This is a genomic window from Paenibacillus sp. YAF4_2 (assembly GCF_052113225.1).
Taxonomy (GTDB): Bacteria; Bacillota; Bacilli; order Paenibacillales; family Paenibacillaceae; genus Pristimantibacillus.
The window spans coordinates 57,672-115,342 of record NZ_JBFRCT010000013.1; the positions used below are offsets into that span (position 1 = coordinate 57,672).

Consider the following 57,671-nt stretch of genomic DNA (forward strand, 5'->3'; position numbering starts at 1 on the left):
GCCAAATACGACAGCTTAATGAATCTCGTGCAAGATAAGAAGCTGGTCGCTTTGCCCGAAAACGGCCCCATACCCGATCCGGAGCAGCTACAAGCTTATTCTGCACATTGGCTCTACTTCATAACGTGGACAGGCGATTTCATCCGCAATGGACAGTATAACTCTCTTGATCATATTCAAAATGTGTTTAACAGCGATTACGTTATCACACGGGACGAACTCCCCCATAACTTATATACTTCCTTTAAATTCGAAGCAGAGAAAGGCACCTTAACCGGACTCCGTGTATCTACGGAAGACAGCGGGTATTCGGGTGACGGTTACGTAACCGGATTCGACAACGAAGGCGACAACTTGATTGTGCCTTTGAACGTGCCTGTCAGTGGAACATATCAATTGTCTTTACGATACAAAGCTTCGGGAGATAAGACCAATCCCGTGATGCTGAATGGAGTAAAGCTGGCGGACTATGTTTTTAGCAGCAGCCAATCATGGACGGATGGTGTAATTGGCGAGTACGAGCTGGAAGCCGGCAGCCACACGTTAACCGTCGGCAAAAGCTGGGGATGGATCGACCTGGATTATGCAGAATTGAACTATATTGAGCCTATCCCGCTAAAAGCAACGATCTCGTACAGTCAAACCGTTCCAACGAATAAGGATGTAATTGCCACGCTCGCCACAAACAAACCCGTCACCATTACGAACAACGGAGAATCTGATCGGCATATATTCAAAAAGAATGGCACGTTTATCTTCACCTTTGTGGATGAGGATGGCCACTACGGCACGGCAACAGCAACTGTCTCTAACATAGACAAGACTGCTCCATCCTTGTCCGTTTCAGCCAGCACCACCGTGTTGGAAATACCAAATCACGCACTCATCCCTATCGAATTGAATTTAAACGCTGCGGATACCGGATCCGGAGTAGCCGGAGTAAAGCTAGTCTCTATAACAAGCAATGAACCGGATAATGGCTTAGGGGATGGAGATAAGCCAGGCGATGTCCAGAACGCGAATATCGGGACCGCGGATACTTCTATCCTGCTCAGGGCCGAGCGTTCGGGCATGGGATCGGGAAGAGTCTACACGATAACCTATGAAGCGTCCGATTATGCCGGCAACCGGACAAAAGCCGCTGTAATCGTGACTGTGCCACACAGCGCAAAGAAATAATAACACTGTATATGAAGAAATTCGGCCGTCTCCGGTAAATCGGAGACGGCCTATTTAGTACTCAAGCTGGATTAATACAATACGGGCAATTTATCGAGCGTAACCGCATATTCATGATGGTATGCCTGGAGTAGTTCCTCCTCGGAGGTCCACTCTGCGGTCGATCCAAAGTCGTTTGACCAGGTCATGTACCAAACCCACGGTATTCTAGTTAATGAGAGTTGATTTATGCTAGGCAGCACCCCAATTTCTCCTAATGCAACTAACTTCGGTTCCGAGGTTATACGAATAAGCTCCTCATATTCGGGTCGCAGATCCGTATGCGTATGTTTCGGAGGGTACAGGTCTCTTGATATCACATCCGTCACGTCATCACCTGCATAGCCTTCCGCCAAAGGCGAGTTCCAGACCCAGATCAGATTATTCAGAGCATGAACGCGTGTATATCGGTCATACATCATGCGGTACAGCTGCTTAGCAACCTCCGGGCCTTTGTGACCCCACCAGAACCATTCCCCCTCGGCTTCATGGAAGGGTCTCCACAGAATCGGAATCCTCTTCTCGCAAAAAGGCTTCAAGATATCGGCCATATGATCCATATCTGAAATCAACGCCTTATACTCCTCCGTTCCTTCTATTACAGCCTTGGAGGCGTCAAAGGTTGTATTATTCGAATAGAATCCCTTATCCCAGCTCCCAAAAGGAGAGAACCAATGCCAGGTGAAGGTGATCAAGCCTTTTCGTTCTGCCCATTCCCAAGCCCGGTCAAGCGTGTTTCGGTTCTCATCAATCTCAAGCAGGCATTCTTCGCTGCTGTTTTCATAATTAATAGCCGGCGAATAACTTAAGAGCTCAAAGCCGCAAAGCGCGGGAAGCTTCCCCGTAATCTTTTCGATATACTGGAGTTCCTTTTGCAAATTGGTTTGCGTGTGTTGACCGGTAATAATAGCTTTGCCGGCTATGCCTCTTAGGTACTCTAGTACTGCTTTTACTTCGTTGATTGCGTTCGTATTGCAAGGTGCCATTGCCTCGATATTCGGATTTTCCATGGGTTACTCCTCATTAGATATAGGTTCGGCATGAAATCAGTACGGATTGCCGTGCATAAAAAAGGGCCGTTCCTCCTCCGCTTGGATGGAGAACGGCCCTAACTTTTCATTTCAAAAAATTACTTGGAAGACCAAAGCTTGATCCGGTTTTGGATGTGCTTGGTATAAGATTCTTCCATTTCTTTAACGCCTGCTTTCTCCAGCTCCGCCATATAGGCATCCCAAATCTTGTCGAAGTCTTCCGGCTTGGACATGACCGCTTCCGGAATACGCTTCCACGTAATATCCTTCATCTTAGCTCCCAGGATAACGGCCGGGTCGTCATTTGGAAGAGACATCGTATATGCCGCTCCGTATGCTCTCGGTTGGAATTCTTCTTCTTGAGGGAATAAGTCTTTCCAATGCTCGATATTATAGGCCTTCAAGGCTTCCTTTTCCGGCTCGCTGTAATTCGCTGTCAGCATCTCCGGGTAATTGCGTGTAAAATAGTTTCCAGTTGAATCCTTGATGCCATCGCCGTAATGTACCATCAGGTTCCAGTAAAGGCCAATACCCGATTTCTTTTGGAACGCAGCACCGTCTTTGTTCATCTGTTCCTGAACTTCCGGTATAATGGTACGTTTACCGTTTTCTAAGGTATAATGCTCTCCTTCGATTCCCCAGTTACTAAGGATTTGTCCCTCTTCCGATGCTAGATAATCGAGAAACTTAATAGCGCTTACAGGATCCTTCGTTTTGCTGGAGATCGAGATCCCATACCCTCCGTCAAAGCCGGCTGGCCAGAAGCTAGTGTCCTTGTAATCCTTGCTCATCGTAACCGGATAATGACCATAGGTTTGATCGAATTTGCCCGCCGTCTTCAAAGCGTTCTGTCCATCGCCATAGTCCCATTCCGGATCGGCCAAGCCAAGAACCCGGCCCGAAGCAACTTTTGCCTTAAACTGATCCGTCTTCTGCACGAAGCTTTCCGGATCAAGCAAGCCGACGTCGTTCATGTGATTCAGCCAACGGAAGTATTCTTTTTCTTCCGGACGGCGGAAATGATAGGTCGCTTGGTAAGTTTTCTGATCGATGTAGTATTCGCCGTCGTCTGCCCCCCCGGTCGTCTGGAACCCCGAGTTGGTTACCTGGTACATATGCCAGTCATCGGCGTTCAAAGAGATACCGATATTTTTGTTGCCATTTTCATCCGTCGGATGCTTGGTCATATAATCCTGAATCACTTTCTCGAAATCTTGTACCGTACGAATCTCCGGGTATCCTGCTTCCTTGACGACGCGATGTTGGAGTTCAAATCCTCCATCGGCTTTGATTTTCTTTTCCTCAACGGAAGACCAGGTCGGTATAGCGTAGATAGCTTGATCGTCAAGGCTGTACTTTGTCCGAACAAGTTTATCCCCCAGCATCTTTTTGATGTTTGGTGCGTACTTGTCGATCAAATCCGTCAGATCGAGAATAGCTCCAGCCTCTACAAGTTTGCCAACGTCCGCCTTTGCAGCAATTAAATCAGGATATTCTCCCGTAGCTGCTATCAGAGAAATCTTTTGTACCGGATCGCCTACTGCAAACTCGGCATCCAAGGTTACACCGGTTTTCTCTGTAATAATCTTGCCTACTTCGTCCTGCATGTTGTTCCAGTTCGTGCTGGAGTCTTCCGAAAAATAAGTAAGCGTGACGGGTTTCATCTCAGACGTTGAATTTCCTTCTGCTTTGGTTCCTTCAGTCGCGGACGAACCATTATTTCCACTGCACCCAGCAAGCGTTGCCATTAATGACAGCGCTAGAATGGAAGAAACGACCGTCCTTTTCTTTTTTGTCTCCATGAAACGAAGCCTCCCCTTATGAATAAAAATGTAATTTTGTATGATACAGGCAATGCCTGGACACACCGACGGAATTAGCTTTTTACAGCACCTAATGTCATTCCCTTAACGAAATACCTTTGTAGAAAAGGATAAACAACAAGAATCGGAACCGTAACGATAATCGTAATGGCCATTTTCACGGATTCCGGAGAAACCTGCGACAAGCGCTGGGCCATATTGGCAGCATCTTGAGAATTGGTTGCACTGGTCGTCGTGCTTTGCAAAATTTTCATCAGCTCATATTGAAGGGTAGTTAACGATTCGTTGGAACCGTTAAATAGATAAGTATCGAACCAAGAATTCCATTGTCCTACTGCCAGGAAGAGCGCTACGGTTGCTAACGCCGGTTTGCAGAGCGGAAGAATAACCCGCCAATAGATGGTAAAGTCGTTGGCGCCGTCCAGCTTAGCCGATTCTTGGAGAGCAAAAGGCAGCCCGTCAATGAAAGACCTTATTACAAAGACATTAAACGCACTTACGAGACCCGGCAAAATGTAGACAGCAAACGTATTAATCAAATGCAGATCCTTCATCAGGATAAAACCAGGTATCAGGCCCCCGGAAACATACATCGTAATAGCAAGAAAGGCGGAAATGAATCTCCTTGCTTTAAAATCATTTCGCGACAGCGTAAAAGCAAGCATTGAACCGCTGATCAAGCCTGCCACGGTTCCAATAACAGTCCGCAGAACGGAGATTTTGAATCCTGTGATTAAACCTCCAAAGGTGAATATCAAATCATAATTACGCAGCGTGAATTCCCGCGGCCAAATTGTGATTCCCCCTCTGATGGTATCCACCGAATCGTTAAAGGAGATAGCCAGCACGTTTAAAAAGGGATAGATAGTTAGAACGGTTACTCCAAACATGAAAACATAAACAAAAACTTCTAAAACTAAGTCCTGCGCAGATTTTGCCTTAAGCTTTGTAAATTTGCCTGCCGGTTCATTTCCTTTGACAGCTTCCATGCCATCCTTCCTCCTTACATAATGCTCTCGTTGGTAAAACGCTTAAATATTCCGTTAGCAACAAACAACAGGATCAGGCTGATCACGGAATTGAAGATATTAATCGCTGTTCCGAAGGAATAGCGTCCCATCCCCAGGCCATAATTAAGCGCATACAAATCAAGCACTTCAGAGTAATCGATGACCAGATGATTCCCGAGCAGAAATTGTTTCTCGAATCCAGTGCCGAGCAGGTGACCAATGGACATGATTAATAGGACGATAATGGTCGGCCGGATACCCGGCAGCGTAATATGCCACATTTGCTGAATCCGGCTTGCGCCGTCCACTCGTGCCGCCTCATACAACTCAGGACCAATCCCAGCGATGGCAGCAAGATAAATAATGGCGCTCCATCCTGTTTCCTTCCATATATCCGCACTCGTTACAATTCCCCAGAATAAATTCCCTTTTGCCATAAACTGAATCGGCTCATCAATAATGTGCAAGCCCATGAGCAGATCGTTCACAACACCGCCGTCTGTCGAAAGCATTTTCGTGACAATGCCCGCAGCCACTACCCAGGAAACAAAATGCGGCAGATAGGAGACGGTTTGAACGAATCGCTTCATAAACTGAACACGGACCTCATTGAGCAGCAGAGCAAAAACGACCGGCACCATAAATCCGGCAATCATGCCCATCAGGCTCATAGCCAGCGTGTTCCTTAGCACTTGGTAGAAATGCTCGTCCCCGAACAAGATGCGGAAATGCTCCAGGCCTACCCATTTCTGTTCAAAAAAATGGACTCCCGGCCGATATTTCTGGAAGGCCATTGTCCATCCCCATAGAGGCAGATACTGAAAGACAAAGACCCAGAGCACGAATGGAATAGACATGTAGTATAGATACTGTTGATTTTTAAAGACCTTCCAAGCCATCTTCGGCGACTTTTTGTATGCGTTTTCGGCATTAAGCGTTTGTGTTTTCATCGCTTCTCCCCTCTCTGTACTCCATCTTAAATCAGAGTGGGGAGATAGCCCATACAACGGATTTCGGAGAAAATCATCCACAAATTATAGATTCTTATAATCTGACGGGGAGCGGCCTTCATATTTTTTAAATTTGCTGTGAAAGTAGTTGACATTCGCATAGCCAATGCGTTCAGCCACTTCGTAGACCTTCACGCCCTGGCTTAGAAACTCTTTCGCTTTTTGAATGCGGACCTTGTCCAGATAAGTGTTAAAATACTCCCCGGTCTTGTTCTTGAACAGCTGTCCCAAATAGGCGGAACTGTAGTTCAACAGACCGGCTAATGTATCCAGCTTCAGATTGTCTGCATAATGCCTATTAATAAAGTCGATCATTTTCTTAAATTCCTGTTCCTTGCCCCCGGGTTCCGTATCTTTCGCAAACGCAATTAGGAAACGGTTAATATCCTCCACAAGATCATGCAGATGCTCATGATGGAATATCCCGTTCAAGAAACGGGATACTGCCTCCGTCTCTTTCCATTCCATACGGGATCCGGCAGTCAGCTTATGGACGACCGCATTGGACAGAAAAAAGAACGATTCCTTGATCGGTTTCTCCTCTTGCCCCTGATTGAGAAAATAACCTGCGGCTTCTTTCAACAAGGGAAGAATCATGGCCTGATTGCCTATATCCAAACTGTAATAAATTTTGAAAATGAATTCCTCCAAAAGCTCTGCGTTATCTTCGCTCATCCGCAATGATCCCGTTGAGGGGAGGAGAGCATGAGAATTCGGTCCAAGAAGCCGGTCCTTCTCGCTGAAAAAGGCCTGCTTCACCGCTTCCTGGGCTTTCAAATAGGAGCTGCAAATATCTTCGGGTACGGACACTCCCCCTCCCGATGCAGCAACGAACCGAAGACCGCCCGATGCCTTCCTAATCTCGTTATACCATTCCTCGCGCCGTTGTTTCCCGCGGATAGGCTCATTAAGAAGAAGGACCGTATAAGGAGGAAGGATCGTTACAACCCCTTTATACCGCCCTTCAATCATCGGTTTAAGCCCAGCTGAAAGCTGATTTAGCGCAGTAAATTGCTCTGCATCGGAAATACGCGGGGAGATGACGACGACTTCATATCCACTCCACAACAGACCCGCATCCTTTGTCTTGTTTCTATGCTTTTCAGGGTCTTCGATTTTTTCATGAGAGAGCAGCAAGCTATGCAGGTGCAAGTCTTTGTTCAAGCTGCCTTTCTGGCTTTGCTCCGCATGAAGGCGCTCCTTTTCAATCTGCTCGCGCACCCGCTGTAAACTTGCCGACATTTCGCGGATGTCCACCGGTTTAACCAGATACCCGGCAACACCGTATTTGATAGCCTGTTTGGCATATTCGAAATCGGCATATCCACTGAGAATAATAAAATGCAGATGGCGGCCGGCGGCTGTCAGGTGCTGAATCATTTGCAGCCCATCCATAATGGGCATGCGGATATCGACAATGACGACATCGGGAGTTACCTCCTCAATAACGCTCAAAGCCTCCTTGCCATTAGTTGCGGTAGCTGTAACCGTAAAGCCGAGGCTTTCCCACGGGATCAATGTTTGAAGGCCGTGCCTGAGCTTCGGTTCATCGTCTACGATAACGACCTTTATCATTTAGGTTCACCTCCGGGAATAAAAAACGTGATACAAGCGCCGTTTCCGGGCTTGCTCTCAATAATTAAAGCACTTGAAGGACCATACAACAGGACAAGCCGATCGTTTACGTTACGCAGTCCGATTCGCTGTCCCTCCTGGTTATGTGCGGATGCAGCCAGTTCCTCCCGTACTTTGACCAGCCGGTCAGCTGTGAAGCCCGCTCCATTGTCACTTGCCTTGACTTGTACTCCCCCTGGAACTTTCTTTACTTCCAAGTCAATGACAGCTCCTTCAGCATGGTTATCCAGACCATGAACAATAGCATTTTCGATCAAAGGCTGGATAATCAACGGCGGGACAGGCATTTCCTCCAGTTCCGGATCAACGATCAAGCGGTAATTCAAACGATCCTCATACCGAAACTTCTGAATATCCAGATAACAACGCACCCGCTCAAGTTCTTCTCGCAGCGAAATCTTACGGTTATCAGCCTCGAGACTGCTGCGCAGCAGCTTGCTCAGCATCCATACGGCCTCAGCAATATCATCCTGCTTGCGAATATGGGCTTCCATCCGGATCGACTCCAGAGAATTGAACAGAAAATGCGGATTAATCTGGCTCGCAAGCATCTTGAACCTGATCTCGTTTTGTCTTTGCTCAATCAGGTTTTTTTGATCGTTTGTTTCTTTGACCTCCTGAATCAAATGCTTGACGTTTCTGACGAGCGCATTAAATTGCTTGGACAGCAGCCCCACTTCATCTTTTCCGTCAATATGAATAAACGTCTCCAAAGAACCCGATCCCACTTTCGATATATGCTTGCTTAACCGTAAAAGCCTTCTGGACAATAGCGAAGCGGAAGCATAAATAAGCAAGACTGCAAAGATCAGGCAGGCCGTAATCACGACTACACCTAAGCGAATGACCTGATTGGCATCACGGGTAATTTCGGAGATAGAAAAAATGGAAATGATACGAAGTCCATTCCAACTGTTTTCCGGATTCAAATTTGCGATTACCACTTTGGACGCTTTACCGTTAACCAATGTGTTGTAACTACCTTCCTGATTGGAAAGTATAGTTTCGTCGGCATGGATATCAGAGAGATTCTTCCCAAACAAGCCAGCTTCATTAGACGCGACGATCCGATTCCGGTTGTCCACGATCAGGGTTGGGAAAGACTCTTGATCCAGGATTGAACTTAACTGCTGCTTGTCTACATTAATGACCAGAACCCCTTTTGGCTCCAGCGTGTCCAATGAAAAGGCGCGAATCAGACTGAGATACTCAGCACCTTTGCGTTCATCTGTGATTAAATTCCATCCGGCAAGTCCTTTCTCCGCAAGAGCCTCCTTGTACCAAAATTGATTGATTATCGTCTCATCCGGTTGAATAAATTCCCAGTTGTTAAGCGCTCCTGGATTCGCAACATAAACACGGATGCCGGATATTTCTTTGTACAGCTGAAGATAATCGCGAATATCCGTATATTCCCGATAGGTCTTAATGACTTCGACGTAATTGTCATACTTTTGGCTGGCCACCTTTTTCATCCGGTTATCATTGGTTAGCCGATATGAAATGTCCAGCGGCACTTTAATCAGCTCTTCCGTACGCTTCTGTACGCGCTCAACATTGGCGGATACTTGCATAAAGGTGTCTTTAATGACGATTTCCCTAAGCTTCCCTGTCAGAAAAAAACCGCATAACAATAATGGAAGAACGGCTACCGAAATAAACGTAATGGCCAACTTCTTCTTCATTTTCATGTCATTCATTATTCGGATAAAAAACATGTTGCACCCTCCCAAGCCGTTTCATTTATCCGTTGCGCGCAAAATGCCCCTTTTCATAAAAAAAGGGGCATCAATCCATTACATAGTTCTCTAGAACATAAATGGAGTCAGGCCTTACCCTGTCTTAACTGCTTTAAGCCTGAACCATCCGCTTTCATAGTCTTTCTGCTGATAAGCTAGATGCAGTCCCAACTGCATAAGCCTGTCTCCCCCATAGCTGGATTTTTCTCCACGGTCACCTGACCAAACTTCGTATTCAAGTTCCGGATTAAGCCCATCAAGCCGCAAGGTTCTTCGCGTTGCGTTCGGCACGGCCATCACTTGGAAAAAGTACACAACGGCTTCCTCTTTGTCTTCGGATACAAACATCCAAGCTGATTCGTTTCCTTCAAACGGACTTTTCAGGCGATACAAGTCGCCCTTCTGAACTAATCCACGAATCTGCTTGTAGGCTGTAACTTGGCCTTTGACCATCTCTTTTTCTTCCTCGCTGAATTTGGTTAGATCCAGCTCATAGCCGAAGTTTCCGGACATGGCGACGTTCCCCCGAAAATCAAGTGGCGTTATCCGTCCGACTTGATGGTTCGGAACGGCTGAAACATGCGCTCCAATTGCGCTTACAGGGTAAACAAGGCTGGTACCGTATTGTATTTTTAACCGTTCTACAGCATCCGTATTATCGCTTGTCCAGGTTTGAGGCATGTAGTAGAGCATTCCGGGATCGAAGCGGCCTCCTCCGCTTGAGCAGCTCTCAAACAGAATATTCGGATATGCCGTGGTAATGCGTTCCAACAGCTCGTACAATCCCAGAACATAGCGATGGGCCGTCTCCGATTGACGTTCAGGCGGCAGCACTGCGGAACCGATTTCCGTCAGGGCGCGGTTCATGTCCCATTTCACATAAGAGACAGGCACGCTGGAGAAGATCGCTGAAAGAGAGTCGTAAATGTAATCTCGAACTTCCTTTCGAGTATAATCCAGCACGAGCTGCCACCTTGCTTCGCTGCGCCTGCGCCCAGGAACATGTAGACACCAGTCCGGATGCTTCCGGTAAAGCTCGCTGTCCGGCGAGATCATTTCGGGCTCGAACCAAAGGCCAAATTGAAGACCCAGCTTGTTAACGCGTTCTGCCACATCCGCAAGTCCATCCGGCAGCTTCCGGCGGTCCTCATACCAATCTCCAAGAGACGAATTGTCGGAATCCCGTTTCCCGAACCAACCGTCATCCAAAACGAACAGCTCTATGCCGAGCTTTGTTCCCTCATCAGCTATTGCTACCAGCTTGTCGGCATTAAAATCAAAATAAGTAGCCTCCCAGTTGTTGACTAGAACCGGCCGTTCTTCATCCCGGTATTTCCCTCGGCAAAGCCGAGTCCTATACAAGCGATGATATGTTCGCGACATCTCGCCCAATCCTTGCTTGGAGTAAACCATAACGACTTCCGGTGTTTGGAAACTCTCGCTTGGATGAAGCAGCCATGCAAAATCAAAGGAATTTACTCCCATGCTCATTCGCGTAGAACCGAATGAATCCACTTCCGCTACCGCTTCAAACCCGCCGCTGTATACCAGGCTGAAGCCGTAAGCTTCACCATGGTACTCTGTCGTCTCCGGAGTGACCAACGCGGCAAAGGGGTTGAACTGATGGCTGCTCATGCCTCTCTTGCTATCGATTCGGGTCTCACCTTGAGAAAGAGACCTGCGGGTAATATTGCCTTCCCTGGCCCAAGCTCCGGAAAGATAGATGATGTCCAAGTCTGCTTTTCCACCGAAGTCTACACTTGCACTTAGAGCACGGCGAAGCCGAAGCTTCTCTCCCCCTCCATTGCTTAAACGTGCAGAACGAACGATGACATTCCGATCGGCGAAGATCGTATAGATAAGAACAACTTGAAGACCTGAATAGAAATCCCTTAGCTCCAGCTCCAACGTTTCGGCTTCGGCTTCATTCTCTACATAAACGGCTGGAAGTCCCGTTAAGGAAGGCTTTCCCGTAATGAGCTTGTACCCTTCGTACTTTAACTCCGTAATTCGGGTCCCATCCTCAAGCTCAACTTGATAAGCCGGGTTGCGAAAGTCGCCGCTGCCATACTGCGGGTATTCTTGAAGCAAGCGATCCAATCCGGCCTTCTCGGGAGTGTGAATGAATAAATCCGCCATGGATTCACGATGCTTCAATTTGTCCCCCCAATAGACATGTAGAGGATAACCGTCCACAATTTGAATCAGATAACTCATGCTGGCCGACTGCAGGTGAAACAATCCCGTATTTTCTTGAACAATGATGCCCATAAAAGCTTCTCCTCTCACACTATCCATTGAGAACCTATTCTCAAAATAAAATATGGTTTTAAGCTTGGTATTGTTTGATTGATACCCTGACAACTATACAGGAATAATATATCAATACGTCATCATTAGTACATAGCATGATGCTCAATAATTATGTTATAATGCTAGATATTTTATATTAAGGGGGTTTAACCGTGATTGAGTATTTACCACGAAGCAAGCAGCATACTGAACTGTATTTAACTCAATTTGGCAGCGAGGAATGTATACCGAGTCATTTTTTTGGGCCGGCTATAAGAAGTCACTTTCTGCTCCATTATATTTTGGACGGAGAAGGGTTCTTCGAAGTCGACGGAAACAGACACCGGCTTCAGAAAGGTCAGGGCTTCCTAATCTATCCCGAGGTCGTTACTTATTATCAAGCCGATTCCATGAACCCTTGGTCCTACTGCTGGTTTGGTTTTGAAGGGACACTGGCGGAGTTGCTCCTCAAGCAAGCAGGATTAACAAGGGAAAGCCCGATCCTCAACTATGATAAAGACGATAAAATCTATGCATATTTGAAGTTAATGGCCGAGTCCAATGCAAATCATAAAGCGAGAGAAACCAGAATGACCGGGTTGCTTTACTTGTTATTGTCGTTGCTTGCGGAATACGGCCCGGTAACGCCAACGGAGCAAAAGGAAAGCCGCGCGGAGGTTTACGTTGAAAGGGTGAAGGAATTCGTCGAAACCAACTTTGCTCAGAAAATAACCATTGAGGACATTGCCCGCATAGTCGGACTTAATCGAAGCTATCTTTGTTCGTTATTCAAGCAGCAAATGAATACTAGCATCCAGGAATACTTAATTCGTATTAGGATCCATAAAGCATGCGAAATGATGGAGAACGTTGAGCTGTCGATAGGCGATATTTCCCGCTCCGTCGGCTACAATGATCCTTTGCTCTTCTCCAAAATGTTTAAGAAAATAAAAGGAACCTCTCCTAAGCATTACCGGACGGAAAACCAAGGATAATCCATCCGTTTGCCTTTACGAAGGTTCTGTGAGCGTCTTGGTCATAATAAAATCTATTTGTTCTTCATCCCCCATATGAAAGGAGTGAGCTCCCGTTTGAACAAACCCCATTTTTTCATAAAAATCAATGGCATTCTCATTCTTTTCCCAAACGCCCAGCCAGATCATCTTTATCTTTTGTTTAATGGCTATCTCCATTGCTTTGTTAAAGAGATGTTTGCCAAGCCCTTTTCTCTGATACTTGCTGCGTATATAAATTCTCTCTATTTCGAGTGACTCATTTTCAGATTGGGCATCATTCCTATTTACTTTTAAATAGCCTGCAATTTCTTCATTGAAGAGGATGAAATAGAATTCAGAAGAGGTATTAGATAACTCCTTCTCCAGCTGATTAGCGTTAAAGGCTCTTTCCAAATAGGCTTGCATATTCTCGGGCGAATTTTGATCTTTAAAGGTATCGTTAAATGTTTCAACACTGATCTCTTGGAGTAGCTGCAGATTTTCACGTGTACATTCTTTTATTGTTACAGTCATTTGTATATCGGCTCCTTATCTAAAATCAATAGTCCCTCTTGTTTCCCTTCTTAACAAATTCCCAGTCGATTTCTATGTTTTTCCTTACTCTTTGAAGAAGATCAAAAATGGTTTCTGCTTCGCCTTCTGAGAACCCCGCTAGTGCAACGCTGTTAGAGTGGTCATTTTCTCTTAAAATAAAAGGAAACACCGTCTCCCCTTTCTCTGTTGGGAAGAGTTTTTTTATTTTTTTGTTAGATTCATCATCTTTCTTTTCAATAAAGCCATTAAGCTCAAGCTTTTGAATAGCGCGAGCTGCGGTTGTACGGTCTACCTTAATCATTTCGGCCAGCTTCTCTTGAATGATTCCCGGGTTTTCACATATACGGACAAGGTAGATGTATTGCCCCTTTGTAAGGTCATGTTCTTTAAATTCTATATTGCTTATTGAATCTAACGCCCTGGCTATCATTCCAATTTCCCGCAGGATTTCCTTCATATTCGCAACTCCAATTTTCTTCAGTATCTGTTCTAACTGGTTCTTTGATATTAGTTTATTTTTGTTGCATTTGCAACAAAAATAATAAACGAAAGCTACCTTCCTTACAAAGCTAATATGGAGGGGGTGCTTGCATGACAGATTTCTCAAGTGTACAAAGTAAAGTTGTCATTGTTACGGGTGCTGCAGGCGGTCTCGGAAAAGCGATACATGTGCGAAGTAGCCATAAGCATGTTCAAAGAGCTTGGCTTCGAGCAAGTCAGCATCAACATGATTTGCAATCAGCTTAAGGTAACTCGCGCTCAAATTCCCCTTTACAGTAACGGGTTGGCTAATGACGAAGTTCCCTCCCATTGTTTCTTAGTTTCAATTTTTGTCCAAATAAAACCTATAACCCTTAATAAGGTGATTTTTTTGTCGCTAGTACAGTTTCATGGGATTTTCTTGTCATCGTACTACTAACTTGAAAAGCATAAAAGGAGAGAGGTTTATGTCTAGTCATCCATCTACAAAACGTATTGAAGGAAAAGTCGCATTCATTACAGGTGCGGGTTCTGGAATCGGACGGGCTGCCGCAATTCGGTTTGCCCAGGAGGGAGCCCATCTTGTGCTGATCGACAGAGATCAACAAACGCTCAATGTCATCGGTCAAGAGGCCAAGTCCTTTGGTGCTAAGCACATAACTGTTGAAGCGGACATATCCGACGAACAATCGATAGCTGATGCCTACCGCAAGACAATCTCCGAGTTTGGCCAGCTTGATATCGTTTTTGCCAATGCAGGCATTAACGGCACCCTATCTCCCATCGAGTATATGGGCAAGGAAGAATGGGAAGCGACGATTGGCGTGAACTTGACAGGCACGTTCCTGACAGTGAAGCATGCTATTCCGTTCATGAAAGAAAAAGGCGGCAGCATTATCATTACCAGCTCGATCAATGGTAATCGCGTTTTCTCCAATATTGGGTTTAGCGCCTACAGCAGCTCCAAGGCTGGCGAGACTGCCTTTTCCCGCATGGCTGCACTGGAGCTGGCGGAATACGGTATTCGCGTGAATGCCATATGCCCAGGCGCCATCTCCACTAATATCGACAAGTCCAGCAAGCCCCAGCCAGAGCTGGAGGAGGTGCTCATACCTGTCGAGTTCCCGGAAGGAGACCATCCGCTTGAGAACGGACCGGGAAAACCCGAGCAGGTCGCCAGCCTTGTACTGTTTCTTGCATCAGACGAAGCCAGCCATATTACAGGAACCTCGGTTTATGTTGATGGAGCGGAGTCGCTGCTTCGCGGCTAGAAGTACTTTTACAAACGCGTAGAGAGAGAAAAGGAGCTGAAGCCGTGTGCAATTAGAGAGCATCTATCATACCCCTAACCATAGATGGGCCTACGCCTATAATTCGGAAACCTTCCATCTGCGACTCAAAACCAAACGTGACGATGTTGAGCGGGTTTTCGCCATTGCAGGAGATAAATACGACTGGGATCATCATTGCCAGGAGATCGAAATGGAAAAGATCGCGGCAGACCGTCTGCATGACTATTGGGAAGCTGTTATACGGCCGGAATTCAAGCGCTTCAGCTACGGCTTTCGGCTGCAAAGCGGCAATGAGACGATATGGCTGACGGAAGACGGCTTCTCGTCAGAGCAGCCAGTGCCAGCGGGCGGTTATTTCGAAGCACCTTATATTCACGCCATCGACCTGTTTGAAGCGCCAGAGTGGGCAAAGGCAGCCATATTCTATCAGATCTTTCCTGACCGCTTCGAGAACGGAGATCGGTCGAACGATCCTGAAGGCACGTCGCCTTGGGGAGAACAGCCAGAGGGTGAGTCCTTTTTCGGAGGCGATCTTCAGGGGATTATTAATCGAATTGATCACTTGAATGAGCTTGGCATAAACGCCGTCTATTTGACTCCAATCTTCCGCTCTCCCTCCAACCATAAATATGACACCATTGAATACCGCGAGGTCGATCCACAGTTTGGAGACAAGGAGCTGCTGAAGAAGCTGGTCCAAACCTGTCATGACAACGGCATTCGTGTTATCCTTGACGCTGTCTTCAACCATTCGAGCGAGCAGTTCCCGCCGTTTCAAGACGTGCTGAAGAATGGTGAGCAATCGGAATATAAGGACTGGTTCCATTTAAACGGCTTTCCGGTCGAGGTGCAGGAAGGCGTGGCCAACTATGACACCTTTGGCTTTTATGGCAATATGCCAAAGCTGAATACAGCTAACCCGGATGTAAAACGATATCTAATCGACACTGCGATAGACTGGATGAAAGAAACCGGTATCGATGGCTGGAGGCTTGATGTAGCTAACGAAGTCGACCATCACTTCTGGCGTGATTACCGTAAAGCGGTCAAAGAATTTAATAAGGATGCTTTTATCGTAGGGGAAGTATGGAGCGATTCACTTCCCTGGCTGCTAGGCGACCAATTCGATTCGGTCATGAATTATCCGTTTACGCAGATTGTACTCAGCTTTTTCGCCGATAGGACTAGCTCGCCAGCCCGCTTCGCAGAGGAAATGAACCGTCTGCTGATGCGCTATCCACAGCAGACGAACGAAACATTGTTTAACCTCATGTCGAGCCACGATATTCCACGTGTCATGACCCGGTGCAATGGAGATACTGGGAGGCTGAAGCAGGCGGTTGTCTACATGATGACGTCGATGGGCTTGCCCTGTGTTTATTATGGCGATGAATTTGGTATGGAAGGTGGAGAGGATCCAGACTGCCGCAAATGTATGGTCTGGAACGAGGAAGACCAGAACAGGGAGCTCTTTGATTTCTATAAGCTGCTTATCGCACTCAGGAAGGAACGCGCTGCCCTCCGCAGCGGCCGGTATCGCGTATTGTCAGCAGAAGAAGACGGCGGCTCGCTTATTTATGAACGGCTGGACGGCAAGGAGCATTTTACCATATGGATGAATCGATCGGATGAGTCTGCCGAGTTGTCTCACCCGATGAACGAGGGCGGCTGGCGCGATGCGCTGAGTGATGAACAAGTAGACATCCAGGATGGCAAGCTCGTTATTCAGCTTGAGCCGAACGGCTACCGGATTCTATGGCGCAAGATCGAATAGTGCAGAAACAGTAAAAGGCGGTGCCGGATTTGTCCGGTACCGCCTTAGTCATTACTTCAGCTCTTCATACAATCCCATGTACTGCTGCGCTGATCGGCTCCAGCTGTAATCGCCTTGCAAAGCACTTGCCACAAGCTTATGACGGACTTCCTGGTTCCTCCATAAGGATAAAGCCCTTCGAACTGTATACAGCATGTCCCAGCTATTGTAAGGTGCAAAGGAGAAGCCGTTGCCCTCCCCTGTCCATTCATTGTAGCTATGTACAGTATCCCGCAGACCTCCCGTCTCCCGGACAATGGGCAGGCAGCCATAGCGCAGCGCCAGCAATTGACTGATACCGCAAGGCTCGAATTGTGATGGCATAAGAAACAGGTCTGAGCCAGCATAAATCCGCCGAGCCAAGCCATCATTAAAGCCTATATAAGAAACGACCCTTCCTTTATAACGGCGCTCCGCCTCGCGGAACAGATGCTCGAGATGTGGATCACCTGTTCCAAGCAGCGCCAGTTGAACATTCTCGGTATACATCAGTTCGTCCAGCCGCTCCAGCACAAGGGGAAGCCCTTTTTGCCCAGTCAGCCGRCCAACCATCCCGATCAGCGGAACCTCTACGTCTTCACGTAGACCCAGCTCCCACTGCAGTGTTGTTTTACAGACGACTTTTGTTTCGAAAGCAGCGGCTGAGTATCGAGCGGGCAGCTGTGAATCAGCTGCTGGATCATATAAGACATCATCAATACCATTAACGATACCAATCAAGCTGCTGCCCCGGCTGCGAAGTGTACTTTCCATTCCACAGCCGTATTCTGGCGTCCTTATCTCCGCCGCGTAAGACGGGCTGACCGTCGTGACGCGATCAGACAGCTGAATACCGGCCTTCATAAAACTGACCGATCCGTGAAGCTCAACATGATCATAGGTCATATAATGAGGTGGCAATCCAAACCAATCACCTAATACATGAGGAGAATAATTACCTTGATACTGCAAATTATGAATGGTAAACACCGTTTTAATGCCCGCGTATTCCTGCCGCCAGCTGTAATAATGGCGCAGCAGCGCTGGAATCATACCGGTATGCCAATCATGTCCATGAATGATATCCGGCCAAAATCTGATTGCCGAGAGGGACTCCAGCGCAGCCCGGCACAAAAAGGCGAAACGCTCCCCGTCATCACCATGCCCGTAGGCAGAGCCCCTTTTGAAATACTGCTCATTGTCCAAAAAATAATAAGTAACTCCGTCATACTCGAGCTCCTTAATTCCGCAATAGGCGTTACGCCAGCCGACCGGAACACGGATACTCGCAATCTCCTTCATGCCGGAACGGTAACGATCCGGTATAGAATCGTACAGCGGCAGCATAACCCGTGCCTCAATCCCCAGCGGCTTAAGCGAGGCAGGTAAGGCGCCCATTACATCGCCTAACCCCCCTGTCTTCAGAAACGGGACACATTCTGCCCCTACGAACAATACCTTCATCGCAATTCCCTCCTGTTCATGCCTTTGCGTTTGCGATCCTCTCTCGACGGTTTCGATGTTTGCCGGGAAGCACCAGGCCAACCTCCTCGCGTAAGGCTTGTGGTTCCCGTTCCTTATGGACAGCAGCTCGTGCTTCCTTCTCCCGCTTCAGAATAACGATGGACAAGGGGGGCAGCGGAAGCACTATGCTATTTTTTCGACCATGCCAGACGACTGGCTCCGATCGCAGAACCGTCCCTTCCGTTGCAGATGACCCCATATAATCAAAGCCACCGTAGGCGGTACTGTCACTGTTCAGCAATATTTTGTATCCACCTTGGCTTGGAACACCAATCCTGTAGTGGGCATGGGCATGCGTATGAAAGTTGCAGATGGCAATTAGCGATTCGCCTTTCGCCTTGCCTTTTCTCCTGTACACGATAACGCTTTGCCCTTCATCCTGGAGGTCAATCCACTCAAAGCCCCCCGAATGAGAATCCAACTGCCATAATGAACGCTGCTCCAAATACAAGTGGTTCATGGTGCGCACAAAGCGGTGCAGCTTCCGATGCTGCTCATATTCAAGCAGCAGCCAGTCCAGTTCTGCCTCGTCACGCCATTCAATAAACTGACCAAATTCGCCGCCCATAAACAGCAGCTTTTTGCCCGGATGTGTCATCATGTAGCCCAGCAGCAACCGAAGTCCCGCAAACTTCTCCTCGTAGCTCCCAGGCATTTTATCAAGTAATGACTTTTTACCATGTACAACCTCATCATGGGATAGCGGCAGAGTAAACCGTTCATCGAAGGCATACCAGATTGGAAACGTCAGCAGGCTATGTCCGGCGCTTCTCTCCTCCGGCAATTGGGAAATATATTTGAGCGTATCATTCATCCAGCCCATGTTCCATTTGTGGGTAAAGCCTAGCCCACCTTGTTCAACTGGAGCGGTAACGCCGGGAAAAGCATGAGATTCCTCCGCCATCATAAGCGCGTGTGGAAAACGTGTCAGCACCGCTGTATTTAACTGTCTCAAAAAGTCCACTGCCTCCAGATTCTCTCTCCCGCCGTGCCGATTAGGCCGCCACTTGCCGCTTGGTCTGTCGAAGTCCCGGAACAGCATGCTTGATACTGCATCCACCCTTATTCCGTCGATATGGTACATTTCCATCCAGAACAAGGCATTGGAAATAAGAAAACCACGTACCTCCGGCTTCTCATAGTCGAAGGAGAGGGTGCCCCACTGCTCCTTTTCCGCAATTAACGGATCAGCAGGCTCATAGAGCGGACTGCCGTCAAAGAGGCGAAGTCCATGCGCATCCTTGGCGAAATGACCGGGAACCCAGTCCAAAATAACGCCCAGCCCGTGGCTATGGCATCGATCTACAAAAGCCATCAGCTGATGCGGCTCGCCATATCGGCTTGTTGCAGCAAAGTACCCAGTCCCTTGATAACCCCAGGAACGATCATAAGGATGCTCCACAAGGGGCATCAGCTCGATATGGGTATAACCCATCTCAGCCACATAAGCGGGCAGCTCTTCTGCCAACTCCTCATACGTATACAGCCTTCCATCCTGATGTTGTCTCCAGGTACCAGCGTGAACCTCATAAATATTAAGAGGCCTGTCATGCGGCGGTTTAAGACTGCGAAGCCAGCCCTTATCCTGCCATTCATAACCTTCCAAAGAGCAGATTACCGAAGCAGTATGAGGCCGTACCTCCGCTGCAAAAGCATAGGGGTCAGCCTTCAGCTGTCTCTCCCCACCTTGCGTCTCTATATCGTATTTGTACAAATCGCCTTCGCAAAAGCCGGCCAGAAAGCCGCTCCATAGACCAGACAATTCGATCTTCTCCAGTTCATAGCCGGCTTTCCGAAACCCGTCCCAACTGTTGTGATCGGATGCAACGGCAATTCGGCGGGCATTAGGCGCCCATACTGTAAAACGAGTTCCTGTCCGTCCCACCTCTTCAGTCGGGTGAGCCCCTATCTTGCGATAGCTGTCCATCCATGTACCTTCATGAAAGTGATAAATATCCTCCGCGCTGAGCTTGGTGCTTCGTTTCAATGTCTCCAACCTCCTTAAAAGAATTACCACCTGTTCTTGGTGGTAATTCTTACTTCGTAAGCATTTGCTTAAGAATTGCCTCGTGCCTTTGGAGGCCATTCTTTACTTCGTAAGCATTCGCTTAAAGAATTACCACCTGTTCTTGGTGGCAATTCTTACTTCGTAAGCATTTGCTTAAGCCTCGTGCCTTTGATCCAAACACAACTAAGAGTGTTTATTACCCGCAGAAAATCATATTGAAACAGCTGTTTCAGAAGAGAAGCTTTACGTGTAAGCAGTTGTTACAAAGGCATCGGATGACGCCAACAAACCTATTTGAGAAAGTTTGGAGGAATATAAAATGACACAAATGGATTGCATGGCCATGCTGCTTGCAGGTGGCGAAGGTAAAAGACTAGCACCTTTCACTAGTGCATTAGCTAAACCCGTTGTACCGTTCGGTGATCGGTATCGTATGATTGACTTCCCGCTTAGCAACTGTATGAATTCGGGCATTCGCCGGATCGGTGTTTTGACACAGTATTGCGAGGACACGGTTCAAAGCTATATCGGGAACGGGAGTGCCTGGCTGAACGCTATACCGACCAAGCATCTTGGCGAAATTGCGTTACTGCCAGCCTCCGAAGCCTCGCCAGGAGGCGTCTATGCAGGGACTGCAGATGCGATTTTCCGCAATATTTCCTATATCGATAAGCAAAATCCGGAGCATGTTCTTATCTTGTCCGGTGATCATATTTACCAAATGGATTACCGCCCGATGCTGGAGACGCATATCAGCAGCGGCGCAACCGCGACTATTTCGGTTAAGCGAGTACCCTGGCGAGAAGCCAGCCGCTTCGGTATTTTGAATACAAATGAGGATTACGGTGTTGTTGATTTCGAGGAGAAGCCAGCTAATCCAAGCAGCAACCTGGCTTCTATGGGCATTTATATTTTCCGTACCGATAAGCTGAAGGAGGTGCTCATGAAAGACGCTGCCATTCAGGCTTCAAGCCATGATTTCGGCAAGGATATTATTCCACTGCTGTTGCAGGAACAGGAGCACCTGACCGCATATCCATACGATGGCTATTGGCGTGATGTTGGCACAGTAGACAGCTTGTGGGAAGCCCAAATGGAGCTGATTGACGGTACGCTCCAGCTGTCTGAGCCTGGTTGGCCGTTATATTCCAATTACGTGCGAAACTCAAATCATCCATTTAATCGAAACGGAGCAGCACAGCGTGACTGCATTGTGCATGGCAATTGCCGAATGGAAGGCAGTGCGCAACGATCGATCATAAGCACCGGCACGGATATCGGCAAGGGCAGCCTTGTGTGCGAGAGCATCATTATGCCGGGTGCTCGAATTGGACGCCAGGTTCGCATTCACAAAGCGATTATCGGCGAGAACGCCGTAATTGAGGACGGAGCTGTCATTGGCGCTCCTCAGGCAGAGCAAATATCCGTAGTTGGTCCCGGTGAACGTGTCACATCTGAACGCAAGTCAACGTCTGCAAGCCGCGATACACTGGCCGCGCTACTAGCAGGAGCTGGTCGCCGCGACCACGAGCTGTACAAAGGCAAGGTATTCGGGTATTAAGCTTAAGCTTCAAACAAAAAAACCTTGGATCTAATCCAAGGTTTTTTTGGTGTATCTCTGCTATACTATTGCCCCGCCCACTCGGCTTCGCGCTTTGCGGCAGCAGCAAGCTGTTTCCTATACACAGTGCCCGATAACAGCACACTTATTTCATACAAAATAATGAGCGGAATCGCAACCAAGCTATCGGATACAAAGTCCGGCGGCGTCACGACAACACCAATGAAAATCATAAGGAAGTAAGCAATTCTTCTCATTTTACGAAGCCGGGTAGGATTTAGAATTCGGATGGCCGTCAGAAACATGATGACGAGCGGCAGCTCGAACAGCAAGGATATCGGAATCAGGATATTAAACATAAACGAAAAATATTGTGTAATTCCGATCGTTTCTTCCAGATTCAAGTTTCCTGCTATTTTACGTGTAAAATGAAAGGCAAGCGGAAAAACAACAAAATACGAGAACGCTAACCCAATCAAAAACATAAGAAGAGCTAACGGTATGTATTTCAGTGTTGCCCGTTGTTCATTCGGTTTAAGTGCAGGCTTCACAAATGCCCACAACTGATAAGCTGTAACTGGAATCGTCAATAGAAGTGCAATCACAAATGCGAACTTCATATAAATGCCGATACCGTCCCACAAAGAGAAAGCATGAAGCTGCAAACCTCTCGCGGGCTCTTGCTCCATCAAGAAATTATAAGCTGGTTCAGCAATAACCAGTCCAATTATGAGGCCTACTACGATAACGATCAGCATGTAAAAAACACGCTTCCGCAGTTCGCCAAGATGCTCAAACAGCGGCATTAAACCTTCTTCCCGAATTCGAGCTCGATCGAACGGCTGACCGGAAGCTTCGTTTTGCGATGTGCTCACCTATAGTGGCCCCCTTTCAGCAAAAAAGCGGGCCCGGTTAGTCCGGAAGCCGCTTATTATCCGATTCAATATTTTCAGTCCGAGTTACTTCAACACGTTTGTTATCCTTATCATCATCCATCATATCTCTTGCTCCTGCTTTAAACTCCTTCAGCGTTCGGCCGAATGCGCGCCCCAGCTCAGGCAGCTTGTTTGGTCCAAACAGCAGCAAAGCGACAAGTGCGAGTAAAATAAATCCTGTTGCGCCTATACCTGACATCGTTCATCTTCCTCCTAATCATTTATACGCTAATGTAACTAACCGTTGTTCAAACCGCCATATCCCATACGGACAATGTCTTCTCTCACGATAGTCTGACCAGCTAATATACGAGGCAGCAGTACATCGAAGGAAGTGTACGGATCATGCATGACGCAGCCTGGCAATCCCATAATCGGCACGTCGTTCAAATATCCCATCAGCAGCATCGAGCCTGGCAGCATTGGTGTACCATAGCTTACGATATCCGCACCAGATGCTTTAATAGCACCAGGTGTGCGGTCATCAGGATCTACCGACATTCCGCCAGTCACTAGTATCATATCATAACGTTGCTCTAGCAAATAGTGTATTTCCTTGACAATTATTTGTCGGTCATCTGGAGCGAACCGCTGCTCCACGACTTCAGAACCAAAAGCTTCAAGCTTTGCCCGAACGGCAGGTCCAAACTTATCCTGAATCCGTCCCGTGAATACTTCTCCACCCGTTGTCAGCAGCCCAACCCGGAATTTCCGGAACGGGAGCACTCTTAGTGGAGCTAGTCCTTGGCGAGTGTCTCTATATTCCGCTACAAGCCTCTCTACCTCTTCGACTTTCGCTTTCGGAACGGTAAGTGGAATTACTCTAGTTGCAGCAAGAGGCCTTCCTTTCTGAACGACAGAATGTGTCTTCACCGTCGCTAGCGCAATCTCACCAAGATTATTAATAGCCTCTACAATAACCGGATCTACCTGTGCAAGACCAAGCATTTGAGACTTCAAGCTGACCTTGCCTTCATGCGGCTCAGATAACGTCAACCCTTCGCCAGCAAGCGCAATAGCCATCCGTTGTGCAGCATCATCCTCATGAAGCTCATCATCTCCGAGCTCCATAATATAGATATGCTCTTTGCCGATATCCAGCAAGCTAGGAATATCCGCTTCCGTGATAACATGCCCTTTTGTAAATAAACGGCCTTTAAACTCCCCCGGTATGATACGGGTAAGATCATGAGCAAGTCTAAGACCAATAGCTTCATGCACCGGGACTTCTTTTAGAATCGTCTGTGCTCTGCTCATTCGTGATCTCCATGTGTGCCGGAAACAATCTCCAAAGCATGCGGCAGTTGATCCATAATGGCCATCAAGCCCTCGTGCACACCTTTTGGACTACCCGGTAAATTAATGATAAGTGCTTGACCACGAATACCGCATACGCCTCGGGACAGCATCGCCCTGCGAGTCTTCTTAAGTGCCCCGATCCGCATGGCTTCCGCAATACCAGGTACAAGACGATCCACTACCTTTAATGTTGCTTCCGGAGTTACATCTCTTGGTGCCAGCCCCGTTCCGCCTGTGGTCAGAACGAGATCAGCCTGATAATACTCGGTCATTTCGATCATTGCCGCAATTATCTCATCCTGCTCGTCTGGCACTATGCGATAATCAACAATTTCTCCGCCTAATTCTTCTTCTACCAATTCACGAATGACTTGTGCGCTCGTATCTTCGCGTTCTCCGCGCGAGCCTTTATCACTTGCCGTCAATATCGCTACTTTCCACCGCATCTACTATTCCTCCCATCCCTTATTCGTTCATGGGTGTCAAATCCGATAGTCTCCGTTTTTGCCTCCGGTTTTCTCTACCAGGTAGGTTGGACCAATGATCATATCCTTCTGCAGCGCTTTGCACATATCATATACGGTAAGTGCTGCGGCCGATACAGCGGTCAAAGCTTCCATTTCTACGCCTGTTTTACCAGTCGTCTTCACTATAGCCTCTATGTAAAGTTCATCTGTCCCATTATCCTCGAAGGTGACGTTAATACCGGTTAAAGGAAGCGGATGACACATCGGAATCCAATCCGATGTTTTCTTCGCGGCCATAATCGCAGCAACCTGCGACACAGCCAGCACATCCCCTTTGCCGATTGTACCTTCTTTAATTCGGGCCAGCGTACCCGGGTTCATCTTGACCATCGTACGTGCGGTTGCCGTTCTGGCTGTTATTTCCTTGTCGCTTACATCAACCATCTTTGCCCGGCCTTGCTCATTAAAATGTGTCATTTCCATACCCGTTCACTCCAACTATTCATTTCACTATCATTTCCGTTACAATTCCGTCCATCCGTTTGTCATGAACCTGCATGGGGATCTCATCCACCAGTTGATCCTCAAATGCGAGACCCAACCACTTCACCGACCGTTTCTCACGAAGACCTTCCGCGTAACGATCGTAGTAGCCTCCTCCGTATCCAAGGCGACCGCCTCTAAGGTCGAATGCAAGGCCTGGTGTTACAACCAACTGTGGAACATATAAATCCGGCATCGGCTGACATTTCGATGGATCAGGCTCCATAATACCGTAAGCACCTGCTGAAAGCTTGGCCCAGCTCTCAAGTTTATACAGCGTCATGGAGCGATCGACAGGATTGCATCTTGGCACACTGACCTCGGCGCCCGTCTCCCAAGCCCACTCAATCAAATAACGCGTATCAAGCTCTGAACGAAACGGAATATAACACATAAAGCTATTCACTTGATGCTGCTTCATCCATTCTGATAAATTCCGACAAGCCGCTGCCGATCGTAAGGCACGTTCTTCCTCATCGATGCCGTCACGAAGCCTTGTCATGGCTTTGCGCAGCGCTGTCTTATCGAAATTCACCTCATTTGGCTGTTCATTCATCTTGTACCCAGCTCTGCCTTCCCAAACATGCTTTTTCTTTAATTGTAGTTTACCATTGTTATGCAACTTTCGCCAATGGCGACAACGGTTTGTGGTAATATATAATGAACGAGTCATTAACTGTTGGAGGTATCATTCATGCTGCTTCAATTATCCAATATCAGTAAAAACTATGGCATAGACGTCATATTGTCCGATATATCGATGCAAGTCCTTGAACGTGAACGGATTGGACTTGTTGGCGTAAATGGCGCAGGCAAGTCTACCTTGCTCAAGATCATCGCAGGAGAGCTCTCCTATGATTCCGGTGCCATTCATAAGGCAAAAGAAACACGTATCGGTTACTTGGCCCAAAACAGCGGCCTTCAATCAAACCGCACAATCGACGAGGAAATGCGTGCTGTATTCGCGCATCTGACTGACGCTGAGAAGGAGCTTCGCGAGCTGGAGCAGCAAATTGCTGATCCTGCGCTTCATGATAACCCGAAGCGCTATGAAAATGTCCTTGACCGCTACTCTCGGAAATCCGACTGGTTCCGCGAGCAAGGAGGCTTCGAAATAAATACCCGTATTAACAGTGTCCTGCACGGGATGGGGTTCGGAACCTTCCCAGCAGATACGATGATCAGCACGTTAAGCGGCGGCCAGAAGACCCGTCTTGCGCTTGCCCGCATCCTGTTGCAAGCGCCTGATCTGCTTATGCTCGACGAACCAACCAACTACTTGGATATCCCTACTCTCACTTGGCTTGAGGGCTATCTGCGCAGCTATTCCGGCGCGATTCTAGTCGTTTCCCATGACCGTTATTTCCTTGATGCACTAGCAACAACCATCATAGAAATTGAACGTCATGCCGCGAAACGCTATACCGGCAACTATAGCCGTTATATTGATATTAAAGCCGCCGAGTACGAAGCAAATATGAAGATGTTCGAGAAGCAGCAGGACGAAATCGCCAAGATGGAGCAGTTCATTCAGCGTAATATCGTCCGCGCTTCAACGACCAAGCGTGCCCAAAGCCGCCGCAAAGCCCTCGATAAGATGGATGTGCTCGACAGGCCGTTAGGGGATCTGAAAAAAGCCCGTTTCTCCTTCGAGATCGAGCGTCAGACTGGCAAAGACGTGCTTGAAGTAGCAGATCTATCCGTTAAATTTCCGGAAAAGGAACGTCAGCTGTTCCAGCATGTATCCTTCAAACTGCAGCGCAGCGAAACGGTTGCGCTCATTGGTCCAAACGGGATTGGCAAATCCACTTTGCTGAAAGTATTGGTTGGACAAAGAGAGCAGCAAACCGGAAGCGTCCGTTGGGGCGCCAACGTAAAGCTCGGCTATTATGATCAGGAGCAGACGGGACTTACGCCTTCCAACACCGTTCTGGAGGAAGTTTGGGGCACTTACCCACATATGGAGGAAGCCCGTATCCGTACGGTACTCGGCAATTTCCTATTCAGCGGAGAAGATGTCCTCAAGCGAGTATCTTCCCTCAGCGGTGGGGAGAAGGCTCGCGTATCTCTCGCCAAGCTGATGCTCGAACAAGCTAACGTCTTGATCTTGGACGAACCTACCAACCATTTGGACTTGTTCAGTAAAGAAGTTCTTGAATCCGCCCTTCTTGATTATGAAGGAACACTGCTCTTCATTTCTCATGACCGTTATTTCCTTAACAAAATGGCGGAACGTATTGTCGAGCTTGCTCCGACAGGAACCGAGCATTTCCTAGGAAATTACGACGACATGATTGAGAAGAAAGCTGAGCTTGAGGAAGCAAGGCTAGAAGCTGAGGCTAAGTTGGCTAGTAAGTCTAATCAGCCGGTCGCAGAAGCTCCAACTTCCTACGAATTAGATAAGCAAGCCAAGCGTGAAGAGCGCAGCCGGCAGCGCAAGCTGGAGCAGCTGGAGCAAAATATCGCTTCGCTGGAAGAGCAAATTGCCGAGCTTGAAGTAAAATTGACGGATCCTGCGATCTTTAATGATTACATGGCCATCCAGGAAATCCAGGCTCAAATCGAAGCCAAACGTACCACGCTAACTACCGCTTATGAACAATGGGAAGTCTTAAGCGAATAACTGTATAACAAGTGTATAGGTAAGCCTCTCTAATCAATCCAAGCGATTGTTTAGGGAGGCTTTTGCTATAGATCAAAAAAAGATGCTTACGCCATATAGGCGTAAGCATTGAGAGGGAAACCAATAGTTAGGAAGGTACTGCAATCAAAACATGGGGGATACGATTCTGCCGCTTCAAGCTGCAGTTATCCCATATAGGAAGACATTCACGGTCCACTTGAAGTGAATCGCCAATGATCGGGTAAGCATCATTTAAGTTAAAAATTGTTCCATTCGAATGAGTCCTAAACGTTTCGCTTCTACAATTGCTTCTGACCTCGAGCGAACACTTAATTTCTCGAAGATACGGGTTAAGTTATACTCCACCGTACGTTGGCTCATATGCAGCTTAGCAGCGATATCCTTATTACTGCTGCCGTTAGCAACCTCTTGCAAAATATCTTGATCGCGCTCATTAATCGAGACCTCTTCAATGGCCTTCTCCGCACGTGTAATCTTCACCTCATTACGGCGAAGCTGCTTAAGCAGGGTGATCGGAATAACCGCCTCCCCGCGCATTGCACAGCGAATGGTGTTATGCAGCTGTTCGCGTGATACCGTCTTGGAAATAAACCCGGATACACCACATTCGATCAGCAAGTTATAGTGGGTACTAATTTCGTAACCGGTATAGATTAAGACTCTGCGATCAGGATCCTGCTGAATGAGCCGCTTCGCGAGCTCTAACCCGCTGATCCCCGGCATATTCAAATCACATAAAATAATATCAAAGAGATCTTGGTTTACGGCATCAAGTGCTTCCATGGCGGATAACACAACCGTCACTTTCATCTCAGGATCCTGCTCGATCATCGTCTTCGTGCCTTCTCCTACGGATGGATGATCATCAACTAATAAGATACGAATCACGTAATAATCCCCTTTCCGAACGACCGGTCGTCATCGTCTCCGGCAAGTTGATCACAACCTCCAGGCCGCTTCCACGCTTCGACCGGAACGTGATTTCTCCTTCAAGACTTGCCACCCGTTCTTTAATCCCGGACAGCCCCATATGCTCGAAGGACGCTTTCATATAATCAACATCCATCCCGATACCGTCATCCTTATAGCGGAAGAAGATTTTCCCTCTCCGCTGCTCAAGCTCCAGTGTAACCTGATTAGCTTGTGCATGCTTAGCAGCATTACGGAGCAATTCCTGAACGATTCGGTAAATGGCTGTAATCTGCTCTTCATTAAGTGGGTGGGTGAATGGCTTCGGCCGGAAATCAACCGCAAAGTTATCGCGCATTTGCGAATGTTCTACGATAGATTCAACTGCCTCAATCACACCCATTTCTTTTAAGAGTGGCGGCCGTAATTCATTGCACGTCTCGCGAATCTGATGAATGACATCGAGCAAACCTTCTTTGATCTCATTCAGCTCATTACCAAGCTTGTCCGATATCGGATAGTCATTCATGACTCCTTCTAGCTTTCGATACCAGATCAGTTGATCCTGCAAAGCAGAGTCATGAAGATCGGCAGCCAGCTTCCTGCGTTCATTCTCGGATAAGCAGAATAATAAACGCAGCACCCAAGGTGCAGTTGTCTGCTCCTTCCGCACTTCCGATTCTAAGTCCTCAATCAGACCTTCAATCAAGTAAAGATTCTCGAATACGATGCTCGAATAATTAGCTAATGTCTTCAGCCAGCGCAGCTCATCCGAGTTAAAGCGGGTATGATTCGTCTTCGAACCAATCCACACGACATGGTATTTGGAGCGTTGGCGGCCAATGACAAGTCCAATGCCGTGAGGAAGCTCGACCATCTCGCCAACCTGCAGCGATTCAGCGACTTGGAGCAGGAACAAAGATGTACCTTTCTCCTCATCGGATTCTCCAAGCTTCTGAACAGATCCGTCCGCTTGATCAACAAGTACGAAGTCAATGCGATTAACAGGCAGCAGATCACTAATCTCCTGCTTGAGCACAGCCTCCAAATCCGATCTCTTCATAACAGTCGCCACTTTACGGGAGAAGCGATCCAAGCTGTCCTGATAGCTGTACATCGCCTTAAACAGCTTAGGACGGAACTTATGATCGATTTGTTCCTTGATGTACAAGAAGAGCGTCATGACAACATAAGATGTCAAGAACATCTGAATGTAGCCAACCCACGATACTTCTGTCCTTCCGTTAATTACCCCGATAATAGCAATTGTTAACAGTAAAGCCGGCAGAACTGACAAAAGCGTATAATATTTAAACCTAGTCAGGATGAAGTCAATGTCAAAGAGCTGATTAGAAGTTAACAGGTAGAAGTACACGATCGGCAGCACGAACAGAAACAATGATGTAAATGCAGCCGGTAAAATCTGGCCTCCGCCGATAAATAACGGAAGCAGGTTCATTGCCGTAAATGGCGTAAACGCCACAATATGCGACACAAGCGTTATTTTGAAAAGCGAGTTAAACTTCGTCTTGCGGTATTGCATAAACTTCCTAACTAGCTGATAGATGCAAATGAAATTACCGATAATGAGTGTCCCGTAATATAACATTCGTATGTATACAACTGCATCGTTGGAGATAAGATCGGTCCAAACGTAAAGCAGCATACCGAGCTCAACTAGACCAAATGCGCTAAGCATGCCGATTAATCCTGATTTGCTGATAAAAACGACATTATACCGCTTCATATACTGGTTCATGAACTGCAGGAAAATAATCGGTACAGACGGCAATATGAGATAAATAATTGAGAATCCGACTGGATCACTACGATAGGATGCTGCCGAAGAATAATAGCATAGGCCAATCGTTGCAAAAAACAGCATAAGCATTAAAGCCGCATTATCATTTTTCCTTTTCGTGTATAGAAAAGAAGAAAAACCTGCGAACAGGATCAGAGAGATAAGCGGAATATACAGCTGAATGAACAATTCCCAGCTAGAATGATCTCCGTACCAACCCCGGTTAAATACGATTAATTGCTGCTCCTTACTGCTATGCTCAACAAGCACCGCACTAGATTTCTCAATCGAGAAAAACTTCTTCACATTGCTATAATCACCTGCCGGTGCACCATTCACAGTTATAATTCTATCGCCGACTAAGATGCCTTTGCTGACAGCTTGTCCGGCAGGCTCGAGAGCTTTCACGAAATACTCTCCCTTTGAACCTTCAACTAATTCGACTCCTATAAAAGGCTCTTTAATAATCGTGAAGGTCAAATAGAGCAAAATGACGAGAAATGCAGCCAGGAAGAGAGGTGCTGAAATTCTATAAGTGGGTTTTAACATCGTCTAATCTCCTCCTGCACACGCATGAAGTCGTTTTAGCTAATTAGCCCCAAACAGCCAGTGTGTAGTTGCCTTTTTTCTCGTCTTGATTCTTAAGTGCATCTTGGAGTGCTTTGTGCTCAGCTGCGGAGACGCCAGCCAATTGGAGTTGTCCACCCATCATCATCGACATTTTTTCTTTGCTTGCAGCAAGCGTACGGATAGCATCTTTCAACATTTCAAAATTCCTCCTCTGCTATATTAGAATCAAAATCTGATTCTAATATAGCAGGAAATCATTCGACAGCAAACGCCAATCTCTCCCGTATTTCCCGCAACCCTCTTTGCGGTATGCGCAGGAAGGCCCTAGCTGGAGAAGATTTGTAGGAGCTTGTCCTTATCTGACGCGGCTTCCGGAACGTCATCCAGCAGTTCCTGGAACCGATTAAAGTGCATTCTCATATGCACGGAGCCATATAGAGCTGCCCCTGTCCGATTACATGCTTCTTCCAGCATTTGCTGTCGATCCAAGACATCCGCTAGCGAAATTCTGCCTTCGAAATAGTCTGCAATCCATTGATCCTGTTCCGCAATTTCCTCCAAAAGAAACAAAGTAAGCAGGGTCTTTTTACGCAGAATAAAATCATTCTTGTCGTCCCATCGGAGCAGGTCTCTAATATCATTTTTAATTTGAGCCGCCATACCTACTTCTTCCGCATATTCGGCCACAATAGGATGCCAATCCCGTCCAGTGAGCATGACTCCAGTCATACAAGCAAAGACGATAAGGGCAGCTGATTTATGCTGAACTACTCTCAAATAGGACTCCTCATCGGTAACAGCATTCATCAAGTCAAGCATTTGTCCATTTGCCGCCTTCAGCAGCTGCTCATTCATCATTCGCATCACACGTATGAGCTCAGCCTGACCAAACTCGAGCTCCAGTATTGCCTGCTGCGACAGCACGATTAAGGAAACAGCTACCTGCATCGCAGCCGCTGCTGGTACCTGGGACCAGGCTTGAAGTGGAGCATCTCCATCCTGTAAATCATCTAATATATCAGACGCTAAAATAAACAGCTCAACTGCAGCTGCCGCCTGATAGATCGATTCAGAATTCCCTCCAAACATACGGTAATGCAGCACGGTTAATAGACCGAATCTCATGGATTCGGCCTGCTTCTCCCGTATAAAAGCACGAGCATATTCAGCAAGCGGCTCCGCCCAAAAATACTTATCGGAAATCCGCAGCATGTTTTGCCCGATTATAGGCATAATGTCTTCCATCTAATGACCTCCATCATGGTAGTGTCATCCTTATCTTATACGATGGAAGAAAATGCCGGCAACTATTTGCAGCAATCTGTCATTATTTCGCCCCTTCCGCTTCTGAGATACCTTCTTTGTTGTTTTGGATTGTTGGACAATCTCCTCCCCATTTAATTTATCAAGCAGCACAGCAATCATCTCCATACGCTTCTCTATCACTTGGCTTCGATGAACTGACGGACTCTCGATGTCGCTTCCATGATCCATGTACAGAAGTCCTCCTTCAAGCTAGGCCGCATAATCTAAAACAAGGTCATACTTCAGCGTAAGCGAAATGAACGTATACGCCCTCCATTGTTACGCAGCCTTCAGGAATTTGGGAGATGAGCTGCTGGGGCGAATCGCATTTCACGATATCCCCTTTGCGCAGCACTGCAATACGGTCGCAGTTGCGCTGCATTTCACCCATATCATGGGAGGCCATCACAATGGTTTTCCCTTGGCTTTTCAACTTCATAAGAAGAGACCAGTAGTCCGCTCTTGCCTGCTTATCGAGCCCGGTAGTTGGCTCATCTAGAAAAATAATCTTCGGATCATTCACCAGTGCGAACGCAAGCGCAATACGCTGCTGCCAGCCGCCGGATAATCTCTTAACCGGTTTATTCATATATGGCTCTAGTCCCAAATCCGAGATAATGGTATCAATATTGTTTTGTCTTACATAAAACGATTGGAATAGTTCCAGCGCTTCACGGACCGTCAAATTATCTACGAGTGAGTTGCTGTACATATGCATACCGATATATTCCTTCAATTGCTTTGCTTCCAAAATAGCATCCATGCCCAATACTTCAATTTTACCTTGATCCGGTCTGCGAAGTCCCATGAGCATCTCAAGCAAAGTAGTCTTGCCCGCTCCGCTAGTCCCGATAATGCCGAACAGCTCACCGCTGTTCACCTCAAAAGAGATTTCATTTAATGCGTTGTACGGACCGTAGCATTTGCATATTGAGCTTACTCGAATGATCGCCTGTTTGTTCACTGTAGTTATCCTCCATTCAGGCCGGAATGCCTATTTGCCGCAACGTTTTCTTGTAATTCCACCTTAACTGATATTGAAAGTGTTTTCACCGAAAACCGTACTGCAGAATCACGCAATTTTATTGCGGTAGCGCAATCGAACTAAAAAGCTTCGAAAACACAAAAAAAAGCCCCGAAAGCACAAAAGCGTGCTTTCGGGATAACTGTCCACCTTGTCCACAGGTTTATCCACATAATAACGTGAATTGTTAGTTAATTCTGTCGATAACAAAGTGGGATTTGTAAAGGTTAATGTCACTAATTACTTACAAATGCTTCCTAGCCCATAATTTTATCCACTTTATCCACACTATCCACAATTGTCTGTGTAGAAACTATCCACGAATCACTCACATTTTTATTCACAGGAAAAACGTTGTATTTATCCGTTTTTTTCATCTTATGCACAGGCCAACAGTTTTTGTGGATAAGTATTCCAATTATCCAGCATTCTCTTCCATAAGGCGTTTTCTGCCCGTCATTACGGCTTGATTGCATGCTCCAACATACGCCTGAGCGGCTGCATAAATGATGTCCTTATGGATAGAAGTACCGCGGAATCTCTCGCCTTCTATAATAATGCTCACGACGGCTTCGCCATGCGCATCTTCACCGGTCGATAAGGAATGCAGCTCCAGATCCTCAAACTGAGCGGCTACTGGAATCGCCTGCTGAATGCAATGAATAACAGCCTCGAGCGGCCCTTCTCCCATGCCCGAGTAAGAGCGTTCTGCACCATCTGCGCTTTCGCGGATTGTAACTGAAGCGATACGAGACTTTTGACTGCCAGCCAATACTTGCAGATCAACCAGCTTGTAAGGGTCCGGCTGAGTCTCGGTCATTTCACCGGCAATGCGGATCAATTCATCATCCGTTACGATTTTTTTCTCATCAGCTACTTGTTTGAAGCGGTTATAAACCTCGACTAATTCATCGTCAGCCACGTTAATGCCGTACTCCGACAGACGGTGTTTAATCGCATGACGTCCGGAATGGCGGCCTAATATGATCATGCTGCGGGAGATGCCCATTGCTTCTGGATCCATAATCTCATACGTACTGCGGTCCTTCAGTAAGCCATCCTGGTGAATGCCTGATTCATGCTGGAAGGCATTGCGCCCTACAATGGGCTTGTTATAAGCAATCGGATAATGCATGGCTCGACTGACCATATGAGATGTCGTATAGATCTCGCTCTGTTCAATATTTGTCTCAATCTGCAGCGCCGCTTTGCGTGTCTCGATCAGCATCGCCAGCTCCTCGAGCGAGCAGTTGCCGGCCCGTTCGCCAACACCATTAACAGTTACCTCGACCTGTGTTGCTCCAGCTTGAATGGCAGCCATACTATTCGCAACTGCCATACCCAGATCATTGTGATTATGCGTGCTGTAACGAACCTTATCTCCGCCCCGCGCCTGCTGGCGGACAGAAGTGAACAGATCCACCATCTCATTTGGCAGAGCGTAACCAAGTGTATCAGGCAGATTGATAATGGTAGCGCCGGATTCAATCGCCGCTTCCACCAGTTCAATTACAAAATCCCTGTCCGAACGGGTCGAGTCCATGGCTGCAAATTGAATTTCGTCAACAAATTGCTTCGCATAAGAGATCATATCTTTTGCAATTTGGATAACCTCAGAGCGCGTCTTGCGGATTTGATGGCTCAGATGAATATCCGAAGAAGAAATGAACAGATGCAGACGGCGTTTCGCTGCATCCTGCGTAGCCTTAACCGCAGCATCAATGTCAACTCTCACTGCACGTGCAAAACCACAAATTTCAACGTTTTGCAGCTCACGGGAGATTTGCTGAATAGCCGCAAACTCGCCAGGACTAGAAATTGCGAAGCCAGGCTCAATGATATCGACACCCAGCTTAGCCAGCTGGCGTGCGATAATGATTTTGCGCTCAGGCTCAATAGATGCTCCAGGTGATTGTTCGCCATCACGTAATGTTGTATCAAAGATTTGAATTTTTTTCATGGGAATACCCTCCAATTAGTTGTTTTTTGAGTTTAGAAATAGAAAAAGCCTGTCGTCTCTTTGGTGTAAGAGACGACAGGCCTGCCGTGGTACCACTCTCATTGGCCGGACCCTTCAGGCTGCAATAATAAAGCCACGCGGCTTTGCAGCAAGCAGGTCCGAACCCGCTTGAACACCCGATGACGGAGGTATGCCGTAACGATGTACCTGCCCAGATCCTGCTGCTTTTTGCATGCATTCACTCGGCTCTCCATCATTCCGCTCCCAGGCGAGTTCAAGCTTAAGCTTCGACTGCGTCGCACCAACCCACAGCTCTCTGCAGCAGCGATTGTTATAACAATCGCGCCGTGTACCCACTTAATTGCTTTACTGATCCTGTTCTTAGCGTTTTGTATATGAATAATCATCCGTTATGTTATGTCACTTCTTTAGCAAACCTAATCCAATCTAGTCCAAAAAACCAAAAAAGCCTGTCGTCTCTTATAAATCAAGAGACGACAGGCTATCATTAACCTGCGCGGTACCACCCTTGTTGACATCAATACTGCTGAATACACAGCATCTTTATGCCCACCTTAGGCACATTGCCAACTCCGGATGTTGACGAATGCGCACCCTTTTACGGGGGTTAACCGTAGCAATGTATTCATGGGCCTTACATGGTCAGCCGCATGTTTCCACTGCTCCGCTCCCAGGCGAGTTTCTGGTATCCTTCGACTGCGTTGCACCGTCCCGCAGCTCTCTTAACCCGGATTATCCGTACTACTCCTGTTCTTTGCGTTTGCACAGTATGGAGTTTGAACTATTGGTACCCATTATATTCCCCAATAAATATTCTGTCAATTCCAAGAAAAAAATATTTTACACGTAAACAACTTTTTTATATTTTAGGACACGGATGGCTTAGCCCAGCCTTCAAGTGAAAAGTTTGGCTCTGCCTTCATATCAAGCGATGTAAATTCGCCTTGCTGCCATTTCAAATACGCTGCAGCACCAATCATTGCCGCATTGTCCGTACACAGCTTATGCGGTGGTACGAGCAGCGGCATACCTTCCTTGTCGCATCGCGCGGCAAGTGCTGCACGGAGGCCGCGGTTCGCTGCCACACCGCCGCATAACAGCAGCTGCTTGGCGCCAAAGGCGCGGACAGCGCGAAGCGCTTTTTCGACGAGCACCTCGATGACCGATTCCTGGAAACCACGAGCCAGCGCTGCTGCATCAAGGGTTTCGCCCTTCATATTCGTCTGATTGATTACAGCAAGAACAGCCGACTTCAACCCGCTGAAGCTGAAGTCATACGAATCCGGCTCAAGCCATGCACGGGGCAGCTCAATGACCTTTTCCGCCTCCGATGCAAGCCTGTCGATATGAGGACCTCCGGGATAAGGGAATTTTAACGCACGAGCCACTTTATCATAGGCCTCGCCAACCGCATCATCACGAGTGCGCCCGATCATACGGAAAGAACCTTCACTCTCCAGCAGTACAAGCTCCGTATGTCCGCCGGAAACGACTAAAGCCATACATGGATACTCCAATTCATGGACAAGCTGATTCGCGTAAATATGTCCGGCAATATGATGTGTCCCGATAAAAGGCACATCAAGCGCCATTGCAAGACTTTTGGCCGCTACAATCCCAACAAGAAGAGCCCCAACAAGTCCAGGTCCCTGCGTAACTGCTACTGCAGAGATATCCTTTAAGGTCAGCCCGGACTCCGCTACCGCCTGCTCGATCATCAGGGTAATAACCTCGACATGTTTACGCGAAGCGATCTCCGGCACAACCCCGCCAAATTGCTTATGAACCTCGATTTGACTCGAGATTACATTTGATAATATATGCTTGCCGTCACGAACAACCGCAACGGATGTTTCATCACAGCTCGTTTCGATCGCTAATATAACGGCATCTTTGTTTGTATGACTCACCATTCTTGCTCCTCTGCCTCGGAGCGGTATCGTTCCAGATCCGCCCACATAATTAACGCATCCTCGTTATCATCCGAGTAATAAGCTGGCCGGATACCGGCAGGCTTAAATCCAAGCTTCCGGTACAAGCGCTGTGCGATCTCATTGGATACACGTACCTCAAGCGTCATTTTGTTCGCACCAAAAAAAGCCGCCGTCTGCTGCAGCTCGGTTAACAGCCGTTCCCCAAGCCCTTGTCCTCGATGGTCAGCGCGTACAGCAATGTTCGTGACATGCGCTTCATCTACAATGATCCACATTCCGCCGTAGCCTATGATTTCATCATCATGTTCCATAATCATATAACGGGCGAACATGTTGCTAGTCAGCTCATTCTTGAACGCTTCCGGAGTCCAAGGTGTTGTGAAGGCTTCCTGTTCAATGGCTACAATCGAGCTGATATCTGCCATGGTCATCGACCGGAAAACGAGATTTGCCTGATTATTAATCATGAGGACTTCGCCTCCCCCTGCTGCTTCGCACGTAGAAGATTCGCTTCCGCTTCTGCCAACTGGGTGTAATTTGGCGTCAGTCCATGAGTATCCCCAATTTCTCCTGCCTGCAGGCGATGCTGGCCAAGCTGTGCAATCGCACGCCCCTCCAGTTCATAAGAGAGCAAATGAACTTCGACTTTCTCCTCACATAACGTTCTGAGACGATTTGCTTCGCCCTCATGAATCGTTAGATCACCAATAACCCAAATCCGCTTCACTTGGCCTGAAAGCTCATCCACCTCTCCAGCAATCCGCTCAACCCAATCTTCCATAAGTCGAACACCATCTGCTGCAAAGCTGCGCCACTGGCCATCTGCCGACATCGCATAACCACCTGTATACACTTGTCCGCGCCGTGCATCTATAATGGGCAAAATCCAGTCTTCGCCAGACTCTGCCTGGTCTACCGCAACATTTCCGTGATACCATCCGCCATAGGCAATAGCCTCCAGGCTAGATACACTGACAAGCGGCTTATTCCACACCCAAGCCAATGTTTTCGCTGCAGCAACTGCAATTCTCATACCGGTATAGGAGCCCGGACCACTACCAACAGCAATTGCGCCTATGTCTTCGGCTGTAACTCCGGCATCTGTCATCAGCTGTTTCACATGAGTAATGATATGGACGGAATGATTTCTCTCTGCAAAGGACTGCATTTCACCAAGGATGCTGCCTCTGTCCATAATGGCTGCTGCAAATGCTGCCGTTGAGGTATCAAATGCCAATATTGGCCGTTCATTATGCTCTGTCATCGTTATTCCCTGCTCCCATCTCATCCAAAGCCCCACACCAAGATGCATACGGCTCGCCGATCCCCGTTATTCGAATGTTCCGCTCCTCGCCGCCTTCATGCGCGATATACATCTCCAGCCGCTCCGGAGGCAGAAGCTCTTCAATCAGGCTTGCCCATTCCACAATCGTAACTCCGCTGCCGTAGAAATAGTCGTCTAGACCAAGATCGTACGCTTCCTCAAGCGACAGACGGTAAACATCCATATGATAAAAGGGCATGGAAGCCCCCTCGTATTCTTTAATTATCGTAAACGTTGGACTGTTCACCACATCATTTACGCCAATCGCCTTAGCAAATTTTTGCGAGAAAGTGGTTTTGCCTGCACCTAGATCTCCATCCAGTGCAAGAACAACTCCTGGCTTTATAAGCTTCGCGATACGCTCAGCCAGCAATGCGGTTTCTTGTTCATTGCGGATTGTAAAAGCCGCTTGTCCCTTTATTGTCATCTTCTACACCTGCTTACTACTCAAAATGATTATAGCCCCGCTTCACAAGCGGCATTCGTAATTCGCCTTTATCCGTTGTCCGTATCATTTCCACGCCTGGCTCACCAGTCAAAGTTTCCCCAATGATATAAAAGGGCAGCCCTTCCGCATGGAAGGCCGCCTGTGCTGTGATTGCATCGCCGCTTTCCATCGTGCCAAGCAATACATAATCTTCTCCGCCGTACAGCATCCACTCGAGTGGGTCAATACCTGCTGCCCCCGCGTATGCAGCCATACTGCCGCTTCTTGGAAGCTGCTGCTCACGAAGACACACTAGAAGTCCTGAAGCTTCAGCGATCTCCCATGCCTCGCTTGCAAGACCATCGCTTACATCATTAAGCGAATGGCAGGTCCCGCGCGTAAGCAGCATTCGTCCAGCCCTTACGGAAGGCGATGGGCGGCGATGAGCCCGCACTAGCGACTCCGCACGCTCCCCTGCGAGTGCAGCTATGCCGCGTTCCTGCTGCGCGAGCAGAAAATGCAGCCCGGCCGCCGATTTGCCGACGGGACCTGTCAATATAACAGCGTCGCCGGGCTTTGCACCAGATCGGCGCAGCCCTTTCCCCGCTTCGACGGCACCTGTCACTGTCACCGCGACAACAAGATGCTGCGGTGACGAGGTCGTATCGCCGCCTATGATCGCCACGCCATAACGCTCAGCGCAGGCGTATAACCCGTCATAGAGCCGGCGCATCGGCTCCGGCCCAAGCTTACTCGGTACACTAACCGATATAAGCGCCTGCAGTGGTATACCTCCCATAGCAGCGATATCGCTGACATTCGCTGCCAGAGCTTTATACCCAATATCCTCATAGGACATCGTCACTGCATTGAAATGCACCGTCTCTACCATCGTGTCCATCGCCATAATATATTCATACGGGGATCCCACTCCGGTAATGGGAGCGGCTGGATTAATGAGTGCAGCATCGTCGCCTATTCCAAGCACGACACCGCGTTCCCTCTGCCATTCCACGCCTTGCCGTCCTGAGGTCCAATGACGGATGCTTGCAAATTCATCCACTGCCTGATCTCCTTCATAACCCTTAGTGAATATCGCGTTTCTTGAATCTTCCGCCTTTTACATCATGGATGTTGCCAACGGCGAGAAACGCAGCTGGATCAAGATCATTAACGATTGACTTCATCTTCGCTTCTTCCAAACGTGTAATGACACAGAAGATAACACGCTTCTGCCCGCCCGAGAAGCCGCCCTCCCCATGCAAATACGTCACACCACGCCCAAGTCGGTCCATGATAGCAGAACCAATTTCCTTAGCCTCTTCACTAATGATCCAGACCGCCTTGGATTCTTCGAAGCCTTCCATCGTAATATCAATCATCTTGTAGGCGATATAATAGGCAACCAGCGAATACATCGCCCGATCCCAGCCAAACACAAATCCTGCACTGCCAAGAATAAATAAATTAAAGAACATAACAATTTCGCCAACCGAAAAAGGGAGACGCTTATTAAACAAAATCGCAATAATCTCTGTCCCATCCAACGAGCCGCCAAATCGAATGACAATACCTACCCCAATACCAAGAATAACACCTCCAAAGATCGAGGCCAGAAAATATTCTTCCGTTAGAGGCGGAACAGGATGAAGCAGGAACGTACCAAGTGACATCACACTTACTCCATACAAAGTCGATAAAGCAAATGTTTTGCCGATCTGCTTGTACCCAAGCACTAGAAATGGAAGGTTTAAAAGGAATAAGAAAAGACCAAGTGGCAGTCCTGTCAAATGGGATACCATGATCGAAATCCCGACGATACCACCGTCAATAATATGATTGGGAACCAGAAAAATTTCAAGTCCCACCGAAACAAGCGCCGCTCCAAGTGTAATAAACAACACCCGGCGAAGAAGTTCCAGCTTAGGCAGCTTTAAATGCTGTGAGTGGCTTGGCATATGTAAGCTTGTTCCTCCCCCCGAACTCGCTAATTACAATTATTTTACCTTAATAAACAAGATATTCAAAGAGCGGCATACTCAGAATATAGCAATCATCCGCGAAACTTGTCCTTTTCTATAAAAAAATCCGGCGCCTCCCATTCCTAAATGGAAGGCGCCGGATAATTAGCTCCTTAGCCGATTACAGCAAACGTCTCAACACCAGCTGGAATCGTTCTTGTACGGAACAAAGCACCATCTGAACTTCGGAAGATCCGAAGCGTAAAGGTAGCCGTCGTAAGTGTGGTTACGTTGTTAAACCGCACTACACCGAAGCGATCAAAATTAGCAGTTGAAACTAACGTATTTCCACGTGATAATCTAGCAAAAAAACCAGTCGTATTAAACGGAATTCCGCCATCGGTAACCCAAACAACCGTTAAGCGACTAAATATTGGACCTGATTGTTGGGGAGCCAATACCGCTTTTTTTACAACTTTCCCTTTAGAGGAACCAATCATCTTTGGTTTCACTCTAGCAGCCATACTTTCACTCTCCTTCCTATTTCGTTAATAGGATATTCAGAGAGTGATAGCTTGGAATGGATGAATTCCTATGCCGTCCGTCCAAAGTTTATAATTCTTTGATAATGGTCAGATGCAGTTCATCCTTCAATTCCAGATCATAGGGTGAGGCAGGCTCCCGGCCATCAGCCTCCTTAATGATACGGATACGCGGCCGATGCAGGGCAAGCTCACTATTATGAGAGACCACACCTACTTGTCCAGAGCTAAGCAAAACGGTAGTAGCAACCGGATAAATAGAGATATGTTTACAGAACAGTTTAATGAGATCAAAGTCAAAGTAAGTATTGCCTGCAGCAAATAGAAACTCAATTGCCTCCGATGGTGTATGCCGTTTGCGATGCGGCCTCGGTGAGGTGAGTGCATCGTAAACATCCGCAATCCCTACGATCTGGGCATACATATGAATCTCATCCTTCTTCAAGCGGCGAGGATAACCTGAGCCGTCATAACGTTCATGATGCTGGAGTGCACAATGAGCCGAAACAATAGAAATATCATGATATTTCCGTAAAATATCAAAGCCTTCCTTCGTGTGGCTTTCCATGATGACACGTTCATCAGCTGTGAGAGGGCCTACCTTCTCGATCAGCTTTTGCGGGATCTTCGTCATGCCGATATCAAATAAGAGCGCTCCAATCCCAAGCTCCTCTAATTGATTCCGATTGTAGCCCTTTGCTATTCCCATAACCCCAGCCAAGACAGCTACATTCACGGAATGGTGAAATAAATAGGCATCTGCTACTTGTATATTAGTCAAATTCACCATCATATTAGGTCTTGCTGTTAAGTCTGTCATAATCTGACCAAACACGGAGCGGAATGTCCGTCCTAGGTCTGGTGCTATTGCACGGCCTTTCATCACAACGGACTGATCTTTGAAAGAATTCATTGTCTTGTAGATTACTTCTACTGCTTGCCTGCGTGTCTCATCCCCGATCGAATCCTCAGGAATAAGATCCTCCGTCTTGCCGTCTTCAATATAAACAATATCGATGCCTAAGTTTTGAAGCCGATTTATATAACGATCATTCAATTCTACCCCATCACCAAGCAGAACCCGTCCATTATCTTGAAATATCGGTTTAGCAAGCTTATCCCCAGGTTTGACCGACCCAATTTGCATTTTTCTCATCGCTCAGTCCTCTTTCGATCATACTCAATCACCTGTATAAAACCTATTTTATCAGATATTTTTTGGGCTGACTATCTTGAGGGAGGTCTATGTCACATGTAAAAACTCGGCATCGCAAGGTTGTTTTTCCTTCTAGATACCGAGTATGCTTCAGGCCAGCTTCCGCTTCACAATCCGGTTGCGCCCGCTGTATTTTGCTTCGTATAATGCCGCGTCGGCTTGAGCCAGCAGCTCTTTTAGAAAGGCCTTTGGATTATCAAGCGTACGTTGATCGAACTGTTCGACCGAAACGACGCCCATACTAATTGTCACATTCACCGTCTGGGTGCCATGTCCCGTTTTCACTTCATTCTGCTCAACGGACTCCTTAACCATATCCGCGATAATATCAGCCTGCTCACGGTTCGTATGCGGCAAGTATACGGTAAATTCTTCGCCGCCATACCGGGCAAGAATATCAGCTGCACGCAGTGTACCTCTGACTGCATCAACCGTTGCACAGATCACTTCATCCCCAACCAAATGTCCGTGTTTATCATTAATCGATTTGAACAAATCAATATCAAACAGGAAAATGGAGAAAGGAATGCCGTATCGTACGTTCACCGCAACCTCATGCTCAAGCTGCTGCATCAAATACCGCCGATTGTAGCAGCCCGTTAACCCATCCGTAATAGCCATATGCTCAAGCTTCTTATTCGCTTGGAACAGCTCATCCTGCATGATGAGCAGCTCATTGTTCCGTTCCTGCAGCAGCTCATTTTGCGAATTGGTCTCCTCTACAAGCATCCGCAGCTCGGTTACATCATGGAAGGTTAACAGCCGCCCTAGCAGCTCTTTTTTCTTCTGGCTTAATATAGGTGCAGACTGCACAACGATATAACGATAATGACCGTCACTTAGAAGCGCAACCTCAAGCTCCTGCCGTTCCATCGGCCGTTTGCCCTGCTCTTCCAGAAACTCGTCAAATTCCTTCTTAATATGATTAGGGAAATGAACCGTCAATGCATAGGGTGTAAATTTCTCGCCAATTCGAAGCTTTAAAATCGACTTCATCGCTTTGTTGAATTCAAGTACGGTCCCGCTTTCATCAAGTACAATAATACCGGTGGAGATCGTGTTCATRACGTCACGCTGTACAATTTGAATGATGTCAAATACGCGGTGTCTAGTAATGGCGTGTACGAGGTAAACAGCAGATAAGGTTATCCCCACCGAGAAGATGGAGAAATAAGAGGAAAAATAATGGATAAAGATAATATTTACAAGAAAATCACCTAGTCCAAACAACACAAGAACAAATATGCCGTTCATGGCTGTCTTGACCAGCATTTGCTGCCTGACAGAACCGCCACGGCGGATCGTATAGCCCATTACGATTAAAGATACTAAAATATACGCGAACAACTGGACAATCATATACCAGAATAAAGGACCACTTTGAAGCTGCTTTACCCCTAGATGCTCATTAATAGAGAGAAACAGCTCATTGGGATTCCATAGCACACAGACAACTGAAATGAAGGCCGGCAATGCCAGTATCATAATTCTGCGTGCTCGTATGACATTGGCTTGTCCCGTTAGAAACACGACAAAGATAAACCAGCCAACGCCAATAAGCGACAGCGCTGCATACGATGTAGAAAGATAAAAAAGCCTGTATGAAGAACCAGGCATAGTTTGAGCAATAAATTGAGTTAACGGCCACACCATAAGTATAAGATGCAAGACCAGGTAAATCTTGTGCAGCACGGTTATTGAACCAACAGCAAATACATAAAAAAACAAACCGAGCAGTACGAGGAACATGCTAAAATCCAGCCACATCATCGATTCCAATAGGGTTCACCCATCCATTGACTATCCATCTATTACCATTGTAGCAAATGTTTTTTCAATCGACAATTACTTCCATAGGTCTAGAACATTATTTTTTAACATCTGCGTTGGTTTTGGTAGGCCATAGGTCCGATAACATATGTTCTAATGAAGGGGATAAATGTAGGAAGCTGCGGAACTGCTCATACTGCTCCCATTTATCCTTCGATGCTGTCTGTCCGCTGCGAACTGCGCGAATAAGCAGATTTTTAGGCGTATGCTCCGGATCAACAAACTCCAGCATTTGCACTTTATAGCCAAGCACTTCAAGCAGCGTACCTCGCGCAGCATCCGTTGCAAGAGCCGCGAAACGCTCCTTCAGCAATCCCTGTGACAGAATCGGAGCAAGCACGTCGCTTTGAACCTGCTTGAACAATTCATGCTGACAACATGGAACCGACATAATAACGGAAGCTCCCCAGTTCACGGCTTTGGCAAGCGCAGCATCTGTTGCCGTATCACATGCGTGCAGCGTCACAACCATATCAGCCTCGCTTAATTCCTCGTAATCAGCAATATCCCCGACAAGGAATTTCAGTTTGTCGTAGCCAAGCTTATCGGCAAGCTGCTGGCAAAAGGCGATAACATCTGCCTTCAAATCAAGTCCGATGATGGAGATCTCCCGCTTCTGCTCTACCGCAAGCAAATGGTATAAGGCAAACGTTAAATACGATTTTCCGCAGCCAAAATCAACAATCGTTAGTGGTCTATCCGCCGGCAGACTCGGAAGCACATCCGTCACCATCTCCAGGAACCGGTTGATTTGCCGATACTTATCTTGCTTCTTCGCATGGACAGCGCCATCGGCTGTCATAATGCCAAGCTCCACCAGAAACGGAGCCGCCGTTCCTTCGGCGATGACGCGGTTTTTCTGACGGTTATGCTGCATATCCGCCGCTTTAACACTGCCTGTTGGCGCCTTGCTAAGCAGCGTGGCTTTTCCCTTCTTATTGAACAACAGCTGGAGATCCGCCTTAGTTGTTTTGAACAACGCCTGCTTGTAGTCACCTTCCAGCAGCTCGATAATTTTGGCTCCTGCCAGATCCGGCAGCACATTCTCATGCGTTACTTTATTGCTATAGTGGTATTCGAACTGCAGGTGAAATCCGTTCTTCAGCTGTACCGGACGCACGATTGTTTTCGGAGCCGCTGCCCCATCCTTCCGGCGCAGCTGACTAAGCGTACCTTGCAGCAGCTCTCCCTCTTCAACTACCTTGCTAATATTCTGCTGCCATTCTTCTGTCATTCGTACATTCACTCCTAATAATACTAACCGGCTCTATTTTGACACCAGTGCATGTAATCCGTGTTCGACTTCCTCGCGAGGCAATCCGCCTGCTTCCAGCTTTCCATCTTCACAAAACAGTAGGCGGCGGTAAAAAGCCTCCAATTCCTCTGACGTGGTTACGCCATCTTCCATCAGCTCATAGAGGACATCCTCAGCCCGGTCGTACTGTCCTTCTCCCTCATGCCATTCCGCTTGAAGCTGCTTCGTATAAGAAGGCAGTTCATACGTTTTAAACCTTTCCAGCAGCTCCTCTGCTTCTTTCGAGGGGTTCGTGATTGTAGGTTCAGCATCAACAAGCGACAGCCTCATGAAAAGCTGCAGTGCCTTTAATCCAGACACAAAGCTGGCGTCATCATTTCCTGTCTCAGCATGAAGGTCCGACTCTTGCTTAAGCGTGACCGCAATGGCTTGAATCTTATCCGTCTCAATTACACCATTCGTTGTAAGTACAGCCATCAGATCCTTATCGGACAAAGAGCGAATCAGCTTACCGCTAATGCCAAACCTTTTATCCAGGAACTCATCTATAACAAGAAGTGCTTCCTGATGCTTAAGCTCCTTCTTCAACTGCAGGATTTGCCCTACTGCTTCTGTCATTTGTTCGATCATATTCATTAAGTAATCACGACGAAACATCCGCTTCCCCACCCTCTCAATTAGCCAAGCTTCTTAATAAAGCCCAAGACTGCCTCTGAAAAAGCCTCCGGCTGCTCAATCATTCCCATATGTCCTGCATCAGCCAGCTTCACTTGAGTGACATGGCTTCCTTCAACAAGAAACGTGCGCTCGGCAGGAATAATCTGATCCTGCTCGCCAGCAAGAAGAAGGAGCGGCAATGCCGTTTGCTTCAGCACCTCTGTGCGGTCAGGACGGACCTTCATCCCTTTTGCAGCACCAATAGCTCCAGCAGAACTTGTCCCCTTGCCAATGGCAATTGAACGTTCCACTTGTTCTGGCATCGCAAGTTTATTGTCCGGTGAATAAAGTTTTGGAACAAGGCCTTCCACAAACGAAGCCACACCATCCTTCTTAATAGCAGCTACAGCATTATCCGATTATCCTTGGCTGCATCCCCATCCGGCAGCGAAGTCGAGTGAACCAAGCCAAATGCAGACAGCTTTTCTGAATAGCGCTCAGCAAAGGCTAGGGTTATATATCCGCCAAGCGAATGACCAAGAACGCAGGCCTTCGTTATTTTCAACTGATCCAGCATGGCAGCTAGATCATCGGCATACAATTCCATAGCGTTCGTCTCTTCCGTTCCGGTCTCATCCGATGAACGGCCATGTCCGCGCAGATCCAGCGCAATAATGCGGGCTTCTTTACCTAACGATGTCACGACTTGTTCCCAGTAGGCTGAGCTTCCGCAGTAGCCATGCAGCAAGACAACCACAGGTTTGTTTGCATCCAAAGAGTCATAATAAGCTAACGAAACACCGCTTGGCAGTGTCACCGATTGATTTGCTATGGACAATTGAGTCATCATATATCCTCCTTATTATTCACAATATACCATGGTAGTCCGAAAAGCCTCCTGCCAAGCTTTATCCACTGACTCCGCAACCGCTTCAGCCATTTGCATCACAGCATAAAGCGAAGTCGTTTGCAGCGTCATATAGGGCTTGTGACTGCTCGCATTCACGACACCAGCAATGCTGTAATGTCCAACTGCCGGTAGTTTGGCACCTGTCGCTTGACCTGGTGTAAGAGGACCCTCGGCCGTAATAAATCGTCCAACAGACTGCGGCTTTCCAAGACAGGCATCAACCGCTATGACAACGGTATGCTCCGCTGATTGCTTCACCGCCTCTATCACCCGGAGCGCATCACATGGCTGCTTCAAGGTCCCAATGACATGAGGCCAGCCGCGTTCCACCAGCTTAGATCCGACCAAAGGACCAAAGCTGTCTCCGGTGGATCGATCCGTACCGATACATAGGAATACGATTTGGCTGCGATCAGGATGCCTTGTTGCGACTTCTGCCAAAAAACCGTGCAGGCTTTCCGTTCCAGTATCCGGTATGTCGCCTGTCTTCCCTAACATCTATACACCTGCTTTATATTGTTCATTGTTTGCTCTCATTGTACCCGAATCAAGAGGTAAGGTTCAATTTACAGGCATGGGCTGCGTGAAATATGTTACAATGACGGAACAATACAAAGTTTAATCTGCTTTTTTCGCACACATGGAAAGGGGACTATATATGGTCAATCTGGAAGAACCAACTCAGCAAAATGTTGAATTTATGATCGAAACCATTAAAACAAAGCTTAGAATGGCAACAGCTGCAGCCATGCAGGCTTCTCACTTTAACGTTGATCAATACGAGGATATTCGCGATTTGTATGAAGTCGTTGCTTCGAAAGAAAAATTCAGTATCAGCGAAGTAGAAGCACTTGTGTCAGAGCTCGGCAAGCTTCGCGGCAAATAGCAGAATATAAGGAAAGCACCGGGTAGCCCGCATAGCCCGGTGCTTTCTTTGCTATTAGACTTATGTACGAAGTCTGCAGTCCTAGCATTGTGTAAATCTGACATGAAAAGTAAGTTTCTTAATTACAATAATTACCACTAACAGTCAGTATATAGCATTTTTCGACAAACGATTTAAACATTAAAAAGAGCTCCCTTTGCCTATTAAGGAGCTCCTCAAATCTTCATTATTCGTTTGTTTCTTCCGACCCAGACGTTGCTGTCTCCGCCGATTCAATGGTCAAACTGATCTGAACCTGTTTCTGTTCACCCTTCAGGAAGAAGGCCAGGCGTTCCAGTTTCTCCGCCAATTCTGAACCTGTAAGTGCGGTGTTCAGCTGGTAGTTAAACCGATCTGCAGGCTGATCTTCTTGCTGAGCATAAGCTGGACGACCTCTCCATGCGCGTTCCTTGGATCCGCCTTGCTGCACTAACAATTGATCTTGCATCGGATAAAACTTGTCCGATTTATTGACAACCCGCTCGTAAATACGAAGCTTCTTCAGAAGCATATAATATTGCGCGGAATGCTTGAAGTTCCAAGCCTCACGAATATCCTTCAGCGTGTAATCCATCTTCCACCGCTTCAGCTTCTCAATCTGTTCCTCGGCATTCAATTGCAAGAAATCATCTAATGGCATAATTGCTTCCGGCATATTGACCCCTCCGTTCAACCCAAATTCAGATACATCTTTTAAGAAAAGAACACGTATCTTTCAATAAATATATACTAATACGAATAGTTTATATTTTCATATAAAAAATACCATAATTTTTTTCGTTTTACAAATTAATTTCTTTACAGATTTCTAAAATTTGCACATTCCTCATATGCGAAAGCCGCCATACTGTCCGAAATAGACAATACGACGGCTAATAAAGTTCTATTATGCTGGTTTCAAGCCAAAATCAGCTAGGAAACGATGGAATGCAGCGTTTCCTTCTTCCGTTTGTTTGAATACGCCAGCGTCCTTAAGCACATCAGAGAACTTGGCACCAACTTCGCTTTCCACGATCGCCTGTGCCTGCTCTTCCGAGCATGATGTACCGTAACGGGATACAAGCGATTTAATCCACTCAGCATGAAGGCGAAGCGGATGGTTCGGGCTGTGCAGCTCATCATGTACTGCAGCTGTCGCCCCAGTCAGATAACCTGCAATTTGCTCCAGCTCGGACTTCAGTCTGCCAGGCAATACCGCCAGACCCATAACCTCGATCAGGCCGATATTTTCTTTCTTAATATGATGCAAATGCTGATGCGGATGGAAGATGCCCATCGGATGCTCTTCGCTTGTCCGGTTGTTACGAAGGACCAGATCAATCTCGTAGATACCGTCATCAAGCAGTCTTGCAATTGGTGTAATCGTATTGTGCGGCGTACGGGAGCCATCGCTGTTCTCGGTAAAAGCCAACACGTCGGCAGCTTCATCGCTGTATCCGCGCCATGCATCAAGCATACGGCAAGCCGCCTGCAGCACATCGTCTTTGGAAGCGCCGTTCACACGTACAACCGACATCGGCCAGTTCACGATACTGAAGCGAACGCCTTCAAGCGTCGGATCAACAAACGAAGCTACTGCTTTTGCCTTCTCCATCGGGAAGGTATGTCTTCCTGCTTGGAAATGGTCGTGGCTCAGGATCGAGCCGCCAACGATCGGCAGGTCGGCATTCGAACCGATAAAGTAATGCGGGAATTGCTCAACGAAATCAAGCAGACGCTTAAAGGTGCCATGAGAAATAACCATAGGCTCATGCGCGCCTTTAAAGACGATGCTGTGCTCGTTGTAGTACACATACGGCGAGTATTGGAAATACCATTGCTGGTTATCCAGTGTCAGTGGCAGAATGCGCAGATTCTGGCGTCCTGGATGATCTGCACGGCCAGCATAACCAACGTTCTCCGCACAGAGCAGACATTTCGGATAATGAGCCTGCGGCAGTGTTTTGAGCAGAGCAATTTCCTTCGGATCCTTCTCCGGTTTGGACAAGTTGATTGTAATCTCCAGCTCGCCGTGCTCGGTCTCATGCAGCCAGTATTTATTTTTGCGGATGCGATCCATCCGAATGTAGTTCGAATCAATGCTCAGCTTATAAAAGGCGTCGGTTGCTGCCTTAATCCCTGCTTCAGCAGTTGTCCGGCGGAAAGTCGCTGCCGCCTCGGATGGGCGCGGCATAAGCAGCCCCATAATGCGGGCGTCGAGCAGATCACGATAAGTCAGAATATTATCTTCGATCAAGCCGATCGAATAGCCGTAATCAAGCAGCGGCTCAAGCAGCGATACCGGGCTGTCCAGCTGTTCATCAGGGATGCCGCCCTCGTACGGCTCCTTGAAACGGAATAAGTCAAGCAAAGCATTCCGCGATGCGCTCACATCAAGTGGTTCAATCATCCCTTGGCGAAGCGCGAACTGGACAAGCCTTTCGATAAGGACGAGCGCTTCCTCTGAGCTAACCAGGGTCGTTTCTTTGTCTGTCATGATGTAAAAGCTCCTCTCCATTCCTAACCGGGCAGCTTAGCCCTTGTAGCCGTTAGGATGATTGACATGCCAGTTCCAAGCGCTGCGGATAATATCCTCCAGGTTGTCGCGCGATGGTTTCCAGCCGAGTTCTTTGCGTGCACGCTCGGAGGAAGCAACCAGAGTAGCAGGATCACCTGCACGGCGCGGCTCAATGACTGCCTTAATCTCACGCTCGGTCACTGTACGAGCAATCTCGATTACTTCTTTGACCGAGAAGCCTTGGCCGTTGCCGAGGTTGTAGATCGCGCTGTCAGCACCTTCACGCAGCTTATCAACCGCAAGAACATGGGCGTCTGCCAGATCACTTACATGGATGTAGTCACGGATACAAGTACCGTCTGGTGTAGCATAATCATCGCCAAATACTGAGATATGAGGACGTTGACCAAGTGCAGCCTGGAGCACGATTGGAATCAAATGGGTTTCAGGGCTATGGTCTTCACCGATTTTGCCGCCAGCATGTGCGCCTGCAGCGTTGAAATAACGAAGCGATACGAATTTGAGACCATGAGCCACATCGAACCATTTCATCATTTTCTCCATCGCCAGCTTCGTTTCGCCGTAAGTGTTCGTTGGAAGCGTACGGTCGAATTCATCAATCGGCACATTCTCTGGCTCACCATAAGTTGCTGCTGTAGATGAGAAGACGATCTTCTTCACATCATGCTCGATCATTTTCTCCAACAGGCACAGCGTACCGTACACGTTGTTGTGATAATATTTGGCAGGGTTTGTCATACTCTCGCCAACCAAAGAGTTCGCTGCGAAATGGATGACCGAATCGATATTGTTCTCTTTGAAGACAGTCTCCATAAAGTCTGCATCGCGCAGATCGCCTACATACAGCTTGCCGCCAGTTACCGCCTCGCGGTGACCTTGCTGAAGGTTATCCACAACAACGATCTCTTCGCCGCGCTCTGCAAGTGCTGCTACGGCATGCGAACCGATATAGCCCGCTCCTCCGGTTACTAATACTGCCATTCTCCTCATCCCACTTTCTCTATTTGTCTGTTATCTATTTAGGTTAACATCATTGAAAAAGATTAGAGCTGTTCAACACCATTGCCGATGCTGCAAACATAGAAGTCAGGCGTAAGTCCTGTCGCTTCTTTATATTTGCGTCCTACTTCTTCCTTGAAGCGTTCAATGCTGTCTTCATGAACAAGCGATACCGTACAGCCGCCGAAGCCTGCACCTGTCATACGCGAGCCAAGAACACCTGGAACCTGTCGTGCAGCAGCAACCATTGCATCAAGCTCAGGACCTGTTACTTCATATAAATCGCGGAGAGAATCATGCGAGCCGTTCATGTATTGACCAAATGTCGCCAGGTCATTTTCTTTAAGTGCATCCATCGAGCGAAGTACGCGGTCGATCTCTTCCACAACGTGCTGTGCACGGTTGCGTACAACATCGTCTTTGATCAGATGCTTATTGCTATTAAACTGCTCCAGGTTGATTTGACCTAGAAGCTTCAGCTCAGGGAACGCAGCTTGCAGATCGACAACTGCCTGCTCACATTGCGCACGACGCTCGTTATAAGCAGAGTCTACAAGGCCGCGGCGTTTGTTCGTATTACCGATTACAAGCTTGTAAGCACCGGATTGGAATGGAACGAGTTGATATTCAAGCGTGTCGCACATAAGCAGAATAGCATGATCTTTCTTGCCGTTAGCAACAGCGAACTGGTCCATGATTCCGCATTGAACGCCGTTGAATTCATTTTCTGATTTCTGTGACAGAAGAGCGATCTCAACCGTGTCGGTCGGTTGACCTTCCATAGTGAGCAGAGCAAATGCTGTTACCACTTCGATAGAGGCCGAAGAAGACAAGCCTGCGCCATTCGGAATCTCACCGTGGTAGAGCAAGTCATAACCGCTGCTGAACGTAATGCCTTTTTGCTGGAGCTCGTAAACGACGCCCTTCGGATAGTTCATCCAGTCATCCGCTTCATCATATACGATCGTGTCGATCGCCAGTGTTTTGGAGGAAGGGAAGTTTGTCGTCGCGAGGCCAAGCTGGCGGTCATCACGTTTGCGGACAAGCAGTGTTGTACCAAATGTAAGTGCGGCAGGGAATACATAACCGCCATTGTAGTCGGTATGCTCGCCAATCAGATTAACGCGTCCAGGTGCATGGAAAGCTTTGATCTCAGCGGCTTCTCCGCCGAATTGCTGTATAAATTGTTGTGTAAGCTGCTCGATAGATGCCATGCTTGCAACAGTCCTTTTTTGTATAATTTATGAAGCCTTTGTTCTTCTTCAGTATACCTTAACCATTCGTCTGAACAAAATGGCGCAAAATGCTTTTCACATGGATTTATGTGACTTTTAGATACCGGTAGAGCATGTTATGATGGTGCTATCCGATACCTTAATCTAAAGGCAGGTGCGCTGCAATGAGGCAAGATACGTATAAAGTGGCTTCAAATCCCGTCATTACGTACAACGAGCATATGAATGTATTGTTTGCAGGAGAAAGTCAAACCAAACCATCCCACCAACGGGGACCTAAAGTATATGATTTTTACCTCATGCATACGGTACTTGAAGGCAAAGGAGAGTTTACCTGTGGTGGAACGAGCTATTTACTACAGGCAGGACATACCTTTCTGATTGAACCGGAGCAGCTTGTCAGCTACATGTCCGATGCAGATGAACCCTGGCTGTACCGGTGGGTTGCCTTTAATGGCCCGCAGGCAGCCGAGCTTGTGCAGGCCGCAGGATTTTCGACTGCCTCTCCCGTAACAGAGACCTCTCAGATCAGACGAGTTGGTGTTCTATACAACAGTATTTTCAGCGTCTTCCGCAAGAGCGAGCCTGCCGCACATATGAAAGCAGCCGGTTACCTGCAGCTCCTGCTTGCTGAATTTTGCAGTGCATATCAGATGTCAGAGGATAACACAGCACTAGCCGGTGTAGACGACAGTGATAGACTGATGCAGCAAATGATCCATTACCTCTCCACGCAATATGCACAGCCCGTCTCCATCGAACAGATGGCAGAATCGTTTGGCTACAATCGTGCTTATCTTTCACGTTTATTCAAACGGTATACAGGCGTATCGCCAATTACCTTCCTGCTCAATCTTCGAATTGACAAAGCACGTCAAATGATCCGCGAACGGGAAGGACTCACCATCGAGCAGATTTCAGCTTCTGTTGGACTTCAGGACTCGCTGTATTTTTCCAAGCAATTCCGGCGCCTCTATGGCTTATCCCCGTCCGCTTACCGTGAATCCATGCGTCAAATGAAATCTTAATGGGTAAACAAGGGTTAGTCCAAATTTGGACATATTAACGGGTGAGGTGATAATAATGAAGGAGCTGCATACCGGTCATTTGTTCTGGCCGACAACTTTGGAGCAGCATAGGACTTACCCTGCACTCACAGAGGGGATAAAGGTGCAAGCCGCTGTTATTGGAGGCGGGATGTCCGGTTCTATATGTGCCTATTTGCTGACGCAAAGCGGTATTTCAACGGCAATATTGGAAAGGAATACAATCGCTGGCGGCAGCACTTCCGCTAATACAGGATTACTGCAATTCTCTAATGATGTCATGCTTTGTGATTTAATTGATCAGATCGGCACGCAGGATGCTGTGCAATTTTACTCCGCTTGTGTAAAAGGCGTACAAGAAATTGGAGAAATTGCCGGTAAACTTTCAATTGATTCACATTTTCTGCCAAGAAGCAGTCTCTATTATGCAAGCACGGAACAGGAGCTCCCTAAGCTTCGAAAGGAATATGAAGCATTGCGTCAGAATGACTTTGACGTCAGCTTTTGGGAGCCTGACACCATCTCAAAGCATTTCCCTTTCCGACGTCCAGGAGCTATTATAACGAATGGTGATGCCGAGATTAATCCATTCCGATTTGTTCATGGAGTTGCTATTGCTGCCGCTGCAGAAGGCGCACATATTTATGAAGATACGGATGTGGTATCCCATGAGCGAACAGACGATGGCAAGCATCATTTGAAGACTGCCAGTGGCCATGAGATTGAAGCGGACAACGTCATCTATGCCATAGGGTATGAGCCCGAAGAGCTTCGCGGCAAGTTAATCAAACCTATACTTAACCGTTCGTTTGCAGCAGTAACAGCTGTACAAGATAAAGATAAGCTTATGCATTGGCATGAACAGATGTTTATTTGGGAAACCGCAAGACCTTATTTATATATGCGTACAACAATGGAAGGACGCGTTATTATCGGAGGGCTTGATGAAGAGATTGAGCATCCCATAGATGGAGAACGGGAGCGCAGCAAACGAATAAATAAGCTATATGACAAGCTTACCGCTCATTTCCCTATGCTGGACGTCCCCTTTGAATACGAATGGAGCGCAACTTTCGGAGAATCGCGGGACAACCTTCCATTTATCGGAGAGGACCCCGCCATTCCAGGTGTTTACTATTGTCTGGGATACGGAGGCAATGGCTCTGTCTACAGCATGATTGCCTCTCATATCATACGTGATCTTATTATAGTAGGCAGTCACCCGCTTGCCGATATAGTTGGACTCTCTCGCCCGACTCTTTAATAAGAAAGAAGGGATTCGACACTTGGTCGGATCCCTTCTTTCATGTAGGTCAAGAACCTGTAAATATACGGGAAGCTCCATTCTGTCTATAGATCCCTTCTGCAATACCAAGTCGGGACAAGTCAGGTCCGCCGTCCTTATCAAAAAACGATTTGCTTTCATCCGTATCGATGACAACTAATGTTGCGCCTTCCCTTATGGAATCTCGACAGGAGGATGCTTCTTGTTCATCAAGCCCAAGTGCGGTTAAGGCACCATGAATACGATCTTCATCACCAAAAATAAAATCTCCCGTCAAGTTACCGCCGATGGCTGTGAGCCCTGCTGCTGCGAATCCTGGATTCCATGATCCGCCTCCCGTGAGTCCAATGGCCGGAATAGCTGCCGCTGCCGCCCATTCCTGTCCACGCCCTCCGTCTCCTTCTTGTCCGCTTATTGTTGAAGCCAGCTCCTCCAGTTCATCAACATGAATGTCGCTTTCCGCTTCAATACGCCGGGAATGTTCGCCGTCCTTTGCGATAATCTTCATTTCCCCTTGGACGAAACCCGCTTGCTCCAAAGCATGAATTGTATCGATAACTTCCTGTTGTGACGCAAAAGCGCCGATAATTTTAGCCATCGCTTTTGTCCTCCTTTAGCTTCTTTCTAGGTAGTTATACCCTTATTAAGCAGCAATCAATCTCGGCTTACGGGAAGGTTGTGTAAGTACGCCGTTCGGGGTATGATGAAGAGTAAGCGACAAGGAATTCGGAATTAAGACAATAATGGTCAGGAGGCAAATCGATGATTCATCGGATGCTCCGCTATCCCTCCAAATGGGAATGGCATGTACTCCAGCTTGAACGTCCTCAATTGGAGACGGCTGAAGAACTGCCAAAGCGTAAAGACAATCGAAAAAAGGCCGAATCGTCAAGAGCATCTATGACCTTCATCATGCCACAAGAAACTGACGAAGCCGACGACGAACGGAAGGCTAGCAAACAGCTACTGCCACAATGTGCAGACTGGCTCGATGAATGCTGGGACAGATCAGCGAATCAAGTAACTGTTACGCATTCAGCCAATCAAGAAACAATCGTATCCGGCACCCTGATGCTCCAAGCATCTGAACAGCAAACTGATGTTCAGCCATTTCATTTCTGGCTGACAGAAGACAAGCTTGTCACCCTGCATGGCGATCTGCGACTGATGATCCGCTTGCAAACGGATATCGTGGCTTCTCGCCTTACAGAATGTACTTCAGCGCCAGAAGGCCTGTTCATTATGCTGGGCCATTTACTTGAACCTTTCCATGAAGGGCTCGACGGCTTTGAGAAACGACTTGGTGAGCTCGAGCAATCGATGCGCATATCGAACCGAACTGGGCTTCTTGATGTTATTTTTGAAAGACGTTACGATTTATTGCACTGGAGCCATCTCTTTATCCCAATTAGAGAGCTATACGGTGCCGCGCAAGAGGCCTATATGGATACACTAACTGATACAGATGTATTTAAGCGCACAACGCATAAGCTTGATCGCATCGAATCACTGTTGAAGCATTATGCTCTTGAGATCGATACCCTTATCTCCATGGATGATGCCCTATCCAGCTTCCGGGGCAACGATATTATGAAGACACTGACGATCTTCACGGTTATCTTCACACCTGCGACCGTCATCGGTGCTCTCTGGGGAACGAACTTTCATCCACTCCCCTGGGATAATCACCGGCTTGGCTTCATCGTCATGTGCGTGGCAATCCTTCTCATCACGATACTCATCTACATATGGCTGTGGCGAAAAGGCTGGACCGGCGACCTGCTTACCGGACGTGAATCTAATAAGAAGAAGCATGCACGCATTCTGATGCTTGAAGAGCCTGGCAAGAGCGATATAGAACTGGATATAACAAAGCTGTCTCGCAAGAAACGTTCCAAGACGGTATAGTCACTCAGCTGCGATGGTGAAGTTTTTCTAGGATGCATGCTGCTAAATCGGATACCTGCATCATGGCTGCATCCGCTTCGCCGCGTTTCCTGACGGATACATTTCCTGCTAACTGCTCCTTTTTCCCAACAACAATCATATATGGTACTTTCTCAAGCTGGGCTATCCGAATTTTATTGCCCAGCTTTTCGCTGCGCGCATCTACCTCCACACGAACCCCTGCACGGATAAGCTCCGCTTTTACCTGTAACGCATA

General features: G+C 47.4%; 56 protein-coding genes (2 of these 56 cut by a window edge). 11 read left to right on the plus strand and 45 right to left on the minus strand.

Features of this window, described 5'->3' with window-relative positions; translation table 11 throughout:
* Positions 1-1,179: the end of a glycosyl hydrolase gene (locus tag AB4Y93_RS25440; protein ID WP_441896318.1), read on the plus strand. It extends 1,590 nt beyond the left edge of the window; 1,179 of the gene's 2,769 nt are visible here — the last part of the coding sequence; the start codon falls outside the window, past its left edge; its stop codon occupies positions 1,177-1,179.
* 71 nt (positions 1,180-1,250) lie between these two features.
* Here AB4Y93_RS25440 and AB4Y93_RS25445 read toward each other — a convergent pair whose 3' ends face one another.
* The 7 genes from AB4Y93_RS25445 to AB4Y93_RS25475 all read right to left on the minus strand — a co-directional run bounded on the left by AB4Y93_RS25445 (position 1,251) and on the right by AB4Y93_RS25475 (position 11,737).
* Entirely contained in the window at positions 1,251-2,228 is a 978-nt protein-coding gene (locus tag AB4Y93_RS25445; RefSeq protein WP_441896197.1) for a glycosyl hydrolase, read from the minus strand.
* Between the two features lie 119 nt (positions 2,229-2,347).
* Positions 2,348-4,051 carry an ABC transporter substrate-binding protein gene (locus tag AB4Y93_RS25450; protein ID WP_441896198.1) on the minus strand — a complete coding sequence of 568 codons (1,704 nt, stop codon included), beginning with the start codon at positions 4,049-4,051 and terminating at the stop codon, positions 2,348-2,350.
* 74 nt (positions 4,052-4,125) lie between these two features.
* Complete coding sequence (locus AB4Y93_RS25455) at positions 4,126-5,061, minus strand: carbohydrate ABC transporter permease (RefSeq protein WP_441896200.1); 936 nt, start codon at positions 5,059-5,061, stop codon at positions 4,126-4,128.
* 14 nt (positions 5,062-5,075) lie between these two features.
* On the minus strand, positions 5,076-6,032 hold the full coding sequence (locus AB4Y93_RS25460) for an ABC transporter permease (protein ID WP_441896203.1): 957 nt from the start codon (positions 6,030-6,032) through the stop codon (positions 5,076-5,078).
* An 84-nt stretch (positions 6,033-6,116) separates the two neighbouring features.
* A complete protein-coding gene (locus AB4Y93_RS25465) occupies positions 6,117-7,667 on the minus strand; it encodes a response regulator transcription factor (RefSeq protein ID WP_441896205.1) in 1,551 nt (516 codons plus the stop codon).
* Complete coding sequence (locus AB4Y93_RS25470; protein ID WP_441896207.1) at positions 7,664-9,445, minus strand: cache domain-containing sensor histidine kinase; 1,782 nt, start codon at positions 9,443-9,445, stop codon at positions 7,664-7,666. Before AB4Y93_RS25470 ends, AB4Y93_RS25465 begins: the two co-directional genes overlap by 4 nt.
* Before the next feature lie 114 nt (positions 9,446-9,559).
* Positions 9,560-11,737 (minus strand): alpha-galactosidase, encoded by a 2,178-nt coding sequence (locus tag AB4Y93_RS25475; RefSeq protein ID WP_441896209.1) that lies wholly within the window; start codon positions 11,735-11,737, stop codon positions 9,560-9,562.
* Between the two features lie 194 nt (positions 11,738-11,931).
* Here AB4Y93_RS25475 and AB4Y93_RS25480 point away from each other — a divergent pair, with 194 nt between their 5' ends.
* Entirely contained in the window at positions 11,932-12,753 is an 822-nt protein-coding gene (locus AB4Y93_RS25480) for an AraC family transcriptional regulator (protein ID WP_441896211.1), read from the plus strand.
* A 15-nt stretch (positions 12,754-12,768) separates the two neighbouring features.
* Here the strand turns inward: AB4Y93_RS25480 and AB4Y93_RS25485 are convergent, their stop codons facing one another.
* Together AB4Y93_RS25485 and AB4Y93_RS25490 are read right to left on the minus strand one after the other, a co-directional pair.
* Positions 12,769-13,287, minus strand: a complete 519-nt coding sequence (locus AB4Y93_RS25485; protein WP_441896213.1) for a GNAT family N-acetyltransferase — start codon at positions 13,285-13,287, stop codon at positions 12,769-12,771.
* A 25-nt stretch (positions 13,288-13,312) separates the two neighbouring features.
* On the minus strand, positions 13,313-13,765 hold the full coding sequence (locus AB4Y93_RS25490; RefSeq protein ID WP_441896214.1) for a MarR family winged helix-turn-helix transcriptional regulator: 453 nt from the start codon (positions 13,763-13,765) through the stop codon (positions 13,313-13,315).
* Between the two features lie 134 nt (positions 13,766-13,899).
* Here AB4Y93_RS25490 and AB4Y93_RS25495 point away from each other — a divergent pair, with 134 nt between their 5' ends.
* The 3 genes from AB4Y93_RS25495 to AB4Y93_RS25505 all read left to right on the plus strand — a co-directional run bounded on the left by AB4Y93_RS25495 (position 13,900) and on the right by AB4Y93_RS25505 (position 16,854).
* Positions 13,900-14,055 carry a hypothetical protein gene (locus AB4Y93_RS25495; protein ID WP_441896216.1) on the plus strand — a complete coding sequence of 52 codons (156 nt, stop codon included), beginning with the start codon at positions 13,900-13,902 and terminating at the stop codon, positions 14,053-14,055.
* A 200-nt stretch (positions 14,056-14,255) separates the two neighbouring features.
* The gene (locus AB4Y93_RS25500) at positions 14,256-15,059 is read left to right on the plus strand and encodes an SDR family oxidoreductase (RefSeq protein WP_441896218.1); all 804 of its coding nucleotides are present in this window, start codon (positions 14,256-14,258) and stop codon (positions 15,057-15,059) included.
* 46 nt (positions 15,060-15,105) lie between these two features.
* The gene (locus tag AB4Y93_RS25505; RefSeq protein ID WP_441896220.1) at positions 15,106-16,854 is read left to right on the plus strand and encodes an alpha-glycosidase; all 1,749 of its coding nucleotides are present in this window, start codon (positions 15,106-15,108) and stop codon (positions 16,852-16,854) included.
* A gap of 51 nt (positions 16,855-16,905) precedes the next feature.
* Here the strand turns inward: AB4Y93_RS25505 and glgA are convergent, their stop codons facing one another.
* Positions 16,906-18,336 (minus strand): glycogen synthase GlgA, encoded by a 1,431-nt coding sequence (gene glgA, locus AB4Y93_RS25510; RefSeq protein ID WP_441896221.1) that lies wholly within the window; start codon positions 18,334-18,336, stop codon positions 16,906-16,908.
* A 16-nt stretch (positions 18,337-18,352) separates the two neighbouring features.
* Positions 18,353-20,383 carry a 1,4-alpha-glucan branching protein GlgB gene (glgB, locus tag AB4Y93_RS25515; RefSeq protein WP_441896223.1) on the minus strand — a complete coding sequence of 677 codons (2,031 nt, stop codon included), beginning with the start codon at positions 20,381-20,383 and terminating at the stop codon, positions 18,353-18,355.
* Positions 20,384-20,723: 340 nt separating this feature from the next.
* On the opposite strand from glgB, the gene AB4Y93_RS25520 reads away from it, so the two are divergent.
* Positions 20,724-21,965, plus strand: a complete 1,242-nt coding sequence (locus tag AB4Y93_RS25520) for a sugar phosphate nucleotidyltransferase (RefSeq protein ID WP_441896225.1) — start codon at positions 20,724-20,726, stop codon at positions 21,963-21,965.
* 65 nt (positions 21,966-22,030) lie between these two features.
* Here AB4Y93_RS25520 and tatC read toward each other — a convergent pair whose 3' ends face one another.
* The 6 genes from tatC to AB4Y93_RS25550 form a co-directional block, all read right to left on the minus strand.
* On the minus strand, positions 22,031-22,771 hold the full coding sequence (gene tatC / locus AB4Y93_RS25525) for a twin-arginine translocase subunit TatC (protein WP_441896320.1): 741 nt from the start codon (positions 22,769-22,771) through the stop codon (positions 22,031-22,033).
* Between the two features lie 106 nt (positions 22,772-22,877).
* The gene (gene tatA, locus AB4Y93_RS25530) at positions 22,878-23,099 is read right to left on the minus strand and encodes a twin-arginine translocase TatA/TatE family subunit (protein ID WP_441896227.1); all 222 of its coding nucleotides are present in this window, start codon (positions 23,097-23,099) and stop codon (positions 22,878-22,880) included.
* A 38-nt stretch (positions 23,100-23,137) separates the two neighbouring features.
* Entirely contained in the window at positions 23,138-24,157 is a 1,020-nt protein-coding gene (locus tag AB4Y93_RS25535) for a molybdopterin-binding protein (RefSeq protein ID WP_441896229.1), read from the minus strand.
* Positions 24,154-24,645 (minus strand): MogA/MoaB family molybdenum cofactor biosynthesis protein, encoded by a 492-nt coding sequence (locus tag AB4Y93_RS25540; RefSeq protein WP_167282503.1) that lies wholly within the window; start codon positions 24,643-24,645, stop codon positions 24,154-24,156. Before AB4Y93_RS25540 ends, AB4Y93_RS25535 begins: the two co-directional genes overlap by 4 nt.
* Before the next feature lie 36 nt (positions 24,646-24,681).
* Complete coding sequence (gene moaC, locus AB4Y93_RS25545; RefSeq protein ID WP_441896230.1) at positions 24,682-25,149, minus strand: cyclic pyranopterin monophosphate synthase MoaC; 468 nt, start codon at positions 25,147-25,149, stop codon at positions 24,682-24,684.
* Positions 25,150-25,168: 19 nt separating this feature from the next.
* Entirely contained in the window at positions 25,169-25,765 is a 597-nt protein-coding gene (locus AB4Y93_RS25550) for a 5-formyltetrahydrofolate cyclo-ligase (RefSeq protein WP_441896231.1), read from the minus strand.
* 138 nt (positions 25,766-25,903) lie between these two features.
* Here AB4Y93_RS25550 and AB4Y93_RS25555 point away from each other — a divergent pair, with 138 nt between their 5' ends.
* Positions 25,904-27,832, plus strand: a complete 1,929-nt coding sequence (locus AB4Y93_RS25555; RefSeq protein WP_441896233.1) for an ABC-F family ATP-binding cassette domain-containing protein — start codon at positions 25,904-25,906, stop codon at positions 27,830-27,832.
* Positions 27,833-28,084: 252 nt separating this feature from the next.
* On the opposite strand, the gene AB4Y93_RS25560 is transcribed toward AB4Y93_RS25555, so the two are convergent.
* The 22 genes from AB4Y93_RS25560 to yyaC all read right to left on the minus strand — a co-directional run bounded on the left by AB4Y93_RS25560 (position 28,085) and on the right by yyaC (position 47,997).
* Positions 28,085-28,741: a response regulator gene (locus AB4Y93_RS25560; RefSeq protein ID WP_441896235.1), complete on the minus strand. Its 657-nt coding sequence runs from the start codon at positions 28,739-28,741 to the stop codon at positions 28,085-28,087.
* Complete coding sequence (locus AB4Y93_RS25565; RefSeq protein WP_441896237.1) at positions 28,719-31,112, minus strand: ATP-binding protein; 2,394 nt, start codon at positions 31,110-31,112, stop codon at positions 28,719-28,721. Before AB4Y93_RS25565 ends, AB4Y93_RS25560 begins: the two co-directional genes overlap by 23 nt.
* A gap of 43 nt (positions 31,113-31,155) precedes the next feature.
* Positions 31,156-31,329: a competence pheromone ComX gene (gene comX, locus AB4Y93_RS25570; RefSeq protein ID WP_167282493.1), complete on the minus strand. Its 174-nt coding sequence runs from the start codon at positions 31,327-31,329 to the stop codon at positions 31,156-31,158.
* 128 nt (positions 31,330-31,457) lie between these two features.
* On the minus strand, positions 31,458-32,378 hold the full coding sequence (locus AB4Y93_RS25575) for a polyprenyl synthetase family protein (RefSeq protein WP_441896239.1): 921 nt from the start codon (positions 32,376-32,378) through the stop codon (positions 31,458-31,460).
* Between the two features lie 30 nt (positions 32,379-32,408).
* The gene (locus AB4Y93_RS25580) at positions 32,409-32,627 is read right to left on the minus strand and encodes a hypothetical protein (protein WP_441896241.1); all 219 of its coding nucleotides are present in this window, start codon (positions 32,625-32,627) and stop codon (positions 32,409-32,411) included.
* A 46-nt stretch (positions 32,628-32,673) separates the two neighbouring features.
* Positions 32,674-33,402: an ABC transporter ATP-binding protein gene (locus tag AB4Y93_RS25585; protein ID WP_441896242.1), complete on the minus strand. Its 729-nt coding sequence runs from the start codon at positions 33,400-33,402 to the stop codon at positions 32,674-32,676.
* Positions 33,403-33,880: 478 nt separating this feature from the next.
* Positions 33,881-35,422 (minus strand): 2-isopropylmalate synthase, encoded by a 1,542-nt coding sequence (locus tag AB4Y93_RS25590; RefSeq protein ID WP_441896244.1) that lies wholly within the window; start codon positions 35,420-35,422, stop codon positions 33,881-33,883.
* 114 nt (positions 35,423-35,536) lie between these two features.
* On the minus strand, positions 35,537-35,779 hold the full coding sequence (locus AB4Y93_RS25595; protein ID WP_441896246.1) for a hypothetical protein: 243 nt from the start codon (positions 35,777-35,779) through the stop codon (positions 35,537-35,539).
* A 530-nt stretch (positions 35,780-36,309) separates the two neighbouring features.
* Positions 36,310-37,356: a tRNA (adenosine(37)-N6)-threonylcarbamoyltransferase complex transferase subunit TsaD gene (gene tsaD, locus AB4Y93_RS25600; protein ID WP_441896247.1), complete on the minus strand. Its 1,047-nt coding sequence runs from the start codon at positions 37,354-37,356 to the stop codon at positions 36,310-36,312.
* Positions 37,350-37,844: a ribosomal protein S18-alanine N-acetyltransferase gene (gene rimI / locus AB4Y93_RS25605; protein WP_441896249.1), complete on the minus strand. Its 495-nt coding sequence runs from the start codon at positions 37,842-37,844 to the stop codon at positions 37,350-37,352. The genes tsaD and rimI overlap by 7 nt, the downstream gene beginning before the upstream one ends.
* Positions 37,841-38,641, minus strand: coding sequence for a tRNA (adenosine(37)-N6)-threonylcarbamoyltransferase complex dimerization subunit type 1 TsaB (gene tsaB / locus AB4Y93_RS25610; protein ID WP_441896251.1), 801 nt, complete (start codon positions 38,639-38,641; stop codon positions 37,841-37,843). The genes rimI and tsaB overlap by 4 nt, the downstream gene beginning before the upstream one ends.
* Positions 38,628-39,128: a tRNA (adenosine(37)-N6)-threonylcarbamoyltransferase complex ATPase subunit type 1 TsaE gene (gene tsaE / locus AB4Y93_RS25615; RefSeq protein ID WP_441896253.1), complete on the minus strand. Its 501-nt coding sequence runs from the start codon at positions 39,126-39,128 to the stop codon at positions 38,628-38,630. The genes tsaB and tsaE overlap by 14 nt, the downstream gene beginning before the upstream one ends.
* A gap of 16 nt (positions 39,129-39,144) precedes the next feature.
* Positions 39,145-40,191: a thiamine-phosphate kinase gene (gene thiL, locus AB4Y93_RS25620; RefSeq protein ID WP_441896255.1), complete on the minus strand. Its 1,047-nt coding sequence runs from the start codon at positions 40,189-40,191 to the stop codon at positions 39,145-39,147.
* A 22-nt stretch (positions 40,192-40,213) separates the two neighbouring features.
* Positions 40,214-41,086: a YitT family protein gene (locus AB4Y93_RS25625; protein WP_167282472.1), complete on the minus strand. Its 873-nt coding sequence runs from the start codon at positions 41,084-41,086 to the stop codon at positions 40,214-40,216.
* Between the two features lie 176 nt (positions 41,087-41,262).
* Positions 41,263-41,613, minus strand: coding sequence for a hypothetical protein (locus AB4Y93_RS25630; protein ID WP_441896256.1), 351 nt, complete (start codon positions 41,611-41,613; stop codon positions 41,263-41,265).
* Positions 41,614-41,701: 88 nt separating this feature from the next.
* Complete coding sequence (locus tag AB4Y93_RS25635) at positions 41,702-42,787, minus strand: HD-GYP domain-containing protein (RefSeq protein WP_441896258.1); 1,086 nt, start codon at positions 42,785-42,787, stop codon at positions 41,702-41,704.
* 150 nt (positions 42,788-42,937) lie between these two features.
* Positions 42,938-44,617, minus strand: coding sequence for a diguanylate cyclase (locus AB4Y93_RS25640; RefSeq protein ID WP_441896322.1), 1,680 nt, complete (start codon positions 44,615-44,617; stop codon positions 42,938-42,940).
* 97 nt (positions 44,618-44,714) lie between these two features.
* Positions 44,715-45,911 (minus strand): class I SAM-dependent methyltransferase, encoded by a 1,197-nt coding sequence (locus tag AB4Y93_RS25645; protein ID WP_441896260.1) that lies wholly within the window; start codon positions 45,909-45,911, stop codon positions 44,715-44,717.
* Between the two features lie 33 nt (positions 45,912-45,944).
* Entirely contained in the window at positions 45,945-46,589 is a 645-nt protein-coding gene (locus tag AB4Y93_RS25650; protein WP_167282462.1) for a DUF6483 family protein, read from the minus strand.
* 20 nt (positions 46,590-46,609) lie between these two features.
* The gene (locus AB4Y93_RS25655) at positions 46,610-46,972 is read right to left on the minus strand and encodes an alpha/beta fold hydrolase (RefSeq protein WP_441896261.1); all 363 of its coding nucleotides are present in this window, start codon (positions 46,970-46,972) and stop codon (positions 46,610-46,612) included.
* A 20-nt stretch (positions 46,973-46,992) separates the two neighbouring features.
* Positions 46,993-47,439, minus strand: a complete 447-nt coding sequence (locus AB4Y93_RS25660; RefSeq protein WP_441896263.1) for an alpha/beta fold hydrolase — start codon at positions 47,437-47,439, stop codon at positions 46,993-46,995.
* Between the two features lie 12 nt (positions 47,440-47,451).
* Positions 47,452-47,997 (minus strand): spore protease YyaC, encoded by a 546-nt coding sequence (gene yyaC, locus AB4Y93_RS25665; RefSeq protein WP_441896265.1) that lies wholly within the window; start codon positions 47,995-47,997, stop codon positions 47,452-47,454.
* 160 nt (positions 47,998-48,157) lie between these two features.
* Between yyaC and AB4Y93_RS25670 the strand changes: the two genes are divergently transcribed.
* The gene (locus AB4Y93_RS25670) at positions 48,158-48,385 is read left to right on the plus strand and encodes a DUF1128 domain-containing protein (protein ID WP_441896268.1); all 228 of its coding nucleotides are present in this window, start codon (positions 48,158-48,160) and stop codon (positions 48,383-48,385) included.
* A 226-nt stretch (positions 48,386-48,611) separates the two neighbouring features.
* Here AB4Y93_RS25670 and AB4Y93_RS25675 read toward each other — a convergent pair whose 3' ends face one another.
* The 4 genes from AB4Y93_RS25675 to AB4Y93_RS25690 form a co-directional block, all read right to left on the minus strand.
* Positions 48,612-49,079, minus strand: coding sequence for a hypothetical protein (locus AB4Y93_RS25675; protein WP_441896270.1), 468 nt, complete (start codon positions 49,077-49,079; stop codon positions 48,612-48,614).
* A gap of 231 nt (positions 49,080-49,310) precedes the next feature.
* The gene (locus AB4Y93_RS25680; RefSeq protein WP_441896272.1) at positions 49,311-50,900 is read right to left on the minus strand and encodes a UDP-glucose--hexose-1-phosphate uridylyltransferase; all 1,590 of its coding nucleotides are present in this window, start codon (positions 50,898-50,900) and stop codon (positions 49,311-49,313) included.
* A gap of 36 nt (positions 50,901-50,936) precedes the next feature.
* Positions 50,937-51,923 carry a UDP-glucose 4-epimerase GalE gene (gene galE, locus AB4Y93_RS25685; RefSeq protein WP_441896274.1) on the minus strand — a complete coding sequence of 329 codons (987 nt, stop codon included), beginning with the start codon at positions 51,921-51,923 and terminating at the stop codon, positions 50,937-50,939.
* A gap of 62 nt (positions 51,924-51,985) precedes the next feature.
* Positions 51,986-53,155: a galactokinase gene (locus AB4Y93_RS25690; protein WP_441896276.1), complete on the minus strand. Its 1,170-nt coding sequence runs from the start codon at positions 53,153-53,155 to the stop codon at positions 51,986-51,988.
* 185 nt (positions 53,156-53,340) lie between these two features.
* On the opposite strand from AB4Y93_RS25690, the gene AB4Y93_RS25695 reads away from it, so the two are divergent.
* Entirely contained in the window at positions 53,341-54,204 is an 864-nt protein-coding gene (locus AB4Y93_RS25695) for an AraC family transcriptional regulator (protein ID WP_441896277.1), read from the plus strand.
* Between the two features lie 55 nt (positions 54,205-54,259).
* Positions 54,260-55,486 carry an NAD(P)/FAD-dependent oxidoreductase gene (locus AB4Y93_RS25700; RefSeq protein ID WP_441896279.1) on the plus strand — a complete coding sequence of 409 codons (1,227 nt, stop codon included), beginning with the start codon at positions 54,260-54,262 and terminating at the stop codon, positions 55,484-55,486.
* Positions 55,487-55,535: 49 nt separating this feature from the next.
* Here AB4Y93_RS25700 and AB4Y93_RS25705 read toward each other — a convergent pair whose 3' ends face one another.
* Positions 55,536-56,105 carry a hypothetical protein gene (locus AB4Y93_RS25705; RefSeq protein ID WP_441896281.1) on the minus strand — a complete coding sequence of 190 codons (570 nt, stop codon included), beginning with the start codon at positions 56,103-56,105 and terminating at the stop codon, positions 55,536-55,538.
* 164 nt (positions 56,106-56,269) lie between these two features.
* Here AB4Y93_RS25705 and AB4Y93_RS25710 point away from each other — a divergent pair, with 164 nt between their 5' ends.
* Positions 56,270-57,415: a CorA family divalent cation transporter gene (locus tag AB4Y93_RS25710; RefSeq protein WP_441896283.1), complete on the plus strand. Its 1,146-nt coding sequence runs from the start codon at positions 56,270-56,272 to the stop codon at positions 57,413-57,415.
* Between the two features lie 4 nt (positions 57,416-57,419).
* On the opposite strand, the gene thrS is transcribed toward AB4Y93_RS25710, so the two are convergent.
* A protein-coding gene (gene thrS, locus AB4Y93_RS25715; protein WP_441896285.1) for a threonine--tRNA ligase crosses the window boundary here: on the minus strand, positions 57,420-57,671 show its 3' portion. 1,662 nt of this gene lie beyond the right edge of the window; 252 of the gene's 1,914 nt are visible here — the last part of the coding sequence; its start codon lies off the right edge, out of view; it ends in the stop codon at positions 57,420-57,422.

Coding starts and splice junctions, on each gene's coding strand:
- AB4Y93_RS25445 (WP_441896197.1), bottom strand. CDS start 2,228: ATGGAAAATCCGAATATCGAGGCAATGGCACCTTGCAATACGAACGCA.
- AB4Y93_RS25450 (WP_441896198.1), bottom strand. CDS start 4,051: ATGGAGACAAAAAAGAAAAGGACGGTCGTTTCTTCCATTCTAGCGCTG.
- AB4Y93_RS25455 (WP_441896200.1), bottom strand. CDS start 5,061: ATGGAAGCTGTCAAAGGAAATGAACCGGCAGGCAAATTTACAAAGCTT.
- AB4Y93_RS25460 (WP_441896203.1), bottom strand. CDS start 6,032: ATGAAAACACAAACGCTTAATGCCGAAAACGCATACAAAAAGTCGCCG.
- AB4Y93_RS25465 (WP_441896205.1), bottom strand. CDS start 7,667: ATGATAAAGGTCGTTATCGTAGACGATGAACCGAAGCTCAGGCACGGC.
- AB4Y93_RS25470 (WP_441896207.1), bottom strand. CDS start 9,445: ATGTTTTTTATCCGAATAATGAATGACATGAAAATGAAGAAGAAGTTG.
- AB4Y93_RS25475 (WP_441896209.1), bottom strand. CDS start 11,737: ATGGGCATCATTGTTCAAGAAAATACGGGATTGTTTCACCTGCAGTCG.
- AB4Y93_RS25485 (WP_441896213.1), bottom strand. CDS start 13,287: ATGACTGTAACAATAAAAGAATGTACACGTGAAAATCTGCAGCTACTC.
- AB4Y93_RS25490 (WP_441896214.1), bottom strand. CDS start 13,765: ATGAAGGAAATCCTGCGGGAAATTGGAATGATAGCCAGGGCGTTAGAT.
- AB4Y93_RS25495 (WP_441896216.1), top strand. CDS start 13,900: ATGACAGATTTCTCAAGTGTACAAAGTAAAGTTGTCATTGTTACGGGT.
- AB4Y93_RS25500 (WP_441896218.1), top strand. CDS start 14,256: ATGTCTAGTCATCCATCTACAAAACGTATTGAAGGAAAAGTCGCATTC.
- AB4Y93_RS25520 (WP_441896225.1), top strand. CDS start 20,724: ATGACACAAATGGATTGCATGGCCATGCTGCTTGCAGGTGGCGAAGGT.
- tatC (WP_441896320.1), bottom strand. CDS start 22,771: ATGCCGCTGTTTGAGCATCTTGGCGAACTGCGGAAGCGTGTTTTTTAC.
- tatA (WP_441896227.1), bottom strand. CDS start 23,099: ATGTCAGGTATAGGCGCAACAGGATTTATTTTACTCGCACTTGTCGCT.
- AB4Y93_RS25535 (WP_441896229.1), bottom strand. CDS start 24,157: ATGAGCAGAGCACAGACGATTCTAAAAGAAGTCCCGGTGCATGAAGCT.
- AB4Y93_RS25540 (WP_167282503.1), bottom strand. CDS start 24,645: ATGCGGTGGAAAGTAGCGATATTGACGGCAAGTGATAAAGGCTCGCGC.
- moaC (WP_441896230.1), bottom strand. CDS start 25,149: ATGGAAATGACACATTTTAATGAGCAAGGCCGGGCAAAGATGGTTGAT.
- AB4Y93_RS25550 (WP_441896231.1), bottom strand. CDS start 25,765: ATGAATGAACAGCCAAATGAGGTGAATTTCGATAAGACAGCGCTGCGC.
- AB4Y93_RS25555 (WP_441896233.1), top strand. CDS start 25,904: ATGCTGCTTCAATTATCCAATATCAGTAAAAACTATGGCATAGACGTC.
- AB4Y93_RS25565 (WP_441896237.1), bottom strand. CDS start 31,112: ATGTTAAAACCCACTTATAGAATTTCAGCACCTCTCTTCCTGGCTGCA.
- comX (WP_167282493.1), bottom strand. CDS start 31,329: ATGTTGAAAGATGCTATCCGTACGCTTGCTGCAAGCAAAGAAAAAATG.
- AB4Y93_RS25575 (WP_441896239.1), bottom strand. CDS start 32,378: ATGGAAGACATTATGCCTATAATCGGGCAAAACATGCTGCGGATTTCC.
- AB4Y93_RS25580 (WP_441896241.1), bottom strand. CDS start 32,627: ATGGATCATGGAAGCGACATCGAGAGTCCGTCAGTTCATCGAAGCCAA.
- AB4Y93_RS25590 (WP_441896244.1), bottom strand. CDS start 35,422: ATGAAAAAAATTCAAATCTTTGATACAACATTACGTGATGGCGAACAA.
- tsaD (WP_441896247.1), bottom strand. CDS start 37,356: ATGGTGAGTCATACAAACAAAGATGCCGTTATATTAGCGATCGAAACG.
- rimI (WP_441896249.1), bottom strand. CDS start 37,844: ATGATTAATAATCAGGCAAATCTCGTTTTCCGGTCGATGACCATGGCA.
- tsaB (WP_441896251.1), bottom strand. CDS start 38,641: ATGACAGAGCATAATGAACGGCCAATATTGGCATTTGATACCTCAACG.
- tsaE (WP_441896253.1), bottom strand. CDS start 39,128: ATGACAATAAAGGGACAAGCGGCTTTTACAATCCGCAATGAACAAGAA.
- AB4Y93_RS25625 (WP_167282472.1), bottom strand. CDS start 41,086: ATGCCAAGCCACTCACAGCATTTAAAGCTGCCTAAGCTGGAACTTCTT.
- AB4Y93_RS25630 (WP_441896256.1), bottom strand. CDS start 41,613: ATGGCTGCTAGAGTGAAACCAAAGATGATTGGTTCCTCTAAAGGGAAA.
- AB4Y93_RS25635 (WP_441896258.1), bottom strand. CDS start 42,787: ATGAGAAAAATGCAAATTGGGTCGGTCAAACCTGGGGATAAGCTTGCT.
- AB4Y93_RS25645 (WP_441896260.1), bottom strand. CDS start 45,911: ATGACAGAAGAATGGCAGCAGAATATTAGCAAGGTAGTTGAAGAGGGA.
- AB4Y93_RS25650 (WP_167282462.1), bottom strand. CDS start 46,589: ATGTTTCGTCGTGATTACTTAATGAATATGATCGAACAAATGACAGAA.
- AB4Y93_RS25660 (WP_441896263.1), bottom strand. CDS start 47,439: ATGATGACTCAATTGTCCATAGCAAATCAATCGGTGACACTGCCAAGC.
- yyaC (WP_441896265.1), bottom strand. CDS start 47,997: ATGTTAGGGAAGACAGGCGACATACCGGATACTGGAACGGAAAGCCTG.
- AB4Y93_RS25670 (WP_441896268.1), top strand. CDS start 48,158: ATGGTCAATCTGGAAGAACCAACTCAGCAAAATGTTGAATTTATGATC.
- AB4Y93_RS25675 (WP_441896270.1), bottom strand. CDS start 49,079: ATGCCGGAAGCAATTATGCCATTAGATGATTTCTTGCAATTGAATGCC.
- AB4Y93_RS25680 (WP_441896272.1), bottom strand. CDS start 50,900: ATGACAGACAAAGAAACGACCCTGGTTAGCTCAGAGGAAGCGCTCGTC.
- galE (WP_441896274.1), bottom strand. CDS start 51,923: ATGGCAGTATTAGTAACCGGAGGAGCGGGCTATATCGGTTCGCATGCC.
- AB4Y93_RS25690 (WP_441896276.1), bottom strand. CDS start 53,155: ATGGCATCTATCGAGCAGCTTACACAACAATTTATACAGCAATTCGGC.
- AB4Y93_RS25695 (WP_441896277.1), top strand. CDS start 53,341: ATGAGGCAAGATACGTATAAAGTGGCTTCAAATCCCGTCATTACGTAC.
- AB4Y93_RS25700 (WP_441896279.1), top strand. CDS start 54,260: ATGAAGGAGCTGCATACCGGTCATTTGTTCTGGCCGACAACTTTGGAG.
- AB4Y93_RS25705 (WP_441896281.1), bottom strand. CDS start 56,105: ATGGCTAAAATTATCGGCGCTTTTGCGTCACAACAGGAAGTTATCGAT.
- AB4Y93_RS25710 (WP_441896283.1), top strand. CDS start 56,270: ATGATTCATCGGATGCTCCGCTATCCCTCCAAATGGGAATGGCATGTA.